Origin of the sequence: Gordonibacter faecis (genome assembly GCF_030077735.1) — a bacterium.
Lineage (GTDB): Bacteria > Actinomycetota > Coriobacteriia > Coriobacteriales > Eggerthellaceae > Gordonibacter > Gordonibacter faecis.
Map to the genome: position 1 here is coordinate 1 of NZ_JASJEU010000014.1, position 57,671 is coordinate 57,671.

At 60.4% G+C, this 57,671-nt stretch carries 47 protein-coding genes (1 of these 47 running past the window's edge); 14 read left to right on the forward strand and 33 right to left on the reverse strand.

The genetic code is table 11. From position 1 onward, the window contains the following. Positions 1-594: 594 nt before the first annotated feature. Positions 595-1,026, forward strand: coding sequence for a PadR family transcriptional regulator (locus QNJ86_RS07790; protein WP_283832044.1), 432 nt, complete (start codon positions 595-597; stop codon positions 1,024-1,026). Between the two features lie 125 nt (positions 1,027-1,151). Here the strand turns inward: QNJ86_RS07790 and QNJ86_RS07795 are convergent, their stop codons facing one another. The 19 genes from QNJ86_RS07795 to QNJ86_RS07880 all read right to left on the reverse strand — a co-directional run bounded on the left by QNJ86_RS07795 (position 1,152) and on the right by QNJ86_RS07880 (position 30,175). After that, positions 1,152-1,952, reverse strand: a complete 801-nt coding sequence (locus tag QNJ86_RS07795; protein WP_283832045.1) for a 4Fe-4S dicluster domain-containing protein — start codon at positions 1,950-1,952, stop codon at positions 1,152-1,154. A gap of 2 nt (positions 1,953-1,954) precedes the next feature. Further along, on the reverse strand, positions 1,955-4,561 hold the full coding sequence (locus QNJ86_RS07800) for a molybdopterin-dependent oxidoreductase (RefSeq protein WP_283832046.1): 2,607 nt from the start codon (positions 4,559-4,561) through the stop codon (positions 1,955-1,957). A gap of 70 nt (positions 4,562-4,631) precedes the next feature. Further along, positions 4,632-6,113 carry an amidase gene (locus QNJ86_RS07805; protein WP_283832047.1) on the reverse strand — a complete coding sequence of 494 codons (1,482 nt, stop codon included), beginning with the start codon at positions 6,111-6,113 and terminating at the stop codon, positions 4,632-4,634. Between the two features lie 78 nt (positions 6,114-6,191). Then, the gene (locus QNJ86_RS07810) at positions 6,192-6,383 is read right to left on the reverse strand and encodes a 4Fe-4S dicluster domain-containing protein (RefSeq protein WP_283832048.1); all 192 of its coding nucleotides are present in this window, start codon (positions 6,381-6,383) and stop codon (positions 6,192-6,194) included. Between the two features lie 70 nt (positions 6,384-6,453). After that, entirely contained in the window at positions 6,454-7,863 is a 1,410-nt protein-coding gene (locus QNJ86_RS07815) for an SLC13 family permease (protein ID WP_283832049.1), read from the reverse strand. A 198-nt stretch (positions 7,864-8,061) separates the two neighbouring features. Next, positions 8,062-10,731, reverse strand: a complete 2,670-nt coding sequence (locus tag QNJ86_RS07820; protein ID WP_283832050.1) for a molybdopterin-containing oxidoreductase family protein — start codon at positions 10,729-10,731, stop codon at positions 8,062-8,064. A gap of 212 nt (positions 10,732-10,943) precedes the next feature. Continuing rightward, positions 10,944-11,153, reverse strand: coding sequence for a zinc ribbon domain-containing protein (locus tag QNJ86_RS13905; RefSeq protein ID WP_365994700.1), 210 nt, complete (start codon positions 11,151-11,153; stop codon positions 10,944-10,946). Positions 11,154-11,301: 148 nt separating this feature from the next. Further along, positions 11,302-14,055 (reverse strand): winged helix-turn-helix domain-containing protein, encoded by a 2,754-nt coding sequence (locus QNJ86_RS07825; protein ID WP_283832051.1) that lies wholly within the window; start codon positions 14,053-14,055, stop codon positions 11,302-11,304. A 308-nt stretch (positions 14,056-14,363) separates the two neighbouring features. Beyond that, positions 14,364-14,798 (reverse strand): GNAT family N-acetyltransferase, encoded by a 435-nt coding sequence (locus tag QNJ86_RS07830; RefSeq protein WP_283832052.1) that lies wholly within the window; start codon positions 14,796-14,798, stop codon positions 14,364-14,366. An 88-nt stretch (positions 14,799-14,886) separates the two neighbouring features. Then, positions 14,887-15,861 (reverse strand): DUF169 domain-containing protein, encoded by a 975-nt coding sequence (locus QNJ86_RS07835; protein WP_283832053.1) that lies wholly within the window; start codon positions 15,859-15,861, stop codon positions 14,887-14,889. 415 nt (positions 15,862-16,276) lie between these two features. Then, positions 16,277-17,620 (reverse strand): radical SAM protein, encoded by a 1,344-nt coding sequence (locus QNJ86_RS07840; protein WP_283832054.1) that lies wholly within the window; start codon positions 17,618-17,620, stop codon positions 16,277-16,279. Between the two features lie 169 nt (positions 17,621-17,789). Further along, a complete protein-coding gene (locus QNJ86_RS07845; RefSeq protein ID WP_283832055.1) occupies positions 17,790-18,653 on the reverse strand; it encodes a TIGR04282 family arsenosugar biosynthesis glycosyltransferase in 864 nt (287 codons plus the stop codon). A gap of 349 nt (positions 18,654-19,002) precedes the next feature. Next, positions 19,003-21,240, reverse strand: a complete 2,238-nt coding sequence (locus tag QNJ86_RS07850; RefSeq protein ID WP_283832056.1) for a molybdopterin-containing oxidoreductase family protein — start codon at positions 21,238-21,240, stop codon at positions 19,003-19,005. After that, positions 21,237-22,259: a heterodisulfide reductase-related iron-sulfur binding cluster gene (locus QNJ86_RS07855; protein ID WP_283832057.1), complete on the reverse strand. Its 1,023-nt coding sequence runs from the start codon at positions 22,257-22,259 to the stop codon at positions 21,237-21,239. Before QNJ86_RS07855 ends, QNJ86_RS07850 begins: the two co-directional genes overlap by 4 nt. A gap of 321 nt (positions 22,260-22,580) precedes the next feature. After that, positions 22,581-23,561 carry an NrfD/PsrC family molybdoenzyme membrane anchor subunit gene (gene nrfD / locus QNJ86_RS07860; protein WP_283832058.1) on the reverse strand — a complete coding sequence of 327 codons (981 nt, stop codon included), beginning with the start codon at positions 23,559-23,561 and terminating at the stop codon, positions 22,581-22,583. Further along, entirely contained in the window at positions 23,561-24,139 is a 579-nt protein-coding gene (locus QNJ86_RS07865) for a 4Fe-4S dicluster domain-containing protein (RefSeq protein ID WP_283832059.1), read from the reverse strand. The genes nrfD and QNJ86_RS07865 overlap by 1 nt, the downstream gene beginning before the upstream one ends. 28 nt (positions 24,140-24,167) lie before the next feature. Then, entirely contained in the window at positions 24,168-27,068 is a 2,901-nt protein-coding gene (locus QNJ86_RS07870; RefSeq protein ID WP_283832060.1) for a molybdopterin-dependent oxidoreductase, read from the reverse strand. 592 nt (positions 27,069-27,660) lie between these two features. Beyond that, positions 27,661-28,893: an MFS transporter gene (locus tag QNJ86_RS07875; protein ID WP_283832061.1), complete on the reverse strand. Its 1,233-nt coding sequence runs from the start codon at positions 28,891-28,893 to the stop codon at positions 27,661-27,663. 16 nt (positions 28,894-28,909) lie between these two features. After that, positions 28,910-30,175: an MFS transporter gene (locus QNJ86_RS07880; protein WP_283832062.1), complete on the reverse strand. Its 1,266-nt coding sequence runs from the start codon at positions 30,173-30,175 to the stop codon at positions 28,910-28,912. A 597-nt stretch (positions 30,176-30,772) separates the two neighbouring features. Between QNJ86_RS07880 and QNJ86_RS07885 the strand changes: the two genes are divergently transcribed. The 7 genes from QNJ86_RS07885 (at position 30,773) to QNJ86_RS07915 (ending at position 36,694) form a co-directional block, all read left to right on the forward strand. Continuing rightward, positions 30,773-31,615, forward strand: coding sequence for an MBL fold metallo-hydrolase (locus QNJ86_RS07885; protein WP_283832063.1), 843 nt, complete (start codon positions 30,773-30,775; stop codon positions 31,613-31,615). A gap of 74 nt (positions 31,616-31,689) precedes the next feature. Further along, positions 31,690-32,292 carry a GNAT family N-acetyltransferase gene (locus QNJ86_RS07890; protein WP_283832064.1) on the forward strand — a complete coding sequence of 201 codons (603 nt, stop codon included), beginning with the start codon at positions 31,690-31,692 and terminating at the stop codon, positions 32,290-32,292. A 9-nt stretch (positions 32,293-32,301) separates the two neighbouring features. Then, entirely contained in the window at positions 32,302-33,210 is a 909-nt protein-coding gene (locus tag QNJ86_RS07895; protein WP_283832065.1) for a helix-turn-helix transcriptional regulator, read from the forward strand. A gap of 104 nt (positions 33,211-33,314) precedes the next feature. Then, on the forward strand, positions 33,315-34,442 hold the full coding sequence (locus tag QNJ86_RS07900; protein ID WP_283832066.1) for a DJ-1/PfpI family protein: 1,128 nt from the start codon (positions 33,315-33,317) through the stop codon (positions 34,440-34,442). Positions 34,443-34,562: 120 nt separating this feature from the next. Then, the gene (locus tag QNJ86_RS07905; RefSeq protein WP_283832067.1) at positions 34,563-35,036 is read left to right on the forward strand and encodes a zinc ribbon domain-containing protein; all 474 of its coding nucleotides are present in this window, start codon (positions 34,563-34,565) and stop codon (positions 35,034-35,036) included. A 45-nt stretch (positions 35,037-35,081) separates the two neighbouring features. Then, positions 35,082-35,780, forward strand: a complete 699-nt coding sequence (locus QNJ86_RS07910; RefSeq protein ID WP_283832068.1) for a GyrI-like domain-containing protein — start codon at positions 35,082-35,084, stop codon at positions 35,778-35,780. Further along, a complete protein-coding gene (locus tag QNJ86_RS07915) occupies positions 35,777-36,694 on the forward strand; it encodes an SPL family radical SAM protein (RefSeq protein WP_283832069.1) in 918 nt (305 codons plus the stop codon). The genes QNJ86_RS07910 and QNJ86_RS07915 overlap by 4 nt, the downstream gene beginning before the upstream one ends. 263 nt (positions 36,695-36,957) lie before the next feature. Here QNJ86_RS07915 and QNJ86_RS07920 read toward each other — a convergent pair whose 3' ends face one another. Both QNJ86_RS07920 and QNJ86_RS07925 read right to left on the reverse strand, forming a co-directional pair. Next, positions 36,958-38,094, reverse strand: a complete 1,137-nt coding sequence (locus QNJ86_RS07920) for an InlB B-repeat-containing protein (RefSeq protein WP_283832070.1) — start codon at positions 38,092-38,094, stop codon at positions 36,958-36,960. Between the two features lie 282 nt (positions 38,095-38,376). Beyond that, positions 38,377-41,313, reverse strand: coding sequence for a leucine-rich repeat protein (locus QNJ86_RS07925; protein ID WP_283832071.1), 2,937 nt, complete (start codon positions 41,311-41,313; stop codon positions 38,377-38,379). A 1,129-nt stretch (positions 41,314-42,442) separates the two neighbouring features. Between QNJ86_RS07925 and QNJ86_RS07930 the strand changes: the two genes are divergently transcribed. Together QNJ86_RS07930 and QNJ86_RS07935 are read left to right on the forward strand one after the other, a co-directional pair. Further along, on the forward strand, positions 42,443-42,919 hold the full coding sequence (locus tag QNJ86_RS07930) for an RNA polymerase sigma factor (protein ID WP_283832072.1): 477 nt from the start codon (positions 42,443-42,445) through the stop codon (positions 42,917-42,919). Beyond that, on the forward strand, positions 42,906-43,952 hold the full coding sequence (locus tag QNJ86_RS07935) for a hypothetical protein (protein WP_283832073.1): 1,047 nt from the start codon (positions 42,906-42,908) through the stop codon (positions 43,950-43,952). Before QNJ86_RS07930 ends, QNJ86_RS07935 begins: the two co-directional genes overlap by 14 nt. A 5-nt stretch (positions 43,953-43,957) precedes the next feature. On the opposite strand, the gene QNJ86_RS07940 is transcribed toward QNJ86_RS07935, so the two are convergent. Further along, complete coding sequence (locus tag QNJ86_RS07940; RefSeq protein WP_283832074.1) at positions 43,958-44,395, reverse strand: YjdF family protein; 438 nt, start codon at positions 44,393-44,395, stop codon at positions 43,958-43,960. Positions 44,396-44,709: 314 nt separating this feature from the next. Here QNJ86_RS07940 and QNJ86_RS07945 point away from each other — a divergent pair, with 314 nt between their 5' ends. Both QNJ86_RS07945 and QNJ86_RS07950 read left to right on the forward strand, forming a co-directional pair. After that, positions 44,710-45,147, forward strand: coding sequence for a LytTR family DNA-binding domain-containing protein (locus QNJ86_RS07945; protein WP_283832075.1), 438 nt, complete (start codon positions 44,710-44,712; stop codon positions 45,145-45,147). 52 nt (positions 45,148-45,199) lie between these two features. After that, a complete protein-coding gene (locus tag QNJ86_RS07950; protein WP_283832076.1) occupies positions 45,200-45,640 on the forward strand; it encodes a DUF3021 family protein in 441 nt (146 codons plus the stop codon). A 244-nt stretch (positions 45,641-45,884) separates the two neighbouring features. Here the strand turns inward: QNJ86_RS07950 and QNJ86_RS07955 are convergent, their stop codons facing one another. Continuing rightward, positions 45,885-46,310 carry a pyridoxamine 5'-phosphate oxidase family protein gene (locus QNJ86_RS07955; protein ID WP_283832077.1) on the reverse strand — a complete coding sequence of 142 codons (426 nt, stop codon included), beginning with the start codon at positions 46,308-46,310 and terminating at the stop codon, positions 45,885-45,887. A 271-nt stretch (positions 46,311-46,581) separates the two neighbouring features. Between QNJ86_RS07955 and QNJ86_RS07960 the strand changes: the two genes are divergently transcribed. After that, the gene (locus tag QNJ86_RS07960) at positions 46,582-47,361 is read left to right on the forward strand and encodes an SDR family oxidoreductase (protein ID WP_283832078.1); all 780 of its coding nucleotides are present in this window, start codon (positions 46,582-46,584) and stop codon (positions 47,359-47,361) included. A gap of 9 nt (positions 47,362-47,370) precedes the next feature. After that, a complete protein-coding gene (locus QNJ86_RS07965; RefSeq protein ID WP_283832079.1) occupies positions 47,371-47,718 on the forward strand; it encodes a Cif family virulence factor in 348 nt (115 codons plus the stop codon). Positions 47,719-47,787: 69 nt separating this feature from the next. Here QNJ86_RS07965 and QNJ86_RS07970 read toward each other — a convergent pair whose 3' ends face one another. The 10 genes from QNJ86_RS07970 to ispD all read right to left on the reverse strand — a co-directional run. Next, complete coding sequence (locus tag QNJ86_RS07970) at positions 47,788-48,087, reverse strand: CDP-alcohol phosphatidyltransferase (RefSeq protein WP_283832080.1); 300 nt, start codon at positions 48,085-48,087, stop codon at positions 47,788-47,790. A 161-nt stretch (positions 48,088-48,248) separates the two neighbouring features. Then, entirely contained in the window at positions 48,249-50,855 is a 2,607-nt protein-coding gene (locus tag QNJ86_RS07975; protein WP_283832081.1) for a homocysteine S-methyltransferase family protein, read from the reverse strand. Beyond that, positions 50,848-51,549, reverse strand: a complete 702-nt coding sequence (locus QNJ86_RS07980) for a vitamin B12 dependent methionine synthase (protein ID WP_283832082.1) — start codon at positions 51,547-51,549, stop codon at positions 50,848-50,850. The genes QNJ86_RS07975 and QNJ86_RS07980 overlap by 8 nt, the downstream gene beginning before the upstream one ends. Further along, on the reverse strand, positions 51,549-52,466 hold the full coding sequence (locus QNJ86_RS07985) for a methylenetetrahydrofolate reductase (RefSeq protein ID WP_283832083.1): 918 nt from the start codon (positions 52,464-52,466) through the stop codon (positions 51,549-51,551). Before QNJ86_RS07985 ends, QNJ86_RS07980 begins: the two co-directional genes overlap by 1 nt. Positions 52,467-52,541: 75 nt before the next feature. Beyond that, on the reverse strand, positions 52,542-53,378 hold the full coding sequence (locus tag QNJ86_RS07990) for a tryptophan-rich sensory protein (RefSeq protein ID WP_283832084.1): 837 nt from the start codon (positions 53,376-53,378) through the stop codon (positions 52,542-52,544). 136 nt (positions 53,379-53,514) lie between these two features. Further along, the gene (locus QNJ86_RS07995; RefSeq protein WP_283832085.1) at positions 53,515-54,771 is read right to left on the reverse strand and encodes a peptidase U32 family protein; all 1,257 of its coding nucleotides are present in this window, start codon (positions 54,769-54,771) and stop codon (positions 53,515-53,517) included. A 2-nt stretch (positions 54,772-54,773) separates the two neighbouring features. Next, positions 54,774-56,282, reverse strand: coding sequence for a cysteine--tRNA ligase (gene cysS, locus QNJ86_RS08000; RefSeq protein WP_283832086.1), 1,509 nt, complete (start codon positions 56,280-56,282; stop codon positions 54,774-54,776). Continuing rightward, complete coding sequence (cysE, locus tag QNJ86_RS08005; RefSeq protein WP_347278120.1) at positions 56,279-56,950, reverse strand: serine O-acetyltransferase; 672 nt, start codon at positions 56,948-56,950, stop codon at positions 56,279-56,281. The genes cysS and cysE overlap by 4 nt, the downstream gene beginning before the upstream one ends. Before the next feature lie 72 nt (positions 56,951-57,022). After that, positions 57,023-57,529 carry a 2-C-methyl-D-erythritol 2,4-cyclodiphosphate synthase gene (gene ispF, locus QNJ86_RS08010; protein WP_420052765.1) on the reverse strand — a complete coding sequence of 169 codons (507 nt, stop codon included), beginning with the start codon at positions 57,527-57,529 and terminating at the stop codon, positions 57,023-57,025. A 41-nt stretch (positions 57,530-57,570) separates the two neighbouring features. Then, a protein-coding gene (gene ispD / locus QNJ86_RS08015) for a 2-C-methyl-D-erythritol 4-phosphate cytidylyltransferase (RefSeq protein WP_283832087.1) crosses the window boundary here: on the reverse strand, positions 57,571-57,671 show its final stretch. Its footprint extends 742 nt past the window's final position; the window shows 101 of its 843 coding nt (coding positions 743-843); its start codon lies off the right edge, out of view — the gene reads right to left on this strand; its stop codon occupies positions 57,571-57,573.

Genomic DNA, 57,671 nt, shown 5'->3' on the forward strand with positions numbered 1-57,671 from the left:
GGAGTCGAAGGATCCCGCGCGGCGATAGCTGGGAGATTTCCTACTGACGCCGCACGGGATCCTTCGACTCCGCGCCTTACGGCGCTCCGCTCAGGATGACAGAGAGTTGCGACAATCAGCCCGCGTCATGAAGCGAGGGAAGTTGGTCACCTCGTGGCGTAATAGCCAGCGCGAAGCGCGTCACCTTTTTGTGGGGCGATTCACGGATGACCCGTTCCACCGGAGGCGAAAACCCATCCGCGAACTGCGTTTTCGCGCTTCGTGCGAAAGGGCGATTCGTGAATCGCCCGACTATTATTATCTTTTTAGTTATATATACAGGAAAGCGCCCGCATCATAATTGTAGGGAGGACTTTATCTCTTGGCGTAATCGGGAGTGCGCAGTGCGTCACTTTTTTTGACGCGGGCGGTGCGAGCGGTTGGTTGGGAACGGTGGTTGGCGGGTGGGCTACTATTTTCAGATTCTCACTAGTAGCAATCTGCAAATAGTTATGAGATGATAGTGTTTGCATATTTTACTGCAGGCCAGCGCCTGCGCGTGCCACCATCGGCTTGCGCATGGGCGACCGTGAAGAAGAGAAAGAGGAACCGCCCATGTGGAGCAGCTGCCATCCCAAGTCCGACGCCGATCTGCAGGAGTGCGCTGAGCTGGGAAAATCGCTCAACCGGCTGTCGCAACCCACCATCCTCACGCTGCTCGCCCGCTCCGAGGCGCCGCTGCACGGCTACGTCATTGTGCAGCAAGCGGCGCAGTCCCCCATGTTCGGCGGCAAGAAGCCCGACGCCACCGGCATCTACCGCGCCCTCAAGCGCATGGAGGAAGCCGAACTGGTGACCTCCGTATGGGACACCCCCGAGGAAGGCTCGGCGAAACGCCTGTTCACCCTCACCGACAAGGGTCGCAACTGCCTCCGCCGCTGGATCGACGCACTCGCGTGCTACGAGCTCACCTTGGAAGAACTGCGCTCCGATGCCGCCGACGCCCTCGGCATCGAACTCCCCGAAACCCCCATGTGCTCGCACTAGCACACCACAACAGACATACATCAAACGGGATCCTGCACGCCATCAGCCGGAAATATTTTCCACAAAGCCGTGACGTGCAGGATCTTCAACTTCTCACGTGCGCCTTGCGAGGGGCAACAAAACCATCAGGCAAGCGCAAGGTCTCCCAAATTGACATCCCGCTCACTCGCATCCGCCTCAAATTCGAGCGTCTTTCCCTCAACTGCGATGCGCACCGTATAAACCGCAGCATCCACCTGGTCAAACAGGAAATCACCGAAGTCGTCAGTTTCCCCGCTCGCCACCTCAACTCCCGCGGCGCTCACAAGCGCCACCTTCGCCCCAATCGCCACTTCGCGGGTCTTGAAGTCCACGAGGCAGCCGGCCACGAAGCGCTTCGGCACATTTTTATACCACGCATGCGAACCCAGACCAACCAGTGCCTCAAGCGGTTCTGCACCAGCGAGATCGAGTTCTTCCTCTTCGCCGAACGAGAGCGCACCAGTCGGGCAAGCATCCACACAACGCGGCTCGACCCAGCCATCGTCTAACAGGTGAGCACACCCCGTGCACTTTTGCGGAATATTCAGTTCATCATTCCAGTACACCGCACCCAGTGGGCAGGCGTCCATGATGGCGCGCTGACCCTTTGCCTTCGCAGGGTCAATCACTACCAGTCCGTCATCACGACGGTACACCGCGCCGTCCTGAGCAACAGCCAAACAGGGCGCGTCATCGCAGTGACCGCACAGAAGCGGCGTGTAGGTTACACGCACCACTGGCACACTGCCGCGCACCTGCTCGTCAACCTTGCACCAAAACTGCCCCGTCATGGGCTGATCGGCCGCATAGGGCATCCACTCAGTACCGCAGTGTTCATCCTTGCAGGCAATCTGGCAATTGTGGCACCCGTTACACTTAGCAACATCTATCAAAAACGCCTTCATGGCTACTCCTCCACAATCAGACTGTCCAGCACTCGACCGCACTCCGCATCGTAAGAACGCGCGAACGCCTCGGGATAGCGCTCAGCGAGCTCAAACACATCAACTTTCTTCACACCCACAAGGAAGCTGTTCGTCACCTCGCCCGCTGCGTTTTTCGAAGTAGTGGCCGAAGGGCAAATGAGGTTGTTTGCCCCGCCGCGATCGAGACCGCCCATACCCACCACAATGCTATCGCAGCGCGCACCATGGTCCTGCGACACCGCTCCCGGCATAATGCGCTCGGACAGCACCACGCCGCCCAGCACCATGCCGCGCTCGTTGTAGATACCAGCGATGTCGCCGTCCGCTAGGCCCAGCTTCTCGGCGTCAACGGGATTCACGTACAACGGCTCGTAGCCATACCCATCAGGGCCTACTACCTTACACGTGGCCAGTTCGCGGAACCAGGGCACGTCATCATGATTCGCGTGCACGCGCCAGCGCGGATGGTTCGTCACCAGCAAATACGGATACTCCTTCGCACGCTCGCTGGAGATGCGGTCGTCGTGACCGTCGCCCTTCTCAATCCAGTGAGCTACCGGGCCACGCACATGATCATCAGGGAACGTTTCCGCCAACGTTGTGGAATAGTATTCAATCTTGCCCGAAGGCGTGAGCAGCGGGTTGTTCTCCGGGTCCTCATAAAAGCCAATGAGACCCGCTGGCTTTGCATCCCAGTCTTCTTCCGTCGGGAACAGCATGAAGCGATTCTCAAGGAACTGGTCGAAATCAGCCGTGTCGCCGTCCTCCATGCCACACTCACGAAAGCCCTTCTCTATCCAGTCGATAACCTCATTACCGCAGGTATAGCGCTCATAGAGATTTTCGTAGATGCCACCCAGCCGTTCAAGGGCACGAGCCACCTCGCCCACCGCCTCGTAGTCGGTGCGCACGTCACCTACCGGGTCAACAGCCTGCCCCTCGTAAGCGATGGCATTCCACTGGCCGTTGCGCACATCCACATTGAAGTCTTCCAATTCGAGGGTGGTGGAAGTGGGCAGGATAATGTCGGCGAACAGGCAGTCGTTCTCCATCCAGGGGTGCTGCACGAGCACGAACTCAAGGTTCGGATGGCGCAGCGCATCCTGGAATTCATGGCCGCCGTTCCAGCAGGTGGACCAACAGGGGGAATCGGACCAGATCATGCGAATGCCTTTACCCGGCTCAGGCGCATACGTAAAGGGAATCAGTTGATCAGCACGGTCGATGCCGGCAATAACGTGCCCATGCCACTCGATAGATGGCTCGGTGATGGCTTTGTGGATCATGGTCTTGGGAATGAACGGTTCGCTCAGGTCCATAGTGGCACCGCGGTAGGCGCCCTCGGATGAGGGCAGCACACTGCATGATGGCAACGGGTTGAGCGTCTTCACGTCCATGAGCTGCCATTCAATCATCTGGAACTGATTCACGCCGGGCTGCCCTACCCCACGCATGCCAAGCAAATACACTTCCATGCGTGCCGGCTCATGCGCGAACGCCGCTCGAATGTAGCCGCCTCCGTTGCAGTGTGCGATGGACACCTTATGCTTCGCCCAGTAGCGCGCGAGCGCCTTGATGCGGTAGTCCGGCACGCCGCAGCGTTCGGCCGCCCACTCAGGCGTCTTTGGCATGCCATCCTCGTGGCCCAGCACGTAGTACTCGAACCAGTCGAAGCCCACGGCGTGCGTATCCAGGTACTCCTTCTCGTAGGTGCCCTCGGTCATCCATACATAGGCGATGGCCAGCTGCAGCGCCACGTCGGTGTTCGGCAGCACGGGTATCCACTTGTCGGCATGCACAGCGGCAGCATAGTTACAGTCAGGTGCCACGAACACCGACAGCACGCCAATCTCATTGAACCAGTAGCACAGGCGGCTCGCCATCTGGCCACCCCAGCCCCACGGCGTGGTCTCGGGATCGGCGCCCCAATAGAACACGGCATCACCGTTCTCGGAAATGTCCTTGACGACGTTTGTTGTAATGGTCTGCATACCTACCGGATCCATACCCCAGGCGTGTTTCGCGCCCCAGTACCAACCCTCCCAGCTGTCGGGCTGGCGCGCCTGCTTGAGGAAACCACCCGTCAGGTTCAGCAGGTTCGTCTGGCAACCGTGAGCGGCGTGCACATTCTTCGTCTCACCGTGACCGTCAGATTGCGCCAGGATGGAGAAGGGTCCGGCTTCTTCTTGGATGCGCTTTATCTCGGCAGCGATGAGATCGCACGCCTCATCCCACGAAATACGCGCGTATTTCGACGTGCCGCGGTTTTGTGTGTTGCGCTCGCCGTTTGGGTCCCAGTCCACGCGCTTGAGCGGGTAAGGGATGCGGTTCGGCGAATAGGTGCGCGTCTTGTACGCCACCGACAGCGGCGGCGGGTAGCTTTTCATGCCGGGCTCAAACACATGCCCGCGTGCTTCAATCTTCCACGCGTTCAGCTCCTCGGGCGTGTACAACTGGTCGTAGTGCAGCGGTCGGATACGCGCCACGCGCCCGTCCACCACGTCAACCTCGGTGATGTTCGAGCCCATGCCGAACCCACAGAACCCCAGACACTTGACGACCGACTTATCAACTGTTCTCTCTGACATGCTTATTCCTCTTTCTTTATTTCAGCCGCAGATGCTCCCTCCCGAAGCGTCTGCGTAGCTTTCGCCAGCCCTATCCCAGGTCGCGTTCAGCCGTGATTCGGTAGAGATCAGCCCATGGCTGCAGGCGCTCGAATGCCGCACTTGCTGCCAGCACATCTTCGTCAGCCCAGCGACGTCCGATGATCTGCATGCCTACCGGGAATCCGTCCTTCGAAAGGCCAACGGGAATGGAAGCTGCCGGATGTCCGGTAAAGTTACAGAAGTAGGTAAGGCACCATCCGATGATCGGCTCGACGCGCTCTCCGGCAAGTTCGGCGGGACCCGCCGTACAACCGCCCGGAACGTTAGGCACAGGATGGCATGCCGTAACTGGCGAAATAATAAGATCGTAGGTCTGGAACGCTGTCTGCAATGCATCGTAAATTTCAGTGCGCACGACATCATCGGCGTTGTAGTCGACGTAATTGCGCCGGTACGTATCATTGATCCAATACACAAACTCGGACGGTAGATCGTCAGCATGGTCTTTCAGCAGATCAATGCCACTATTCTTGAGTGCTTCCACCGACTCCATGCCTGAAATAGAGATGAGACGACACCACGCCTCGGCAAGTTCAAAATGCGAACGCGCGAGGCCAAATTCCACCGGCTCCACCTGAGCGCCAGCTTCCTCAAAACGCTGCGCCGCAGCAGCTACCAAAGCTTTAATCTCAGGGTCAACTGGAAAGATGCCGAAGTCCGGAGTGAACCCAACGCGCCAGCCCGAAAGCGGCTTCTCAAGCGCAGCGATAAAGTTGCGCTCACCCCAATCGATGCTCACCGGATCAAACGGGTCGAAACATGCCATGGCCTGGAGCGCATGAGCTGCATCCTTTACCGTGCGGCTGATAGACCCATCCCACGTGTAGGGATGCGTAAGCGAAAATGCGTTTGGCCTCACGGGCGCGGGAATAGTACCGACTGATGCCTTATAGCCGTAGCAGCCACACCATGCCGCAGGAATACGGATAGATCCGCCGCCGTCGGTGCCTTCCGCCACAAGGAGCATGCCGTCGCCTACCGCGGCTGCCGAACCGCCCGAAGAACCACCCGAGTTAAAGCCCACCTTGAACGGCGTGCTCGTGGCTCCGAACAGCTTGTTGTCGCAGGTGCCGCGGAAGGCGAACGACGGCGCATTAGTCTTACCCACCAGGATGGCCCCTTCGTCTACCATCGCCTTGGTGTAGCAGCCGTAACCGTCATCCTTCATGTGAGCAAGCGCCTTCACGCCCCCCGTGGTTCCCGGCCATCCGGGAACGCCAGGCAAAAAATCCTTCGCCGCAGTGGGCACTCCAAAGAACGCACCGTGAGCATCGCCATGCATGAGAGCCTTCTCTGCCTCGGCAGCCTTTTCGCGCGCCTCATCAAACGCCGTATAGGTGAAAGCGTTAAGCGAAGGATTACGCGCCTCAATGGACGCGACGCACTCTTCCATAACCTCAACCGGAGATACCTTTTTTGCCTTGATATCGGATGCGAGATCAACGCCACTTAAATACTCGTCTGCTATCATGCCAATTCCTTTCGTCTAGATTTGATGGCCTCCTCTTCCAGGGGGTGGGAAAAGGAGGCCACCGCACGTTCAGGTGCGCTACACCAGGTACAGACCAATCGCGTTGGTGAGGCAAGCATTCACGCACCGGCCGCAGCCCACGCAGTTTTCGACATGCCTCACTTCCATAAACGGCGTGCCGTTAACCTTGACCACACCAATCACATCATGCTGCGGACACGCCTGCGCGCATTTCATGCAAGCCGTACACAGCAGCGGGTCAATGCGCACGCGATGCTCATTCCGATAGAATCCCGCTGGAGGCCCATACGCTCCCATAGCTTCGTTGTTGCCGGCGCGGTTACGCCAAACCCATCACGGCACACACGGCAGGAATAACCAACGACACCATTGCGACAGCAGCGATGCTGGGTACCCAACCAACCTTGAGTTCGTCAATCGGCGCAAAGTACTTTCGCTCGCTCGAATACGCGACATATACCACCAAGTCCAGCGGCAGTAAGAATGCTGCAGAGGAGAACACGGCGCACATGAAGATGGCGGCGGTGATATTGCCACCCACACTGGCAACCAATCCGCAGATGGGAATGGTAATAAGTCCAGCAACAGCTGCGCCAGCAGGGAGAATGTTATGGAATACGCAGGCGAATATGGCCACGAGCAGCATGACACCAATCACGGGGAGCGCGCTCATCGGTCCAAAGACAGCGTTGACTAGCCAGGTCATGGCACCAGTCGCTATCATGCCCGCCACAAAGCAACCAACGGCCCAGTTCAGCATCACCACTTGCCACGGGCTTTCGTCTACATACCGCTTGAAAGAAACGCATTTGAACGGAGGTAGGAAGAGCAGACCCAGAGCAACAAGGCCTACCACCACGGCGTCCAGAGCGGGAACCCACGAACCCGCAAGCCACAGAGCCAGCGTACCAACGATGATAAGCATGCCCCAAATCTCATCCTTGGTGAACCCAGGAAGAGAAGCGCGCTCTTCCCGAATACGCTCAAGCGCATCGTCGCTGATAGGCTCCGGTTTGAAAATCTTAACGAGCGCAAACCAGGACACGGGAAGAATAACAATGTTCATGATGAAGCCAAGAATCATCCAGTTAGCAAAGGTAACGGTAACACCCAAAGACTGCTCGGCAAAGCCCATGGCCAGGATGTTCACCACGCTGCCAACAGGCGTGATCCAGCCGCCGATATAGGATGCGAACGCAATGCCCAGAACGAGAGCCTTAGCCAAATTGGATTTGTCTCCCCACGGCGTGCCGTTCTCATCAAGGATCTTATAAGCGAAGGGAAGCATCATCAAGACCAGCACCAAATCGTCAATGATCATAGAAAGAATTGCCGTAGCCACCATTAACCCAGCAAGTGCCTTCTTGGAATCATTCTTCGCCCACTTAAGAACAAAGGCGATGATACGAAGCGAAATGGTTGAATACTGCACAAACAACGCCAACGCAAAGCAGGACAAACACAGAACCATAGCCACACTCACGCCTTGAGCCCAGGTCTCCCCTGGCGTTAGTATGCCCATGATAGGTACCGCCGCCGCGAACAGCCAAGCGGTAATAACGATGGGAATGGCCTCGGTAATCCACAAAACGATGCACGCAACAAGAATGCCGAGCATCATCTTACCCTCAAACGCAAGACCCTCCGGATTGGGAATAAAAAACGCTGCTAACACAATGAGCACGGCTATTCCAACCATGCCTACCTTGAAAGAAGTTCGTTCCCTCATTTTGCCCTCTCCTTTTTTCCTGGCCTGATCGACCCATCACAACCCTCCGATGGGCCGACCGGGCCACCGAAATTATCTGTCGGGTGACCTATCTCACCAGTTCGCAATAAACGTAGGCAACCGCCTTGATAGGACATCCCCGGCGCCCGCGAGAAGCTGCGGGCACACCCCTCATGAGGTCGTACTGACAATCACGGCTTACTTCCTCACCTCCCACGTGCCCAAATTCTGGTAGGCGCGGTCCCATGTGGTGTTGTGCTTGCCGTCGTAGCAGTCGGCTGGCACGCTGTCATCTGCGCCATCGTTCGGGTCGATACACGGGTATACCTTGCACAAAAGGCCGCGACAGTTCCACGTAGCCGTCATCTGATCGGCCTTGTCTGGATCATCATCGATAAGTACATTGGCGGCAGCATCGAATACGCCCTGACTCCACGGTTCTTCAGCGGGCAGTTCGGGATACCACCAACTGGGCGGCACCTGCACCACGCCTTCTGGAATGTCCCAGCCCAGGTGTGCCTTCTGGCGAATGCGACCCATCGGCGTTTCAATCCAGATCCAGTCGCCTTCCTTGATATGGAGCGCGCGAGCATCATTGAAGTGCATCCAGGTCATCGGGTATGGCGCGACGGTGCGCGTGCCGTGGCCAGGTGTACGCATCTCCGAGTGATACAGCGGGCTGATGCGACCAGCGGTGGTCAAGCGTAGTGGATACTCCTTCGCCATTTCCGGATTACCGAGTGGCGATTCAGGCTCGCGATACACCGGCAACGGGTCATACCCCAAATCCTCGATAACCGAGGCGTATATCTCCGCCTTGCGTGAGTTCGTAGCGAAGCCGCAAATCTGGCCGTTTTCCAGGCGCTTTGAGTACTTATAGTACTCGGTGGGATACGGGAAATAGGTGCCGTCGTTCACCACCTTCTCGTACGTGAGACCAGGCACGCGCGCAATACGGTACTTGATAACGTCTTCATAGGTCTCCCATGGCCAGTGTTCTTCCTGCCCCATGGCGCACCCGAGGGCACGGAAGAAGTCGTAATCCATGTGGCGCTCGGCGAAGGGTTCCACACCGCGATCACCCACGGTGATGAAGTCCATGGAGTCCTCCGATGTTGTGCACATGGGGCGCTCCATCCAGTCCGCTGCGGGCATGATGTAGTCGGCAAGAGCCGCCGTCGGTGTTTTCCAATACTCACATACCACCAAAAGTTCCAGCTTCTTCAGGGCCTTGTACATCTTCTTGGTGTTGGGAGCCCAGGCGAGCGGGTTCGAACTCCAGGCAATCATGGCCTTGATGGGATAAGGTTTTTCGTCGATAATCGCGTCCATCACAAGCGAAGGTGAGCACAGCATCTGATGCAGCATGGGGCGCGGCAGGTCATACATTTTGCGATAGTTCTTGTCGATCATCTTGAAACCGGGCCATGCCATCACGCGGAAACGATCGTTGCCGATGTATTTGGACTGGTTTTCCGGGTCCTGCAAATGGGACAGTTCCATCTCGGCATCGCGCACCGGGTAGAGTTTTTCCTTGCCCACGCCGTTGGGGTCGGCAGGTTGACCAACAAACTCGCCACCGGGATTGTCGATATTGCCCGTGAGAATGCGCAGAATGGTTTTGGCTATACCGAAACTCGATGCGTTGTTGCCGTGCTGATCGCCTCCGCCAAGACCCCAGATGATACAGGCAGGTCCGTTCGTGGCGTACAGGCGAGCCGCTTCCTCAATCTTGCGCGTAGGCACGCCGGACACCTTGGCAGCACGCTCAGGTGTGTACTCTTCCATGCGGGCTGCGATGGCATCAAACGCAGTCATGCATTCAACCTGCGCGCCATCAACCAGCCTCACGGTGTAGGTGCCGGACAGAGCAGCATCCACCACAGCATCTTTCCCCGCAGTGCGGTAATGGTTCTCGTCGGAGCACCACGTGAGTACGCCACCGCTCGCCTGATCCCACACAACGAAGTCCTCGTGCAGGCCGTCGTCCGCCACCTCATCGGCTCGCAGGAGCTTGCCCGTATCGATGCGGACAAGGAACACGGCGTTCGACCAGTACTTGAGGAAGTCTTCGTCGTAGAGCTTGTTCGCAATGATGTAGTTGATCCACGCCAAGCAGATGATGCAGTCGGTGTTCGGATAGGGCTGCAACCACTGGTCAGCCTGACCAGCCTCACTGATGCACACCGGGTCCACCACAATGAGTTGAGCTGGGTCTTCTTCGTTCACGGTTGTGCGGCCCTTGATGACACGCCAGAGCGGTGCCTCCGGAGCGTAGGATTCCGAACAACGCTTTCCCCAGTTCACAATCGTATGCGACTGCTGCGGCGAGGCGGGCATCATGGACTCGATAGGCCAGCCCACCATGGCCATGTTGAGCGAATAGTTCCAGCACCAGCAGATGGTGCCGGGGTCGATAACGTTACCCGGGTTGCCCAGCAGGTTGGTAAAGCGGCTACGCGCCCACAGGTGATCGGAGCGGTACGTACCCTCAGATGACACAAGCGTCTCGGGACCGTACGTGTCAATCAGATCCTGCAGTTTCTCCGCAATCTCTTTAATGGCCTGATCGTAGGAAATTTCTTCCCACTTATCTTCGCCGCGCTCACCTGCACGCTTGAGCGGGTGATTGATGCGCTTAGGGTGGTAGTGGAACTTGATGGCGCGCTGGCCTTTCTCCCCCAAACGGTTGCAGAGCACCGCACCTTCATCGTCGTTGGGGCGCAGTTCAACCAAGCGACCGGTGGTCGTGTCAACGCCGGCAAAGATGCCGCAGTTCATGTGGCACATATGGCAGCGCGTACGCCGCCAGCGAATGCCCTTCTCGTCAACGTAGTCATTCGGCACGCCGACCATGCTCTCAGACATGGCGTATCCTTTCTCTCCTCTTGCTGCTGGTGTGACCTCTGGCTTCACTCTACTGAGGGCGATATCCGTTTTCATGACCCCAATGCGTGGCTCCGCAGGGGTGATACGCCGGGGTAATGAGCCAGGGTAACGGCGAGGGTAAGGAACCGCGCGCAACAGGTGCGGAACCCTCCACTCTTCTGCAAGCAAACGCGAAGCCTCTTACTCCTGAGCTAGACACGCGGTGCAGGCGGAGGCGCGCCAGCGCCAGCACCGGGAGCGCCGGGAGCCGGAGGTGTGGGCGGGGCACCTGGAGCGCGCACGGCCGGCGCAGGTGCCGTGTAACCACAATGAGGGCAGGCGGTGGATGAGGCGGGCACCTCCGCACCACAGGATGGACAGTTAACAGGGCCTTCAACGGCCGCGGGCGGTCTGAAACACATAGCAATCCTTTCCTCGTTTTTCACGACACCCCGTGAGGGCGTCTAAGGGAGAGGATACGAAGGTTTCGCGGCCTGTTCATGACCTTCGCAAGACCGAACGCAAGGGTAACTACGGCGGGTAAGAGAGGGGGTAAGGCTCTCCCGTCAATTAGCGGATGGCTGAGCTCACCTGCACACTGCCCGCAAAGTGGTCGCCCGTGTATTTGCCCAACGCCTCATCACGAGTACCCACGCCGAGCTTGCTGTAGATGTTTGCAAGGTGCTTTTTCGCCGTATTGACGCTGATGCAGAGCGTGTCCGCTATCTCTTTGCGCGAGAGGCCCATATTGAGAAGCTTGAGTATTTCCAACTCTCGCGGCGTGAGAGGATCGGGACCATCGTTGGCAAACGAACCCGAACCATCGATGGCTGGCGGTGCCGTGGGAAGCTCTCGCTCAAATTCAACAAGCAGTGACTTCACGTAGGAGCGCACAACAGCGCCCGCCTTACGCGTAGTTGAGTAGTTGCGCAGAAGGTCGCGCATTGGCTCCCCCGCATCAAGCAAGCTGCGGACGAACCCGAATCGGCTGGCAAGCCCCAGCAACTCACCCAACGATGCATAGGCATGAGACTCGTCGCCCTGCTCAGCCAAGACCACCGCTTGAACCACGAGCGCCTTCACCACAATGCACACGTACCGGTTCTCCCGAGCGCGCGCCACCAAAGCATCAAGCGTCTCAAGCGCTGCCGCGACATCTCCTGCTTGGCGCGCGGCAAGCGCTCGCACAAACGAAAGCAGCAGCTGACTGTGTACATCCTCATCGTGAACCCGTGCCGCAAACTTTCTCTCAATCACCAGCAAATCGCGGAGATTTTTTCGCCGTGCAGCTATCTCCGCCTGCTGGAAGTAAGCCAACAACAGCACAGCGCGCGGAACGTCTTTCTGTTCACCGTGAAGAATGCCCTCAACAATGGCCTCATAGGCCTCAGAAAGACTTCCCGCGGCGGCGAGGGAACCCGCCTGGGCAATCTTGGCCTCAAGATACATGTCGATGTGTCGATAGTGAGACGTGCGATTAAGCGAGCGCTCCACAAGTACAGCAGCCCGGTCGCGTTCGTTGCGCTCCAACAGCACGCGCGCCAACAGAGCACAGATTGCTCCGTAAAGCGCAAAGTCAGCGGGGCACGTTTGCAGCAGTTTCTCACAACTTTCACGCGCCTCGTCAAGTTCGCCAAAGCAATGCTGTACCTCAGCGAAGTTGAACGAGTTGAACAGCAGTTGGTGCATCGTGGCATCCACACTGGCGCTCGCCTGCGCTTGAAGGTATATTTCCTGCGCTTGAGCCATATCGCCGATGCGCTCATACGACTCACCAAGCGACTGGTAGATCATACTCATGAGCGACGGCTTTATCTCATAGCCGCTATTCAGTAACTCGTCACACCGCGCCAGCGCTTCCTTGCCGTCGCCTTCCATAGCAATACATTTCATTGTGAGGCACTTCGACGAAAATTCGACGATACTCGCGTCAAGACTTCCAGCATGCTCTGGCTCCGCCATACTGCACTCAAACCGAGCAATCCACGTTTGGGCATCGGCAACACGCGCATTCGTAATACATGACCACGCCGACAACATACACAACAAAGGTGAGTCCGCAAACTCGGCCGAGGGAATGCGACAGAGCCACAGCAGGTAGGGAATGCGCTTGTCTTGACGCGAAAGCGAGCACGTTGCCTCGGTGAGGTTCGCCACGTAGTCGAAATCGCTTGCCAGCAGCAAATACTTTGCCGCCTCGTCCTTCATTCCATAATCATGGAACCACTCACTTGCCCGTGAACAGCGCTCACGCACTTCCTCCCTGCGCAGTTGAAGCAACTCATTGCGCAACCAGTCAGCAAACAGGCGATTAAACCGAAACCACATCCCCTCTTCATCGCACGGCACAACGAACAGGTTGCGCCGTATAATTTCATCTAAGAGCGCCTGCGTTGAGCCCGCGCCAAACACTGCCTCGCACAGAGGACGGCTGAATGTTTCCAGCACCGACATTTCAAACAGAAATGAGAGTACGTCTCCGGTAACCAACCGCGCCACTTGTGCTTCAAAGTACCTCCGCACATTCAGAAGGCCGCCGTCAATCCGCACCTCATCCGCAGTGCGCGCGCCTGACAGGGTTCGTGCTGCAAGCTTGATTCCCTGCGGCCATCCTTCAACAAGCTCATGAGCTCGGGCAAGCGCCTCATCAGACGGTGGTTCGTCGCACATCGCATCCGCCATGCAGCGGGCTTCGCGAAGCGTCAAAGATAAGTCTTCCGTCCCCAAATAACCGTACCCTAACCGATAGACATCAGTCTGGAGAGCCCAGGAAAACGCAGATGAGGCGAGTACCACGTGGAAATCGGAAGGGGCTGAGGCACAGAGTTTCAGCAGCCGCTCGTCAAGCCCCCTATGCTCGGCACTTCCGTAATCATCGACAAGCAGATAGCACGCTTTACCGGCCGGCAAGGAATCAAACAGGGCATTTCCTATCTCAACAACGGCATTTTCATCCAGTTCCGCGCCCTTTTCCTGCCACGCGGCAGCCATCAGAGGAACAACCTGCGTGGAAACTTCCTGTCCAAAACATGCCAAAGCCGCAGCAACATGTCGCCAGAAGCGGGCAAGATCAGCATCTTCCGCGTCAACAGTGAGCCACGACACAAGGCAGCCCTCCGCCACCTTACGCTGAGTGAAATTAACCAGCAAAGCAGTTTTCCCGTAACCCGGCGGCGCACTAATAAGCGTCAACTTTTGACGGGCGAACACGTCCAGTTTCTCGAAAACCTGCTCCCTGCACACATAGCCAGTCGGCAGTATCGGCGGCGTCAGCTTCGCACGTACGATTGAATTGAGCAGTTCTTTTTCAGGCGAAGTGACCATATACCCCCTTTTGGCCGCACGGCCGCTGTCGGCTCCCTTTACCGACAGCTACCCCCTCGTGTTCGCCTATAGTAGAACTTTTCCAAACGAGCTTCAATCATGACCGAGCACATCAGACGACAGCGTTTTTCACTCATTTGAAGAAAAGCGCAGGTAGTTACACTGTATACGTATGGAGAGCGCAGAGTACGATCAGGGATCGCCTCCGCAAAAAAAAACGGGGGCACCATCCGCCCCCGAATAGGTTTCGCTTCTCACATTGGCCCTGCCTTTTCCCTTTTGTACAGTGGAAGGCGGGTGTTGGTTGTCTAGCCCAGCTTCTTGCCCATGGGCAATGGGCCGCATTCTTTGCGCATGTCGCAGTGGTCGCAGTCGTCTACCATGGTCATTTCGATGTCTTCCCACGGGATGGCTTCGAACCCGAGCGCCTGATAGAACGGGATGCTGCCGCCGCGCGACACAAGACGCAGTTCGCCGTAGCGCTCAAGCGCCTCCTCCATGAGCGCACGCCCCACGCCAAAGCCGCGCCAGGTCTCATGCGTGATGATGGGATTTACGAACGCGATGTCCTCGTCGGAAATCGCCAGGCGCATGAATCCCACCACTTCATCGTCCTCATTAGCCGCCACGCGCACCCCTTCGAGAGAAGGAATGGCATCCATCCCCTCGGCGTTCGCGTACGCATCAAGCACCGCCTTTTCCTCCGGACGCGGGTCCCGAAGATGGAACAATTCGCCAGCCATAACACACCTTTCTCCCCCAAGGCCTCTTTAAGCCACTATCGCACAAGTGCAGCAAAAACGGCAATCTCACAATTTTGCCACCCCAAACCTACATGATGGGTGGAACGTAAATCTTCATGCGGGAATCCGGGATGGCTTTCTTTGCCAACTCGGTGAGGCCTTGCGCTACGATGGGTAGTTTGTCGGTGGGGAGGCCCATGAACATCATGTCTTCTCCCAGGTCAGTGGCCGCGCGGCAGCCGTAGCAGCCGAACGTGATGTTGGGCTCCTGCTCCGTGAGCGGATACAACACCGCCTCCACGCACATGGAGTTAAAGCCACTCGCGTGGAAGTCAAAACGATGCCCCGAGTAGTAGCTCATGGACATACACAGCCACATCATCTGCTCAGGCGTACCCGTGATGACCACCACCTCAGGCTCACGCACCGTCTTTGCCAGCGGCGCCACGTAGGTAGCCCGCCTGCTCTTCGGCGGCAACGTCGGCCGCTCAGCCACCATCCGCGCAGCCGCCTCCGCATTCACCACCTTATGGAACAGCACGTAGATCTCGCCCGTCGCCAACTTCTCCGGCACGCCCGTCATACCAAAGATGGAAGTCCCGTCCGGACACGAATGCCGATGCGGCGGCATAAGAATAGAAGCCCCGCGCCGCGCCGCCATCATCGCCTGACAAAAACGCTGATTCTCGGGCGGCATAGGAACGTCGGGCAGCAGTTCGTCCTTATCAATAAGACTCACCGCCACCGGCTGCCAACGCAGCCCCAACTTCTCCATGATAATGCGCTGCCATTCGGCATACTGCTTATGCAATTCATCAGAAATCGGCTCAGCCCGCGCCTCATCGGCGAAGGGATCATACACCGCATCCCCGATAGCCTCCACCAACAACGCCCGCTGCGGACAGTTCCCTGAACAGGTAGTACACCCCACACAGTCCTCAACCCGCGCCGCAAACGGATGCCCGTCCTCATCAGCCTCCAACACCTCGCAAGGACAAAACGCAACACAAAGCCCACAAGCCACACACCTATCAGGATCATTCACGATTCGATAATCAGCCATAATTTCCTCTTCCTAAGCAGGCTCTCCCAACAACGTCCCGCCCAATTCGCGCGAAGCGCGAACACCCCTCATCAATCAGAGGCCAGCCCGTTCCCCCACATCACGCAGGAGGACTGCCGGGAGCACAAGTATCCGCGCGCCAACCAAGAACTGCACGATCGTTGCCGAGCGAAGCGATGGCAACCCAATCTAGCGAAGAATGCGCAGACGAACGGCCGTGCCACGCGCAGTTCCACAGGCTTCATCTAGCGGGAGTGGCGGCGGTGTCCACCAAGCGAGTTCCGCAGCGCAGCGAGGACTGTTTGAGCGACTGGGCACTGCCGCCACTCCCGCGTCCCGCAGGTTGAGCGCGACATGTCCGAACGACTGAGCATTCTCCGCGCTCCACAGGTTGAGCACTCGCAGGTCAAACGCACTAGCGCAGCGATTCCTTACACCAAGGCGGATACACACGTCTCCCCGCAGAATCCGTCAAATGATACGAGCAGAACGGGATGGCGCGCCCGTCAGGCACCGTCACCATCATAGAGCATTCGCGCAGCCGCTGCGTATCCATCGACACCGCGTCCATGTAGTTCATGATGATCACGGACAGCCCGCTCTTCACCTCGACGCCCTTCTTCGCCAAAATATCGAGGAACACCGACCCCTGAGGGCTGTCAGGCGAGTAGCCCTCGCGGTACTCCTCCAGCGTCATCGCGCGCGTGGCCGGGTAGAAGCCCGAGGGGTGCGGCATCATACCCGCAGGTGGCTCGCCATGGACGAAGAACACACCCGTGTCGCAGAGCGGGTTCGAGCATCCGAGCGGCCAAATGTCGCGCGGCTCAATGAGCCCGTCGGACTGTTCGGCCAGCTGGAAGATCACGTCGCCCGCGCTCATGGGCAGGGCACGCTCGGCGTCGAAGCGCCCGGACGTGAACGCCGGCTGCAGCGCAAGGCCCGCCACCACGTCAGCGTTCTCCAGCGAGAAGCGCAACAGGTCGCCCAGCTGCTTGTCGTTCGAACCTGCCACCACGGCCACGGAAAGCACCACCTGGATGCCCGCCTCGCGGCAGCGCTCAATCACGCGCAGCTTCACATCCAGAATGTCGCGCCCGCAGGTGGCCTCGTACACGTCACCCGTCAGGCCGTCGAAGGACAGATACACACCGGTGAGACCCGCGGCCACCAGTTCCTCCAAGTAGCCATCGCGCGCAGCGATGACCAGGCCATTCGTATTGACCTCGATACCCCAGAAGCCCTTCTGGCGACCCATGCGGATAATCTCGGGCAAATCCTTGCGGCAGGTAGGTTCCCCGCCCGTGATCTGCACTGCGCCGTCGATGCCCACCGCGTTCGCGATGGTATCGTACATGGCGCTAATTTCCTCAAGCGTGGGGTCGCCCTCACCCGTCTCGGCGCTCATGAAGCACACGGGGCAGTGCAGGTTACAGTTGCGCGTGACCTCAATCTCCAACAGCGTGCCGCGCCGCACGTGGCGACTGCACGTGCCGCAGCCGTGCGGGCACGGCGCCGTGGCCGGGATGGTGTTCTCGGGAGCCGTCGGCGGAAACGCGAGCGAGCGCAGCCACTGGTAGTGCTCGGCGTCGGGCCACATGCGCGTCGCCAAGCGCCCGTGGTCAGAGCACGTGCGCTCCATCCACACCACGCCGTCGCCGTCAGCGTACACCTCAGCCGGCAACTCCGTCAGGCAATCCGGACACAGCGCCGTCGTCTTATGCAACAACGTACGCGCATCCTTTGTTTCAAGCTCGCTCATCAGGCTTCTCCCTTATAACGCCTTCTGTTGTCTCACTCACCAAACCTACCCAATCCTCCGTAGTTGACGGCAAGGGTAGAACCCTTGCCCTACGGTCAACCCACAAAGGAAACTGTTGTTGCAGATCCACGGACTACCTGGCAGGTTAAAGGGGCTTCTTTACAACCTGCTATTCGTCGATGTATTGACGCGGGTCGTGTTCCTCGTTCGGGGGCGTAACCACCTGGATGCCCATGTAGTCAACCCAGGCCAGAACGCGCTCAGGCACAAACAGTTCCTTTTGGTGCACGGCCGCTTGCTTGATGGCGCGCATGCACGAGATGGCGTGCGCGAGGTCGGTCTTCTCGTCGATGTCAGCCACAGGCGACAGGTACGCCGAGGGAACGTTGCGTTCCTCAAGCTTCTGCATGTAGCCATCGAGCGCGGGACGGCCGTCTAGATTGTAGTAAACGCCCTGGTGATCCATGGGTGTGTTGTAGCTGAAGCCCACGAGCGATGTACCGCATTCCTGGCACGGCGCCTGCACGAAGCCCGGCGTGCCGAGCGACTGGAAGTAATCGAGCCACTGGAACGCCATCACAATGTGCGACTTCGGCATGGTGGGGATGTCGCCGCCGACGGACACGATATGCTCGTAACCCATGGCGAAAATCTGCTGGAACGCGTCGTCGAAGTGATCGTCGAACGTGGAACCCTTGTCCGTGAGGAAGTGAATCTCCATGGGCCAGGGGCCGATGGCGTCGTAGGTGTCCTTCATGATTTGCACGTTCTCGGCCGGCGTGGTGCAGACGAAGAAATCGTAGGTGATTTTGTCTGCCGTGGGGTCGGATGCCACGAGCGCCTCGTTTTCGGCTTTCAGCTGGTAGAGCGCGTGCATAGCCAGCTCGCTCACGTCGTAGAGGCTACGCTTGAAGAACTCGGCCGCCTGCTCGGGGGTAAGGAATCCGCCGAACTCTGTGGTGAGGCGCGTCTTTACCATTCCCGGTACCGGGGGCTTGCTAAATAAAAGCAATGCTTGCTTCTTCTCCGCCACGAAACTTCTCCTTCTCTTCCTGCGGCTTCAGGGCCGCTTGTTCCACTTCATGTTCGTGCTTCGCACGAAAGGGCGATTCATGAATCGCCCCTACGGTTCTCGCCGCGAGAGTGCCAGTGCTGGCCAAGTTCGCCAACCCAGCAATACGTTCCCACCAGTCCAGTGAACCTTCCCACCTGCAACGAGCGCAGGCACTGGGTGATGCTCACCAAGCGAGTTTCGCACGAGCCGAAAGCGCCAGTGGCGCTTTCGTGCGAGCTCAGGACTGTCCGAGCGACTGAGCGTCACCCAGTGCCTGTGCGGTCTCGCAGGTTGACTCTTCGCACACCCTCTCCCACTCAGCGGCTCATCAGCTGTCTTCTTCCCAGCTCAGCGGATCGTCAACTTTGTAGATGACGCAGTCTATCGCGTTGTACGACCAGGTGCCAATGAGCGGCTCGCCGGGTTCGCACGAGGTGAGGCAGTTGATGTTCGACTCCCACATGCCGCCGAACGCGGGCGCGCCGGGTTCCCATTCGGGATGCCACCAGCCGTAGTCCACGTTCAGCAAGTCATCGCGCATCGTTGCTGTTGCTAGTATAAAGCGCGCCGCGCCCTTGTCGGTGCGCACTTCCACGCGGTCGCCGGGGGCAAACCCCAAGCGCTCGGCCGTAGCCGGGCTCATTTCCACCACCGGGTGCGGCGACTTGGCGCGGAACGCCGGGTTGTTGAAGTACATCGACGCGTTGTAGGGCTGCTTACGCGAACCAGTGATCATCGGCAAGTACGCCCCGCCCGCGCGCTCCGCTTCCGCCACCAATTCCGGCGAGCACAAAGTAATGGGCGCGGCCGGCTCGGGCAAGCGCGCACCACCCAGCGTCGGCAAAAACTCGCTCGCCAGTTCAATCTTGCCTGTCGTGGTGGCGAACCCCTGCGGGCGACCATCAACACCCGGCAGTTCGTGCTTCGCATACGCGGGAGGCTGCCAGTAAATGCCCAGTTCGCAGAACGTTTCCCAGTCCATCCCCGTGCGGGCAAGCTGCGCGGCGAAGGCGTCGGCCAGCGTCTCTTCCGGCCACGCGTCCTCTTGGCCGAGGCGCAGGCCCAAGCCGCGGAACACGTCGTAGTCGCAGCGGCGCTCGTAGTAGGGCTCCACCGCCGCCGGCCCACCGTAGCCCATGTTCGCCACGCCACCGTGCACCTGCAAGACAGGCCGCTCAATGGCACCGGCCGCGGGCAGCACGTAGTCGGCGATGCTTGCCGTGGGTGTCATATAGTAGTCGAGCACCACCAGCAAGTCCAAGCCCATGAGCGCGTTGAACACACGATGAGTGTCACCGTAGGTCAACAGCGGGTTCGTGGCGTTCACGATGAGCGCGCGCACCGGGTAGGGCTCGCCCGTTTCCATGGCGCGCAGCACCAGGTGCGGCAGCGCCGAGGTTAGGTAGCGCGCGGGAAGCGTGCGCCCCAGCTTTTCGGTGAGCGCGCGGGCGCGCTCGTAGCCGTCGTAGCACTGCAGCGGCGTGAAAGGCGTGTTGAGGCAGCGGGCGCGGTGCTCGGGGGCCAGCGCGTCGGTCATCTCCAATTCCATCTCGGACACGAAGTCGGGAGATTCAGCCAGTACGCACGAGCCAGGCTTGTCCACGTTGCCCGTGATGGCGCGCAAACAGCAGATGGCGCGGTGCGTGGGCGCCACGTTCGCCCCCACCTGGTCGACACCGCGACCCGACACGAGCGCCGCCGCGCCGGCCTGCCCAAATAGGCGCGCCGCACGCACGATATCGTCGGCAGGGACGCCGCACACCTCAGCCACATGGGCGGGCGTATAGGGCTTCACCTGTTCGGCCAATTCGTCGAAGCCGTGGCACCACGCGTCCACAAACGCGCGATCAACCAGGTCTTCCTCGATGATGACGTGCAAAAGGCCCAGCGCCAGCGTGCAGTCGGTGCCTGGTCGCACCGGCAGCCAGAGGTCGGCCACGGCAGCCACCTGGGTGCGCCGTGGGTCGATAACCACCAGCGCCGCGTCGGACTTCGAGAACTGAAGGATGGAGCGCCAGAACGCCGAGTTGTCCGACTGCGCCGGGTTCGTACCCCAAATGAACAGGCACTCCGTCACGCCGGGCGCGATGTCGGCCTCAACAGTCCAGCCGAACGTAAGCGCGTCCATCCAGATGCGCGGGTTCCAGCAAATCTGCCCGATACCCATATTGTTGGGCGAGCCGAACAGGTTCATGAAGCGGTGCAGCGGCCAGAACGACGCGTGCGGGCCGCCGATGGCACTCGCCAGCGTCTCCGGGCCGTGCTCGTCCGCGAGCGCACGCAGGCGTGCGGCGATGTCGTCAAGCGCTTCGTCCCAGCTCACGCGCTCCCACTCGTTCGCGCCGCGCTCGCCCACGCGCCGCAGGGGGTAGTTCACGCGGTCGGCGCCGTCAAGCGCGTCCAGGTTCATGCGCCAGCGGCGACACCCCGCCAGGATGCGCTCGTCGTAGGGGTAGCGCGTTGGGTCTGGCGCCAGGTCAACCACGCGACCGTCCTCCACCGTGGCCACAAAGGCACAGCAGTAGCCGCAGTAGTGGCAGTTCGTGCGCTTCGTCTCGCGCGTCATCGCGCCTCCCCTTCCCCATTGGCCTTTGCGGCCGCACCGGCCGCGTCAGCCGCCTCACCAGCAAGGCCCGCATACGCACGCCCAGACCCCGCCTCGTCAGGCTCGTCAAACAAGAATCGCAGCTTCATGTACTGATCGGCCCCGCGCCAATCCACGCGCCAGTCGTACAGAAGCTCCAGGTAGTGAAACACCGGCACGGCCGTCTGCGCCATCGACAGCTGAAACGCGCAACTCACACACGCCGTCACGATGCCCGCCGCCTGCACCTCGACCGCTTCCTCGCCATGGCGGCGCGCCTGCTTGTCGGCGGCATCGAACTTGCCCGCCGCGCGCAGAAGCGACCCACAACAGAATGACTTCTTGCGAATGTGCGCCGCCTCCACCACCAGTTCAGGCGGCAACAGTGCACGCACGCCGTCGGCAAACGCACCCGACTCGCGGTCAGGGCAGGAATCGTGCACGCAGAACTTCAGGTCATCGCCAGCCGTCGCCGCAGCGCCCGCGCCACAGCCCGCAGCTGCGTAGGCCTTCACCCCGTCGCCCAGCATGCGCCGCGCCACCTCGGCATCAATGCGATACCCCAGCTTCGCCAACTCGCCCGGCAGGGCTACCACCTGCACGTGCGCCGTACGCTCATCGGCGGCCAGCGCCGCGCTCAGCGCCGCCACGCAGTTCGGACACGCGGCCACAATGCGCTCAACGCCCGCAGCGGCCACGTGGTCGCGCAGTTCATCCTCAAACGCCGCGCGCACGTTCGCCCCATCGGGCTCAAACGACAAAATCTTGCCGCAGCATAGAAGCGAAATGCCTTCCACCACGTCCGCCTCACGCAGCAGATCGTACACCGACTGCACAAGCGGCAGCGCGTAGTTCAACAGCGAACACCCCGGGAAGAACAGCGTCGCACACCTGCGCGGCGCACCCGCATCCACCCCCGCGCTCACGGCCGCGCCCAAGCGTAGGCCCGCAAACGTAACGGTGCCGCCGGTCAGCACGTCATCAAATGCGTACTCGTCCATACGTCTCCCCTGTCTGTCGCGGTGTGCCCGCGCCTCTCATCAGTGCGTCTCTCGCGCGCAAGCGCCCCAGCCAGCCACTCGGCCATCGGTGCTCGCGCGCGAACGGCGCACTCTGTGCAGCAAAGGGGCGGTATTCCGTAGGGCAAGGGTTCTACCCTTGCCGCTCAGCAAGAATAAACCTGCCAGGTCAAACGTAGTTGACGGCAAGGGCAGAGCCCTTGCCCTACGGTCAACCTGGCAGGTAAGGGCCTTTGCTACAGCCCCAGCCACACATACCCCGCGCGACACCGAAGTGCCGCGCGGCTTCCCTACACCCTCACTTTAGTACTGGTTGTCGCCGTAGGTCCACTTGGAAATGAACTCGGCGTCGTTCTTCGCCACACGGTTGTAGTAGCGGTTCTCGCCCGGAATCTCGGCGCGGTCGTCGGTGTTGACTACCATGAAGCGCAGCAGGCAGCCGCCGCACAGCACCAGAATGGGAGCCACAATGGTGGCCGCAGCGGAGTGGCCGCCGCCGATGTACATAATCAGCGGGATAACCAGGCCGAAGCCCACCATACCAACCCAGAACGGCAGCGCGTAGGAACCGCGCACCCAGCGACGAGCGGCCGCCTTGGCCGTCACGTTGCCAGCGCCCAGGAAGGACAGCACCATGGTCAGCAGCACAATGAGCTCAGCCACCACCAGCACGATGTCAACCACGTGCAAGATCTCCAGCACAATCTCGGACACCAGCATGCCCTCGATGGTGGGGATGGCCGGCCAGCCGTTGATGGATAGCACGATAGCCGCGCAGCCCGTCGAAATGGCCGAAATGGTGAACAGCACAGGCAGCGCCGGGGTAGCCCAGAACGCATGCGCCTTCAGCGTGGACAGCATGATACCGGTGTACATCATGATGCACAGACCAAAGAAACCAGCAATGATCAGGAATGCATCAGCCGCCGGCTTCAAGAAGTCGGACAGACCAGCAAACACGGGCCACGCGTCGCCAATGAACGCCAGGAAGAACAGCAGGGCGAACACCGCAGCAATCACGAGGAACGTCGCGCCCCACTTGATGATGGACTTCGACGTGGTCCACACGCGCCAGAACACACCCGGCTGGCCCAGGTCGACCACCAGAAACACGCAACCAATAGCCACGCACACCAGCGACACGAGCACGGGAAGCGCAAAAATCTCAGCAAAACCCGAAATCACGAAGCTGTTGAAAATGGCGGAGAGGAACAAGATGCCGCCTGCCAGACCGCCCAAAAACAGGTACAGGGCGATAGGCGGTTCCCAGTAATGATGCCTCATTATGCCTTACCTCCCAACTCAGGAATGTAGTAGATCTGCGGCTCAGTGCCGTACTCTTCGAAGAGACGCTCCGTCTTCACGGAACCGATAAGCTTCGACACTTCGCTGTTCGGATCGTCCAAATCGCCAAAGATACGCGCCTTCTGATGGCAGGTAAGCACGCAGTACGGCTCGGCAGAGGGATCCAGCTGACGCTTGTCGCGGCAGAACGTGCACTTGCGCACGAAGCGGTGCATACGATCCTCCAGGTGGGATGCGTCGCGCATGCCGTAGGGGCAGGCGTTTACGCACACCTTGCAGGACAGGCACTTCTTGGGGTCAACCCATACGGTGCCGTCTTCGTCCTGCTGGCTGGCGCCGGAGGGGCAGCACGGCACGCACTCGGGGTTGGCGCAGTGCATGCACAGAAGCGGCGTCCAGCTCTTGTGAACATTCGGCCAGGTGCCCTGCGCGCCCTCGGTGACCACGGGGTTGTAGACAATGTCAAGTGGAAGCTTGTTCCACGTACGACAAGCAACCGTGCAGGAGTGACAGCCGATGCAACGACGCTGGTCGATGACCATAACGTATCGAGTCATTTATCTATCCTTTCTTCCTACTCGGTGGCTATTCTTCGACGGGCTCATACGACATGTCGTAATGCTTGCCCGTTGCTTCGTCAACCAGATGACCGGAACCCGCGTCATACAGCCAGCCGTAGTTGGCATCGTGGAACGCGCCGTTCTCGGGATCCATCATCCAACCGCTGTTCGGATCGTACACGTAGGGCTTGTCACCCAGCGTGGCGTAACCCTTCTCGGTGTTCCACGTCAGGTTCTCAGGAACCTCATACGGAGCGGCCTGACCGGGATAGCAGCGCACGCCGGCCACGAACACAATCTCGTCGCGGTCCATCGTGTACATCTTGCCGGTCTCGTCGTCCACGAGGCACTCGTTGGCCGCGTCGTAGCGCCAGCCGGTGTAAGCGTCGTGGTAGCCCTTCGTGCGCGGGTTGACCAGCCAACCGGATTCGTCCAGACGGAAATGCGTGTCCTTCTGGTACAGCGTGTTGTTCTGCCACACCCACTCGTAGCCCTCGGGCACCTCTTCGGTGGGCTGGGGCTTCTCGAACGGAATGGGCTCGCGGTCGAGCTTCATCTCGCTCGGGGTCATGTGAATGCCCGGCTCCTTGGAGGAACCCGGAATGGAGAACTGCGTGTCCTCGGGCTTGAATTCCTTGTCGAAGTCGCCACACTTGTACACCTTACACATGAGGCCACGGTTGGCCCAGGAGCCACCCATGGGGTCGCAATCCCAGTCGTCAACCGAGGTGAGCACGTTGACGTTGGACTCGAGGCAGCCAAACGGGTTGTCGAGGTCGGCCGAGCCATCGCGCTCGGGGAACCACCAACCGCGCGGTGCGAACACCACGTTGGGATGCACTTCGGCCTCCACGTTGGCGCGCATCTTGATGCGGCCGCGGCGGGTCTCAATCCAGCACCAGTCGCCGTAGGAGATGTTCAGCTTCTCGGCCAGCACCGGGTTGATGGAGAAGTACGGATCGGGATACAGGTAGCGAATGGCCTGCATCTGGAAGTGCTCGGAGTGGTGGTACGGCATGAAGCCGCCGCCCGTGGTAAGCACGATGGGGTACTCTTCGGCGATCTCCGGCGTGTCGATTTCGTTCTCGCAGCAGCCAACATAGGTGGGCATGCCCACGTAGCCAAGCTCGCGCAGGATGGAAGAGTTGCACTCCACCTTGCCCGACGGCGTCCAGAAGCCACCGTTGGCGATGAACTTGTTCTGGTGCAGCGGCGGATAGTACATGCGATAGCGGTCGACGAAGTCATCGTAGCACTCGATGGCGAGTCCCAGCGGCTTGAGGATGTGGTAGTACGCCTCTTCCTCGGTCTCCCACGGCCACATCTCCGGGTCCTGACCGCAGGCCAGACCCAGCTTGCGCCAGAACACCATGTCGGTGTGACGGTCATACTTCGGCTGCATGGCGCGGCGGCCGCCCATGAAGGAGTCGGTGGCGCCGTAGTGCGTCACGATGGTCGGACGCTCAAGAGCGCCAGCGGCCGGGAACACGTAGTCGGAGAACAGTGCCGTCGGAGTCATCCAGTAATCAACAGTGACCAGGAACTCGCACTTCTTGAGCGCGGCGAGCGTCATCTTAGCGTCGCCGTAGGAGTTCACCGGGTTCGTGGCGTTCACGATGAGCGCGCGCACCTGGTACGGGTCGCCCGTGAGAATGGCCTTGAACACGCTGGGGCCGTGAGCCTCGCAGAACCACTCGGTGGGCAGCGTCTTGCCCCACGTGCGCTTCGCGTTGTCGGAGATAATCTGGTAGCCAGGCCAGGAGGTCAGCTTGAACTTGTTCGAGCCAATCTGCTTTGCCTTCTGCTCCTCGGGCAGGCACTCGTTGGCTTCCATTTCCTCGTCGGTGAGGAAGCCGAGCGACGGGCCGGGCATGCCGTCGCCGCCGGGCACGTCAAGGTTGCCGCAGATGGCGCGGATGAGTGCGATGGCATGGCTGCCGGTGGTGGAAGCGCGACCGATCTGGTCCCACGTGCAGCCCCACTGGATGCAGCCGGGGGTGTTCATGGCGTACAGACGCGCCGCCTGGCGAATCTGGTCGGCATCAAGCCACGTGATGGGGGCAGCCCACTCGGCGGTATACTCGGCCACGTGCTCCTGGAGTTCGTCGAAGCCGTCGCACCACTGAGCCACGAACTCGAAGTCGTAGAGGCCCTCGTAGATGATGGTGTTCAGCATGGCCAGTGCCAGCGCAGCGTCCGTGCCGGGACGCAGCGGCAGCCAGAGATCGGCCTTCGAAGCGGTCTCGGAGTAGCGCGGGTCAACCACGACAATCTTCAAGCCCGCCTTTTGCAGGTCGGTGTAGCCGTGCATGCCGCCCAGCGTGGAAGCGCCGGGATTCATGCCCCAGAGAATCAGGCTCTTCGCCTGGCCGAGGTCGGTCTCAAACGGCGACCAACCGGCCACGCAGGTCTCAGCCATGAACGTGGGGATCCAGCACAGAAGCGCGTTGTGGAAACCGTTCGGCGTGCCGAACTGGTTCAAGAAGCGGCGGCGCGCCCAGTCGTCGGTACGCGTCGTGCCACCAGCGGAGGCCACAGCCTCGGCGCCACTTTCGGCCTTGATCTGGTTCAGCTTGTCGGCTACTTCCTGAATGCCCTGGTCATACGGGATCTGCTCCCACTTGCCCTCGCCCTTTTCGCCCACGCGCTTCAGCACGTGGTTGATGCGAGCGGGGTGGTTCACGTGAAGCAGCGCGCTCGTGCCGCGGCAGCAAAGACCGCCCTGGCTGGAGTACGCGGGATCGCCCTCGATCTTAATCACGTCGCCATCTTTAACGTAGGCAAGCACGCCGCAGTTAGCATGGCAGAAATAGCAGAGCGACTTGATCATTTCGACGCCGTCTTGATTGATATCGACTTCGGTCGATACGGTGTCGGGAGCCACGAGGCCCTTGAGACCGCTCGACGTCTTAGAAATCTCCGTCATCTACCTTCCCCTCTTCTTCTCGTCAGTTTTCCTTACCCGGTTCGAACTTGTTGTACCGTTCGCGCGACCGTGCGGGTTCTACCCCGCATAGCTCGAACGCCTCTCGTGCGCGTCGCCCGCCAGTGTACGGGAACCCCCATTTCACCGGCATCACACCGAAAGTTCTAAATCCCGCGAGCGGGTAAGCCCAATGGTATTAATTGGTCAGACCCCCTTGCGCGGCTTTACCACTCGTCCAAGCATCGCGCCGTTTGGCGGATACGCCCCCCGTGCGAAATGTCGGCAAGAAAGGCAACGCTTCCCTTGCGCGACACGCCGCAGTGCGCTTCGCCGTCCGCTTCCATCGACCACCGGCTGCACCGTTGCACCGCTCTCGAACCCGACCCGCAGTGCCGAGACACCCGGCCGCGACGTAAACCGTTGTTCGATGCCAACCAGTAGTAGATGGAATCGGCTATTTGATTATAGCCATGAAACAGAATCCCTGCCACCCCGGCGGCCTGTTTTAACGGCGAATGAACGACCGCTTTACGCGAAGGCCCCGGCCGCTTGTGGCGGTCGGGGCCTTGATGCCTCTACACGTTAACGTTTCCTATTTGGCAGAGGCTGCGGAAAGTCCTTCAGCTACAGGAGCCGCCTCATCTGCGTCATCCACGCTGTAGAGCTTCGCAAACATGAGCACGACAGCACCCAGGATGCACGCCGCGCAAATAGCGATAGCACCCGCATGCCAACCAGCGCTGTCCACGATGGCACCAATAATCGGCGGGCCAAGGAGAACACCCAGGTTGAAGCCGATGGACACAACGCCCAGCGCCACGCCCGCCAGTTCGGGCTTTTTCACCGTTTGGGCTGCCATAGTCCACAGCACGCACGGGAAGCCCGCGTCAACAAACGCATACACGATCACGAACACCACGAGGAACGTCGGGTTGTCCATGAACATGCCGAAGATCGACACGATGCCGTACGCCACCAGAATAACGGCGCCAAACAGCTTGCGATTCTTCACGCGGTTGAGCACAGCGCCAATGATGACAGCCGCCACCACGCCGCCGAGCGAGAAGTAGCCAACCCACATGTTGGCCTGATCCTCGCCCCAGTTAAACGTTTGCGCCCAGCACGTGGCAATCCAGTTCACGAACCCGAAGCAACCAATGCAGAAGAGCATGGTTGCCAGCGACATGATCCATGCGGAAGGCGACTTCACGCCTTCAACGATGTTCACGTCGTCGCTTTCGACGTCCGCGTAGCTATCCTCGGGACGCGGGCTCTTCACGCACAGGATGTAAAACACCAGCGCCAGCACGCAGGCGGCCAAACCGAACCACCACATGCCCTGCCAACCGAAGTTGAGCGTGAGTACGCCACCCAGGAAGAACATGACGGCCTGCGCGCCCATCTGGTACGCAGCCCAAATACTCATGGGCAGGCCACGCTTGGTCTCCGGGAACCACATCGCAATGAGCGAGGGGCCGATGACCGACATGAGACCAACGCCCATGCCTTCGATGACGCGCGTTGCCATGAGGACGGCCGTGTTGTCCACCATCACACCAATGAGCGAACCGAGAATAGCGCACGCAAGGGCGATGATGCCGCCCTTCTTGGGGCCGACCTTGTTCAGGATGATGGCAGCAGGAATGGCGATGATGATGCCAACCAGCGAGAACAAAGAGCTCAGCCAGCCAGCCGTTGCCATATCGATGCTAAACGCCTCCATGAGCGTGGTCATGCAAGGGGCCACCTTGTTCTGCACGAGCGCCAGAGCGACGCCGGCAAAGATGGTCGCAAATGCGACGATCCAGCCCCGTTTGGTATTCATGAAATCATTCCTCCGATCACACAGCCGCTTGGTTCATGTCGGCATCGATGTCTGCGGCGCGCGCCGTGGCCTTGCTGGAATCATGATCGTACGTCTTCACGAAGATGAACGTGATAGCACCAACGATTGCAGCAATAGCCAGCGGAATCGTAGCGACTTCCCAGCCATAGTTCTCGATGAAGAAACCGGTCACCGGGGGGCCAAGCAGCGTGCCGATATTCAGGCCCACGTTAAGGATGCCGATAGCCGTTCCGGAATACTCCGGGCTCTTCGCAGTCGAGGGGCAGAGCGTCCAGTACACGGTGGGGATAGCGCCTTCCAGGAACGGATAGATCAGGATGAAGGGCAGAAGCAGCCCGGGATCCTGCATCCGGAAGCAGAAGAACAGAATGAACGTGTACAGCGCAAAACCGATAACGCCAACAAAGCGACGGTTCTTGAGCTTGATATGGTTCAGAAGCCAACCGATGAAGATAACGATTGGAATTTCGATGGCGTACATGATGGAGACCCACCAGTTAGACTGGTTCATGTCGCCGCCGAAGAAAGCGTTTGCCCAGTACAGCGAAATGTACGTGGCGAAACCGAAGCAGCAGAACGTAAAGATGGTGCCAGCAAGCGTAAGAATCCACGTGGAGGCGGACTTGAAGCCGTCGCCAAACTTGAATTCGTCTTCGTTCTCGCCCTCAGCGTAGTTCGGCGTGCCCTCGGGGGGCTCGTCAACCTTCCACATGTACAGGATAAGAACAACAACGCAGAACGCCACGCAGAACCACCAGACACCCTGCCAGCCAAACGATACCGTCAGGCCGCCAGCGATGAAGAACAGAAGCGTCTGCGAGCACATCATCCACGATCCCCACAGACCCATGGGAAGTCCGCGCTTTTCAGCGGGGAACCACATCGAGATAACCGAAGGGCCTACAACGGCGATCATACCCACGCCGACGCCTTCGAGCACGCGGGTGGCCATGAGCACCGCGAGGTCGGTCGCGAATGCGCCGATGATACCGCCGACAGCAGCACAGGCCAGAGAGATTACGCCAATCTTTTTCACGCCCAACTTGCGCATAAGCACCGAGGCAGGAATGGCGGTAACCATGCCCATGATGGTGAACACCGAGGTCAGCCAACCGGCGTCCGTTTCACCAATGTTGAAGTACATCATTACTACGTCGATACAGGGTGGTACTTTGTTCTGAACGTTAGCAAGCGCAAAACCGCCAAAGAAGGCGATGACGACAACAGTCCAAGCGGCCGCTGTCTTTTGCTTTTTAGTCATGTATACCCCCTTGAACATTCCCCCAATAGATTCAGTCCTAGAAATCTCTCCTTTCTCTCGGTGGTGCGCGCCCCGATGCTCTGAGGTTCCCTTCAGAGGCCGATGAATCCACGTGCGCATTCCCCGTGCGCTCGCGCGCGATGGCAACGCCATCAGACGACGATTCTCGAACCGCTTTATGTGTGAACCCTGCGCAATTACGGCACATACTCACCACATTCTGGGCACATGCCCTTCTGAATATGCATGTAATTACTTGTATGCAGGAATCATGCCAGCTTGCCCGAATTCGGAATGTGCTGGCCAGAAAGCCGCAAACTGCGTCGAATGCGGCGGGAGTGCGTTTCAAAGTGAGAATATGCTTTCAGATTGAGACGAAAAATGGTCATTGACCGATAAAATGAGCCACTCGTATGTCGTCGGTGCGGCGGGCGGGCTGCTTTGTGGGGCAAGCGGCGGGGGGCGGTGGCGAGGGGTGCGTGGGGGGCGTTTGGGCGTGAGGGGGCGAGCCCTTCCCCGACGGGCAAGGCGGCGCGGGGGCGCGGTTGGGGAACGAGCCGTATAATAAGGTAAGGAAAACAAGGTAAGGAGGACGCCATGGGTGCGGAAGAGGTTGAGACGAACGCGCTGGCGCAGGCACGCGCGGGGCATACGTTCACGTTTATGGGAACGGGCGCCGGGTGCGGCGTTCCGGCGTTTTTCTGCGACTGTCCGGCCTGCAACGAGGCGCGCCGTGACCCGCGCGCGCGACGCGGCGACTGCGGCGTGATGGTGCGCGGGGCTGAAAGCGGTGCCACCGTGCTCATTGACACGCCGCCCGACCTGCGCCATCAGCTGATACGTGAAGACGTGCGCACCATTGATGAGCTGCTGTACACGCACGCCCACTTCGACCACCTGGGCGGCTTGGGCGAGCTGGAGTACCTGGTGCAGCTGGTGAAAAAGGAGCCGCTACGCACGTACGGCAGCGCCGAGGCGCTGGCGGGTGTTGCGCAGGAGTTTCACTATATGATGTACTGCCTGGACAGGCGGGAACTCGCGCCTTTCGATGAATTGGAGTTGGACGGCGTGCGCTATACGGCGCTTCCCGTCACCCACGCGCCGGGCACCTTCGGCTACTTGATTGAGACGCCAAAGACGCGCCTGTTCTACGCGTCGGACACCGGGGCGCTGCCGGCTGAGACGGCCGAGCGCGTGCGTGACGTGGACATTATGGCAATGGATGCCACATTCTGGAAGCACAACTGGTCGCCGGATGCGCACCACAGCATACAGGAGTGCATTGAGGAAGGCCTCGCGCTGGGGGCGAAGACGCTCTACCTCACGCACCTGGCCATGCACTACGATGAACCCATCACGCTGACCCAGTTGGAAGAGTACCTGCAGCAGTATGACGGTCGCGTACGTCCCGCCGCCGACGGGTTGACGCTGGATATATAAACTGCGTTGCTGCCTGACGCCTGCTGCCTGCTGCTTATTGCCTGCCGCGTGTCGCCCATCTTGAAAGGCTTTTTGTGGAACCGATCCTTCTTCGCCTGGCAACTGACGATGATGCCACCGACATTCGTGCGGTGTATGAGCCGTATCTTGCCACGCCCATCACCTTTGAGACGGAGCTTCCCTCGCTTAAGGAATTTCGGGCGCGCATGGTGGACGCTCGCGCGACGTACCCGTATTTGGTTGCTGAGCGCGCGGGCGAGATAGTGGGGTATGCGTATGCGAGCGCGCAGCATCCGCGGGCGGCGTATGCGTGGAACGTGGAGTTGTCGGTGTACCTTGCGCTCGACGCGCGCGGGCGCGGACTTGGGCGCGTGCTGTACGAGGCACTGATTGAGCTGGTGCGAACGCAGGGAGCAAAGGCGGCGTACGCGCTGGTCACGGTGCCGAATGCGGCGAGCGAGGGGCTGCATGCTGCGCTAGGGTTTGAGCGCATTGGGCTGCAACCGCACGCGGGGTGGAAGGCGGGCGCATGGCACGATGTGGCGTGGCTGCGCAAGGAGCTTGCGCCTTATGAGGGCGCGCCGGAGCCGCTGGTGCCCTTCCCTGAGCTTCTGCGCGAGCAGCCGGATGTGGTGCGCGCGGTGCTTGAGCGCGCGAACGCGGCGCTGCGCGGATAGGGCGTTGGTATGCAGTCGCAGCGTCTGTTCGAGATTATTTATTTGCTGATGGAGCGCTCGCCGCGCACAACCGGCGAGTTGGCTAAGCGCCTGGAGGTGTCTGAGCGCACGGTGCGTCGCGACGTGGATGCGCTGTCGGCGGCGGGCGTACCGGTGTTCATGACGCGCGGCAAGGGCGGCGGCGTACACCTCATGGAGGGCTACGTGCTGGACCGCTCGCTGGTGTCCGAGGCTGAGCAGGACGAAATCCTCGCGGCGCTTTCGGCGCTGCGTCAAACGGGAGCCGCTGACGACGAGGCGCTGCCCGAGCGTGTGGCGCGCCTGTTTCGTCGCGAGAACACCGACTGGCTTGACATCGACTTTTCATTCTGGGGCGCGCCACCGGAGTATCGTCGCGCGTTCGACCTGGTTAAGCGCGCTATTTTGGAGCGGCGTCCGCTTTCGTTCACCTACCACGACGCGGGCGAGCGCACCTCGCAACGCACCGTGGAACCCGTGAAGCTGTTGTACAAGGAGCGGTCGTGGTACGTGCGCGCCTGGTGCCGCAAACGCGAGGATTGGCGCGCGTTCAAAATCATCCGCATGGTGTGGGACACCCTGGAGCTGGCGCCCGGCACCTTCGAGCCGCGTCCCCTGCCGCCCGATTTGGGCGAGAACTATTCGAACAGCCGAGGTCAGCGGATGGTGCTGACATTCTCGGGCGACGAAGGCCGCGTGCGCGAAGAGTTCGCCCCCGACGCCATCGAGCGCCTGCCCGACGGCCGCCTGCGCGTGACGTTGAACACCGAGCCCACCAACCACTCCCGCCACTACCTACTGTCTTTCGGCTCCGACCTCTACGTAGAAGAGCCCGCCGAGCTGCGAGAATGGATCCACCAGGAAGCCGCCGCCATGGTGCGACGGTATGAGGAAGAATAGCCTGCGCGCAGTTTCTCGAACTTTCTTGCAAAACCGGACATGCCCTGTCCGGTTTTATTGCGTATGGTGTTCCCTGTCTTGAAACATCGAATGAGAGGAACACCATGGATTACGAGATTGTTGAGCTTCCTGGACGCACTATCGCGGGCATCACGTGCCGCGCGTCGAACAACTCCCCCGAGGAAGGGGCCGTCATCGGGCAGCTGTGGCAGCGCTTCATGGGCGAGGGTCTGGACCGCTCCATCCCCGACACGCAGGTGACACCCTACGGTTGTTTTGCGCTGTACTACAACTATGACTTCTCCGACATGAGCTACGACCTGCTCATAGGCTGCCAAACTGGCGCGAACGCAGCGCCCGAGGGCATGGAGCGCGTCGAGATTCCCGCCGCGCGCTTCGCCAAGTTCGCCATCCGCGGCGGCGACTGCGTGAAAAGCGTGCAGGACGTATGGGCTGCCATCTGGGCCGACGAGGAACTCATCGCGCAGCGTGCGTTCACGGTTGACTTCGAGGCGTACCTGCCCGGCGAGGACATGAGCTGCGCCGACATCGACATCTTCGTAGCGTTGAAACCCACCACGGAAAGCAAGCCCTCCAAAGAAAGCGAGAACGCCAAAAACATGACTGACACCACCACACCCAGCGTGGAACCTAAGGGCACCGTTGTTGCCTACCTGCCCGAACGCTTTGCCGATTGGGAAGCGGGCCTCGCGTGCGCGGAACTCAACCGTCCGAACACCGGCTATCAGGTGCGCACAATGTCCACTGACGGCACGGCGCGCCACTCCATCGGCGGGCTCACGGTTACCCCCGACCTCGCGGCCGACGCACTGCCCGACGACACGCGCATGCTCATTTTGGTGGGCGGCGAAACGTGGCCCGACGGCAGCAACGACGCCGTGCTGCCGCTCATCGCCGCGTGCGTGGCGCGCGACATTCCTGTGGCGGCCCTCTGCGGCGCGTGCACGTTCCTCGCGAACCACGGCTACCTGGACGAATGCGACCACACGGGCAACGCCCGCTACGAGTTCGACCAGATGGCGCCCGCCTACCGCGGCCATGAGCACTTCCACAGCGTGCCTGCCATCGACGGAGGCGCCTTCATCACGGCAACCGGCGCGGCAGGCGTTGAGTTTGCGGTGCTCGCAATGGCGCGCCTCGGCGTGGAGCCGTGGGGCGGCGCGGACGTGTGGTCCGGCGCGTTCAAGCGCGGCCTGTTCGTGGAAGAATAGTCCCCGGACGCACGAGCACCGCGAACACGGGCAACAGGCAGTTGCTTGACGGGGAGGGGCGCGCATGGTTCCATGGGATAACGCATGCACTCCCCTCCCCTAACGAGAAACGAGGACCCCATGGCCATCCAGGACACGCTCATTGCGCTGCGCGAACAGCACGGACTCACCCAAACCGAACTGGCGGAGCGCCTGTTCGTCACGCGTCAAGCCGTGTCGCGCTGGGAATGCGGCGAAACGCAGCCGGGCATTGACACGCTGAAGCTCATCGCCACGGAATTCCACGTGCCGGTGGAAGCGCTGCTGGACATGCCGCTGCAAGCCGTGTGCCAAAGCTGCGGCATGCCGCTGTCAAGTCCCGAGTTGCTGGGCACGGAAACCGACGGCTCGCCGGCTGAGCATCACTGCAAGTGGTGCTACGCGAACGGCTCCTACCAGGGGCAATGCACGATGGAAGACATGGTGAACATCTGCGTCGAGAACATGACCGGCCCCGAAGCGCCGTTCACGCCCGAAGAAGCACGTACGTATATGGAATCGCTGCTTCCCTCCCTCGAGCGCTGGAAAGGCGCACAGCCGGGCGAGCTGCGATAAATCAATCGCCCGCACCCAAGGATGCGGCATCGTTAAGGAGGACTCATGGCGACAGCGTTCGATTTCAAGAAAGAGTACCGCGACTTGTATCTGCCGAAGGCAAAGCCGGCGCTCATCGACGTGCCGCCCATGACCTTCATCGCCGTGGCGGGCGCAGGCAACCCGAACGAGGAAAACGGCGCGTATGCCGAGGCACTCGGGCTGTTGTACGGGTTCTCGTTCACCGTGAAGATGGCGAAGATGGGCCCGTGGCAGCCGGAGGGCTACTTCGACTACGTGGTGCCGCCGCTTGAAGGGCTGTGGTGGGGCGGCGGGTTCGACGGCGTGCACATCGCAAACAAGGACGCGCTCAACTGGGTGTCGATGATTCGCCAGCCCGATTTTGTCACGCCGGAGGTATTCGCATGGGCGGCAGAACAGGTTGAGGCAAAGAAGCCGGAACTCAACGTGAGCCACGCTCGTTTGGTTCGCTTCACCGAAGGGCCGTGTGCCCAGGTCATGCACGTGGGGCCGTACGACGACGAGCCGGCGACCATCGAGGCTATGGAGGCGTTCATCGCCGCGTCTGGCCACGTGGACGACATAGCCGACCCGGCCAGCGGCGAAGCACTGCTGGACGCGCTCGACGCCGACGGCACCGTGCCCGCCGTGCGCCTCCACCATGAAATCTACCTAGGAGATCCTCGCCGCACCAAGCCCGAAAACCTGAAGACCGTCATCCGCCACCCGGTGAGGCCCGCGTGAGCGACGCAGCCGAAATAAACTCCCCCTGCCCCACCATTCGCGCGCGGTCCATCCTCCAGAAAGTGCGTTACGGCAGCGAGTGGTTTGGCATCGACTACAACATGAACCTCTACCGCGGCTGCGCGCACGGGTGCATCTACTGCGACAGTCGCAGCGAGTGCTACCGCATCAGCAACTTCGACCAGGTGCACGTCAAGTTCGACGCGCTTGCCATCCTGCGGCGCGAACTGCGCAGCCGCCGCGTGCGCGGCGTAGTGGGCGTGGGCGCCATGTCGGACACGTACAACCCCTTCGAGCGCGCGCTCAAGGTGACGCGCGGGGCGCTTGAACTCATTGAGGAATACGGGTTCGGCGTGTCAGTGGACACGAAAAGCACGCTGGTCACGCGCGACATCGACCTCTTGCAGGCCATCGGCGCGCACGGCGGAGCCATCGCGAAGATTACTATCACCACGGCTGACGACCATCTTGCTCGTCTTATCGAGCCGCACGCACCCCTGCCCAGTGAGCGTTTCGCTGCCTTAGCCCAGCTCGCCGAGGCAGGCATATTCTGTGGCGTGCTGTTCACACCCACGTTGCCGTGGGTAACCGACGACGATGCCACCGTGCGCGCCGTTGTGGAAGGCGCCGCGGCTGCCGGCGCGCGCTTCGTCTACCACACGACCGGCGTCACCATGCGCGACCGCCAGCGCGACCACTTCCTCGAGCGCATCGCCGCCGTCGACCCCGCGCTGCCCGTCCGCTACCGCGAAACCTTCGGCGACCGCTACTTCTGCAACTCCCCCCGCGCCACCGAAACCCGCGCCCTCTTCCGCACCCTCTGCAAACAGCACAACCTCCTCTGGCGCATGTCCGACATAGTGTCAGCCTACAAACCCACCCACCCCATCGGCACACAAAGCAGCTTGTTCTAGCTCATTCAAAGTGTGACGCGCTTCGCGCTACCTAGTTCGCCAAGAGGCAATCAACATCCCACCCTTACAACGCGAGCGGACTTGCTTGAAGGCGTTGACGTACAAGAAGCATAACCCCCGTAGCGGCGTTCTCCAGAGCGCCGTTCGCGCGAAGCGCGAAAACGCAGGTCAGAAAACCACACAGGCGCGCCCGTGATGGGAAGACGCGCCTGTGGGTTATGCGGCAGGGCGGGTGGTCCCGGCCGCGAGTGGGTGGAGTAAACCTAGGAAGCGTCTATTGCTTCCACCACATAGGAGAGGTTCGCAATAGCAACGTCACCTTCCGGGAAGTAGTTCAACTGGGTACCACTGGGAAGAAACAAACTGAAAGCCACAGCAAATTTTGTAGGATTACTGGTGCTTCCCGCAGCTAAAGTCCAACCACCATTAGGTATGGAGGTCTCATCTGAATCAAGCGGAACCTTCACCTCGTCCCCAGACCCCTCTTTCGGAGTAAGCCGGATACGAAGTCCATCAGGAATAGCTCCCTGAGCAAAAAGGGAGGCGGCACTTGCAGTTGGAGCACCCTTTACAGCCGTAATCTTTAAGGGCTTAACGGTTCCGGACGAGAAGGTAAAGTTCCCCTGACCAGTAACGTTACCCGCAGCATCAATCTGAACAAGAGCTTCACTTGGGAAAGTGAAATCTATTTTCAACGTCCAGTGAGCGGTCAAAGTGACATTGTTGTCGTCCTTGTCCCAGTTGGCTTTGCTATTACCTTCCTCGTCGTAGTACTGCTTGTTCTGGTCATCAAAGTAGCCAGCGAAGATATAACCATCCTTATCATTTGGCACTGTCACATGCTGCATAGGGGCATCATATGTCGCAGTTGTCGAGGTATCGCCGCCCTCACCTCCGTCTGGATCAAGCGTGACTTGATAGGACTTGGCTTTCCAGCAAGCAAACCACATAGCAGGTTCCACGGTGGATGTTGGAAGGTCTTGCTTGACGCCGGCCGCATTAGACCAGCCATCGAATTCGTATCCTTTCTTTGACAAACCCGCAGGAGGTTCTGTGCGCTTGAGAAGTTCAATGTCAACCGTCTTGGTTTGAGCGCCATCGTCTGACCAGGTACCACCATTGCCGTAGAATTGAACAGAAACAGTAATGGGTTTGGTGCTGTTAGAGTTGGTTACACGCAACCCCACTTCGACAGAACCTGGCTGGCCATCAGTGCCTGATGACTGGTTCTTAGACGAGTCCCATACGCGCAAACCCATGAGCGTGGTACCGACGTTGGCCTCCTCCGCAAGTGCGGGAGCGGACACCAAAGCTGTCAGAACCAGCGCACAGGCAAGTGCAAACGCAGCAACCCGCCGAGTGAACCTTGGAATGCGTGATATGTTGTTCCTGCTAGACATGCTTATTGGTATCCCTTCCGATAATCAACCCACGTGGGGTTTGTCGCAAAAGGCTGTCCTGCGTATTTGTTAAAACTCACTGCAAGCTATCTCTCACTTGCCCTCCGTAGGGCAAGGGTTCTACCCTTGCCGTCAACTGCGGGTGACTTGCAAGGTTTATCGTTACCGAGCGGCAAGGGCAGAGCCCTTGCCCTACGGAAAACCAACAACTCACAATCTTCAAGCACTCCCCCGTCACAACCCCTGTCGGGGTCACAGTCCGGGCAGATTATGGATGCCAGATTAAAGGCAGAAGCAGGGGCAAACGCCGTAGGCAAGGCCCGCGCTGAGGGTAGAGCTGGGGTCGCCGTTCGAGCCCACACAAAAGAAAACGTTGGAGTAGTTCGTATGCACAGAACGCTCCCACCAAAGGACAGCCTTTGTTAAACAAGCGTTATTCCCCGATACGACATTCTTGTAATCCCAGTATGCGTATTGACTACCCTCTTTAATAGTCCATGGATAGCTAGAATCCAAGCCGCTTCCACTGCCTATTCCTCTGAGTTCAACAAGAGAGGCAAGGAAAAGTTTGTCGTTGGAAGTAGTTATGGAGTTGCCCTCGATGTCGGTACGGGTTGGGTTATAGGGCTTCTTTACCACCTCGATAGAGTTTTGCAGTTCGGCGGGGACTAAGTCCCAAATCACATCATCGTCGGAGGCACTGTTTGCAATAACATTATCCTGATTCGGAAGGGAGGCGGGATTCATTCTTGCACGAAGTTGGCTTTGGCCCCAACCGCCGACGTTGGTATTCGGTGCAATGTTCATCTGGTAGGTTCCGCTCAGCAGATCCTTGAACTGGAAAGTGAGGCCTGCTTTGCCACCGGAGGCCTTGTCATCGTGAAGCACGTCAATGATGAGCAGGTCATAGGTTGTAGTTTCTGTAGTTCCCCAAGTGGTTTTGCATTCATACTTGGCATCATCAGCGACATAGCCTTCGTACATGCTGTAATAGAGAGAGCCTTTACCCTTGTTAGAGATATCGTTGGCATGCGCTTTGACATCGGCAAGGGAATAGAATGTGTCTGTTCCCACATCTCTCAAGTAGAAATTATCGTTTTTGTCGCCGTGGCCTGTGGGTGTGAACGTAAACCCTGCAAAGGTGCACATGACAGTGGCAAGGGATACGGTCTTGCCACTGGACGTTACATCATCTTCCATCACCTTAGCATTCGCAAGTTCAATTTTGTTCGTAAGGTTCAAGCGGAAGGTATAGGGAGCTGAGGCACTGGAAGCGATACCGAAAGCGTCTTTGTCGGTAGGAGTGGCACTATTGACACCAGTTCCATAGCCGAAACTCACGGCTGCGTCTTCGTTGCCTTTGGGGTAAAGACTGAAGAGTCTTTGGCTATCGAGGCTTCTTGAGGTGTCAAGTGTTTCGATGTTGTTTTCAACACTTATGTTAGTGCATTTAACACTATTAAGCTGCACAGATTGACCGGTGGAGTTGTTCTTGAAGATGGCAGTACCCGTAGCGCACTCTGGTTTTGTGGCAACGTCGTAGCCGTCTCCATCTCCCAAGGTTACTCGGGTGGGCGCAGTGACGCTGATTTGATTGTTGCGCGCATCTGCGAGATAGGCGGCAGGCAGAGATGAGGTGGCACTCATGAGAGCTATGTTGGATTCTGCATCGGGATTCGGGGAGACTTCTACTGTTCTGCTTGCGCGAGTAAGTTCTACACCGTCCAGGGAGAGAACGGCAGTGACGTCGGAGGTTCCTGCTTTCTTGGCTGAGACTGTGCCAGCATCCACTGACAGAGGCGCGGCGGCGTAGGAGTAGGAGGCTTCAATGGGGTCGGGGGCTTGCAGGTTGCCGCCTTCTAGAAGATTGGCCTCTTGACCGGCTTCGATGGCGAGGGGTTCTTCGGAGAGAGTGACACCATAGGACATGAGGTGGTTGTTGTCGGAGGGAAGGCCCGGGTTCCAAGAATCCTCAGAGCCAGAGGGAATGTAGATCGAGACGTTCGTGCAGCCTGCGAGAGCGTCGGTAGCGACTTTGGGAGTGCCGAGGGCTACCACGCGCTCAAGCGATGAGCAGGACGCGAAGGCGCGAGAGCCGATGGAGTTGATGCTGGCGGGGAGCCATACGGCTTTGAGGGAGGTAGCTTCGAAGGCACGCTCGCCAATAGAGCGCAGGGTGTTGGGGAACTCGATAGCTGCGAGGTTCGCGCAGCCGGCGAAGGCGGCGGTGTTGATGGTGGTAATGGTGGCTGGAAGCTTGGCACTCGTGAGGGAACCACGGTTTGCGAAGGCGTTTTCAGCGATAGTGCTTACGCGATAAGGAACGCCATTGATCTCGGCGGAAGCAGGAATTTCAAGGTTGGCTTCGAGATCACCTTTGCCTTGCCAGGAGACGGCGAGGGTGTAATCGTCGAGCAGAGTGTAGGTGAGGCCGCTAGCTTCGTTGTTGGTGTTAGGGCTTGTAGTCGTACCAGGTTGAGCAGGTTCGGCGAAGTTTTCAAAGCCTGCATTCTCCCAGACAGCTTTGCGAACTTTGTAGTCCTCACCTGCCGGAAGCGCTACGACGGCTGTGGCTTTGACTTCGTCAGCGAAAGCTGTCGGGTTGATTGATTGGACGTTGCCAAGCGCAGTGATCGACGCGATATCCTTACAACCAGCGAGGGCATACTCGCCGATGGATTCCGTCTCGTTTGGAAGCACCACGGCTGTCCCGTAAGCCGGAGGTACTGCAACCAGGGTTTTCATATCCTTGCTGAAAAGCATTCGGTCATGCGAAGTAAAATTGGTGCTGCCATCCCCGGTGGTGAGTGAGGAGCCCGAATGGCACAGGGACAATGCCTGGGCAGAGACATGGGTTGTAGAACCAGGGATGGCGATAGCACCCTCCTTGCCCTCGGGAATGAGCAGGAGATGCGAGTAATCCTTAGAGAAGATCATGCCGTCCAACGAGACAAAGCCCTCACACTTGGGGCTTATCTTGACATGCTTGAGCGACGAGACTCCCTTGAGTGCCTCGTCGTCGATTGTTTGGATTGTTTCAGGTAGGGAGAGTGATTCTACGCAAGAATCAGTGAATGCCCCCCCCCCCCCCGCAAGGGTTTTCACGGCAGTCACCGTGTAGGTATCTGCACCACTAACCACTTGGGTGGGGATGGAAATGTTTTTGAGATCGGTAGCGTGGATGCCAACAAGAGCGACTGATGCGCCGTCTTCGTTCACTTCGAAAACAAGACCTTCGGACACGAAGGTGCCGAGCGTAGCTTTGGGAGTTCCTTGAACGAGCGGGAGTGATCCGGTTGTCTGAGATTCAAGAAGGGCGACCGTAGTCGCGAGAGGTTCAGTGCTAGAGGTTGCTGGGGTTTCGCCTTGGGCGACTAAAGGCTCAGAAAGCCCCCCCCCCCCGGAGATTTTCAGATTCAGAAGCCAGAGCGGGAGCTGCTGGCCCAGCCGCGAGGCTGCACGACAGCGCGAGTACGCAAACTGTTCTGCCGTACCGTGACATTCGGTTTCGCATGGTTATCCTTGTCCTTTAGTAGTGCTTCTTCCCGTTCTATGCCGCGCGACATCGTTTCCCGGTCCGTCGCTAACATGCGGCATATATCCGGCATAGTAGCACGCGATTTTGGAATGTGCAGTGTCCGCTATCTTCCCCACCGCCAGCAAAACCAAGCCAGCAATTTCCCATTCCCGCAGGTAGATCATATTCCCCACCCGACAACTTGAGACATTCCAAAAATTTGCGCGCCTCCATATTTTCTCCACAAACAGTGACGCGCTTACGCGCTAGCTATTACGCCAGAAGACCCTCCCCTACCCTCGTTTTATGACGCGGGTTAATTGATCAGAAAGTGATACCGATAGATAAGTTGGAGGCAGGAACGTCTCACGAACCGCCCTTTCGCGCAAAGCGTGAAAATGCAGGTCACGGTTGAATTCTCCGCCTTCGGCGGAGAGGGCGCTTCGTGAAGCGCCCCTACGAAGATTACCAAATAAGTAATGTTTATTCACAACAGTATGCCCTCGTCATAATGATTGGGAGCGCATTAACCTCTTGGCGTAATTAGTAGCGCGTAAGCGCGTCACACTTAACCCCGCGCGGCCCCTATGAGACCCAGCCTTTGGCTTGGCTAATTTCTTATCCGCCGCCACCATAGATTCTCCCCTCAACAGGACAAGCGCCCTTCGCATCAGATACGGATGTGGCTTATATTCTTCTTTTCTCGTATCTTTTTAAACTACGTGAGACATTGGGAAGTTGTGCGGCGTTTGTGGGGTAGGAGGTGAGTTGGTGGAGGAAGATCAACGGAGGGGGCGGCCGCTCAGGTCGGATGCGTTCCTGAGGAAGGCCATGGAGACGTGGGGTGGCTCGGTGTACCGATTGGCGCTCGTGCACACCGGGTCGCGTGCCGACGCGGAGGATGTCTACCAGGATGTATTCATCAGGCTCGCCCAAGACACCACGCGGTTTCATAACGCCGAGCACCTGAAAGCGTGGCTGCTTCGCGTGACGACGAACCGGTGTCACGACCTGGCCCGATCGGCAAAACGTAGGCCTACGGTCGGCCTCGACGAGCTTCCCGCCGAGCCCATCCAGCCGCCCGACCGCACGCCGCACGAACATACCAACGACCTCTGGGAAGCTGTCGAGACGCTTCCCGAGTCCATGCGTCCGCTCATCCACCTGTTCTATTACGAAGGCTATTCGGGCGAAGAAATTGCCCGGCTGCTGAACCTCAATCCCTCCACAGTGCGCACGCGCCTACAACGAGCACGCACGCACTTGAAAACCACCTTGCAAGGAGGTGTCAACCATGACCGACGCTGAACGCTACCGCCAGATGATGGAACAGGAAGAACCACCCGCCCACTTGCAAGACGACGTGCTTCTTCGTGTCGCCCAGCTGCGACGCGAAGAAGCATCCCGCGACAAGACACCATTCCGAGCGACACGACCCTCAGTCACGCGACGATCTCACACCACAGCGCGACGTCAGCCTGTTCCCCTCTTAGCGAAACTCGGTGCTGGACTGGCAGCGGCATGCTTGGTTATAGGTGCCATTCTGGTTGCCCCGGTCCTTACATCCCACACACAGTACAGCTCGCTCGCCGACACGTTTGGCCTGGCTCTTTATGCCAACGCCGACGAGCCGGGACAAGCCGTTGCCATCGCCACTGACGAATCAGGCATCGTGCCGCATGGCGGTATGGGTGGCTTCAACGTTTTAACCATCTTGTATGCAGTCAACCTCACGACCGTTGGCGACAACATCGAAACAGTCACCTACAAGCTGGACGGGGAGGATGTATGCTTCGAAGTGTACTCCCTTCGCAAGACAGATGTCGGAACGTGGGCACACGATAAAGCCGAACTATCTCAAGAGTTCACCGTCGACTACCATAACCAACATCCCGAAGATTCGTTCCCGCTCATAAACGTTAACGTCGCACCACCCGAAGAGCGAGCTTCCCAAGAGCGGAGGAGCGAACTGCATGACCGTGCCGAAAACGCCGACGCAGACGAGCGTGCCGCTATCGACGAAGAACTGCGCGCACTCGAAGCGGAAGATATCGCGCGCGACCAGGCCAATTGGGCTCAATTTGAAAATCCTTCCGAACGGGAGAAAGCTTCCACAAAGAATCTTTTCTACGCTGAAGTTGATGCTGCACACAAATTGGAACAAGCAACTCTCATCGTACAAGCAACGTTTTCTGACGGCAGCGCTGCCGAAAAGCGCTATCGCATAGCCCCCATCGACGATTTCGAATGGACGCTTCTTAAACGCTGGGAAGCTCAGGGGCAACCTGAAGACGACCCGCGCCTTACTGCGCCTCTGTTTACTATCACCGAACTGGACTAGACCCTCTAGCGGCCGCGGTGTTTTTGTTTGCGTTTTTGTTGTTTGAGGGCGAAGCGGCGGGCAATTTCTTCTTGGCGGGCTTCGCGGGATGCTTGCTTGCGCTCATCTTTGTGGGCTTCGTAGGCAGCACTCATGGCTTGCTGGGCTTTGGTGCCAACACCTGCCTGTTCCACCTGTTTGCGCGCTTCGCGTTGGCGGCGCTTGGGGTTCGCATGCGCAAGAACCGCGAGATGAGCCCCGTCTGTGTCGTTAAGCATGAGGGCGAAGTTGAGGCTTGCCCAGTGGCGCAGCACGAACTCCTGAATTTCGGTGTCGGTGGGCTCGGTTGCGCCGAAGACGACGCGACATGCCCCGTAGCGCTCGGCTTCTCGGTGCTCACAAATGCCGACCCAAAATTGGCCGTCGTGTAGCACGGTCAGCGTAGACGAGGTGATGACCTGCATGATTGTCCTCCTTTATGTCGATGTGACACGAAGAACGGACAACCAAGGAGGCAGGTTACTGACGAAACCAACGGCGCACGCATGCGCCAGCGGCTTCGCGCCCGGACTACCAACCGGGCCGTGTTTTCATCTTCGCACACGCATAGTAGCACATAACGGCTGCTGCTATCGGGAGCGATACGCTGGGTGCTGCGTGCAACTTGGGTGGCTGCGGGTGCAACTGGGGGCGTGCGGGGTTGCGCGGGAGTGCGGGTGTTCGCCATACTGGTTGCGTTGGCCAACTCATCTGCCCACTTCAACCTGAAGGCATCATCATGCATGTAACCATTAACGAAGACCCCACGCTTGACGACGTGGAAGTGAGCATCACCGCACCGCGCATCGACGAGCGCGTGCAGCACATTGTCGCCAACTTGAGCGCGTTCGACCGCGTGCTCACCGGCGAGCACGACGGCGCGACGTACCGCCTTGATATCAAGGATGTGTGCTATGCCGAAACGGTTGATGGCCGCACGTTTCTCTACACGAAAAGCGCGGTGTACCAAACGCCGCTCCGTCTCTATGAGCTGGAGGACAAGCTGGCCGGCACCGAGTTTGTACGCGCCTCAAAGCAGCTGCTTGTGAACTTCGACCACGTGAAAGCCATCCGGCCTGCGCCGGGCGCGCGGCTCCAGTTGGTGCTGAGCAACGGCGAAAGCGTTATTGTCTCGCGCCAGTATGCGCCGCATATCAAGCGCAAGCTGGGCTTATAGCGTCCACTTACCTCACCATCCCCTCTCCGTCCTTTCCTCAAAGGAGCATCCTATGAAAACGTTCATCAAGCGCTTTGCCCTCACCACCTGCGTCCTCTTCACCATCTTCATGCTGGCGAGCCTGCCTATGGGCTATTACTTCGCGAACCTCTCCGGAGCCGACACGCAGGGCCTCACCATTTCACTGACGCTGCTTATTGCGTGTGCGGGGCTCGCCTTCTTGCAAGGCCTGTGGTTCAGCGGCTTCATCATCAAGAAGCTGGCGTATCCACTGCGCCTTACCGGGTTCGCTATCACGGCCGCTGCCATGCTGTTTGCCTGTGGCTGGTTCGGCGGCTGGTTTCCTCACGAAATAGAAGTGGTCGTGTCGTTCTTACTTGAGTTCGTCGCTATCTTCGCGCTGGCTACCATAGGCTACGGCATCTACTTCAAGAAAACTGCCGGCAGCTACGACAAAGCCCTCGAACGCTACCGCGAACAAAACCGCAAGTAGCACGCCGCTCCCCCCTTGCGCGCCGGGCTGCCAACCAGGCACGCAAGGGGGCTTGACTCGTGACGAGATTTCTCACACGCGTGTGCCCCAACCAGGCACGATTTCCTGTTCGAAATGACAAAACATGAAAGATCTTGCTGGTTGTGTCATCTCGAATTGGGCGTCATGCAGGTTTCAGGGGGCATGCGTATGAGAGATCTCGGTACGGCAGAAGTCCTCTCTCGCAGAGGTTGTCAAGCCTACCTCACTCCACCGCAAAGTCCTCGGAGTTGAAGTTGGTGTAGTAGCGGCCGGTTTGGGCGGTGAAGCGGAGGACGCAGTAGTCGGGGTCGGTGATGCCGAGCGAGTAGTAGGTAGTGTCGCCTTCGCGCCAGATGCGTTCTTTTGTGGCAGCATCCTCGAGCACCTCCATGGTGCCTTTCAGCATGACACCGCGGAAGAAGCGGCGGTCAACGAAGTAGATACACGCCTGGGGATGCGCCCGGTAGTGCGCAACGCGCATAGACGAGGTGTTTGTCGTGAAATAGAACGTGCGAATACCCTCGCGCTCGCGCGGTGGCAGCATAGCCTTGATCTCGGGAAAGCCGTCCGCATCCACCGCCCCGATGAACGAAGTGTTCTGGTGATCAATGAGATTCCCGATGGTCTGTTCCGGGTCGCGCATCGTCATGGGCGGCCTCCCTTCCACGTGTAGTATTTAGTATCATAGTACTCTATCATACGAACATTTGTTTGTCAATGAAACCACCCAGAATTCAGCCCCACACATCGCCCCGCCGCCTGCCGATGGGCGTGTGCCGTGCGTGACGGTTCGCCTACCGCTGGCCCGGGCGACCTTACAACGGCAGCCGTCCATGCTATTATTTTCTCGGTAATAGTAACGTGTCTCAATAAGCTGTCGGGACCGCCCCTCGGGGATCCCGCACGAAAGGAAGGACCGCATGGGCATCTACGTCATCACCGGCGCGTCAAGCGGCATCGGCGCGAAGACGGCCGAAATCCTGCGCGAGCGAGGCCACGAAGTGGTCAACATCGACCTGCACGACGGCGATATCAACGCGAACCTCGCCACCAAAGAAGGCCGCGCCGGCGCGCTTGCCGAACTGCACGAGCGCTACCCCGACGGCATTGACGCCATGATCTGCAACGCCGGCGTGTCGGGCGGCAAGGTGCCCATCTCGCTCATCATCTCGCTGAACTACTTCGGCGCCACCGAAATGGCGCGCGGCGCGTTCGACCTCCTGGAGAAAAAGGGCGGCAGCTGCGTGGTCACCTCGTCGAACTCCATCGCGCAGGGCGCGGCACGCATGGACGTAGCCGGCATGCTAAACAACTCCCCCGACGAAGATCGCATCCTTGAGCTGGTGAAAGACGTCGACCCCGCCATCGGGCATGTATACTACGCCTCCACCAAGTACGCGCTCGCCCGCTGGGTGCGCCGCATGAGTCCGGACTGGGGTTCGCGCGGTGTGCGCCTGAACGCCGTCGCGCCCGGCAACGTGCGCACCGCCATGACGGCGAACATGCTGCCTGAACAGCGCGCCGCCATGGAAGCTATTCCCGTGCCCACGCACTTCGGCGAAGAGCCGCTTATGGACCCCATTGAGATTGCGAACGTCATGGCGTTCGTCGCATCGCACGAGGCCAGCGGCCTGAACGGCGTGGTCCTGTTCGTGGACGGCGGCACCGACGCCCTGCTCAATTCCGAGAAAGTTTACTAGGAGGCAGCCATGGTTATCAACGATTTCGTCGCCGCGATGCAGGCCAAAGATCACAAGGCGCTGGCCGCGTGCTTCACCGAGGAATGCCGCCTGTTCGATTACTGCCCGTCGGTGGTCAAGCGCCAGAACTCGTTTCTGTACGGCCGCAACGCCATTGAGATGTTCTTCCACAACAAGTTCACGTTCGGCGGTTTCGGCATGCTGGATCCGCGCGTGGTGAACGAGCGCACCGTCAACTTCTACGCCGACTACAACGGCACAGTGATTCACGCGCTTGCCCAGGTGGAGAACTGCAACGACGGCGCGTGCAGCCTGGATAACAGCCTCATTCAGGAACTGGTTATCCGCCCAGCGTAACGGCCGCGCACGCCACAGCGCGCAGGTATAAACAACGGGCGGCCGCATTTGCGACCGCCCGTTTTGTTGCTATTCCGCCTTTTCAGATGCGTAGAACGTGGCTTCGTCGAACACGTCGGTGATCGATTTGCCATCCGCGAAGGGAAGCGCCAAGAACTCGCTCACCGTCGGGACCAGTTCGCTGGCATCAACGTAATGGCCCTTGTCATTGAACGTCTCCGTGTCCTGCGCGCGCCAGTATCGGTCGTTCACATCGGTGAGGTAGTACGTTTTGCCACCGACTTCCATGTACACCGAGTGCTTGGCGTGCAGGTAGACCGGCAGCTCCTCGAAGGATACGTCGAGTGCCTCCGCTGCTTTCGTTCCCATAGCGGACCCCTTTCCTTGGGCTTAACCTTGTCGCCTATCATAGCAAGAACTACCCCGCGATGCACCCGGAAAACCAGAACGATGCCAACCTTCTGCGAAAAGCGGGAGAAAGTTGAGCGCGGCGGCGTGTTTTTGTGGCGAACGGCGGCCTTTTTGGTGCTTTACGCGCGCGTGGCGAAGAACCGCTCGGCGATGCGCGCGGCCTCGGCGGCGTCCTTGCCGTAGTAGTCCGCCCCAATTTCGTGCGCATACTCGGAGGTGAGCACGGCACCGCCCACAAACACGCGCACATCCGGCACCTGCTCGTGCAGCAGCTGCACGGTGCGCTCCATGGCCCGCACCGTGGTGGTCATGAGCGCCGAGAGGCCCACAAGGCGCACGCTGTGTTCGCGCACCGCCTGTACCACCTGTTCAGGGGCCACATCGCGCCCGAGGTCTATCACGCGGTAGCCGTAGTTTTCCAGCAGCATGCGCACGATGTTCTTGCCGATGTCGTGGATGTCGCCCTGCACGGTGGCAAGCACGATGGCTTTGTCGTTGTCGATAGGCGCGGCGTCGCCCATGCGGGCGCGCACCACGTCGAAGCCGGCCTTGACCGCCTCGGCCGAAGCCATGAGCTGGGGCAAGAAGAACGCGCCGCTGTCGAAGCGCTCCCCCACCACGTCGAGCGCGGGGATGAACACGCCGTCGATGAGGTCGAGCGGGTCGTGGTTCGCCAGAAGGCGCTCGGTGGCGGCCGTCATGGGAGCCTTGCGGCCGGTGAGGATGAGGTGCACCATTGCGCGCACGTCGTCCGCCGCGTCGGCGAGCGCGGTCGGGAGGGGGAAGGGGTCGGCGCTGGCTGCGGGCGCGGGGGCGCTGTCGCACCGCACGGGATCCTTCGACTCCGCGCTGCGCTCGCTCGGGCTGGCGGAGGGGGAAGCGGCTGGTGCCGCGTAGGGGTCGGGGGCGGTGGCGTAGTGTTCGACGAAGGCGGCGGAGCCTGCGTCCTGACCGCTCAACACCTGCCAGGTGGCAACTGTGTCGCGGTAGCGGGCGGAAAGCGGGTTCAGGATGGGCAGGTCGAGGCCCGAGGCCAGGGCGGCGGCCAAAAATGTTGCGTTCACCAGGCCGCGTTGTGGCAGGCCGAAACTCACATTCGACACGCCCAGCTCCGTGCGCACACCGAGGCGTTCCTTCACGAGGCGCACGGCGCGCAGCGTTTCGCGCACCTCGTCCTGGTTGGTGGCGGCGGCCATCACCAGGCAGTCGATGACGATGTCCGCGCGCGGAATGCCCTGCGCCTCCGCGGCGGCCACAATGCGCTCGGCCGCGCGCAGGCGTCCCTCGGCGGTGGGCGGGATGCCGTCCTCATCAAGCGTGAGGCCCACCACGGCGCAGCCGTACTTCTTCACGAGGGGCAACACGGCCTCCAAGCTGGAGCGTTTCGCGTTCACGGAGTTCACGAGCGGCTTGCCGGCGTAGCAGCGCACGGCGGCTTCCACGGCCGCGGGGTCGCTTGAGTCAATTTGCAGCGGTAGCGTGACCGTGGCCTGCAACCGCTCGATAGCCTCTGCAAGCGCGGCGGGCTCGTCGAGTTCCGGCAGCCCCACGTTTACATCCAAAATGCCGGCGCCGGCTTCTTGCTGCGCCACCGCCTCGCCCACCAGGTGGTCGTAGTCGCCCGCCTTGAGCGCGGCGCGCAACTTCGGCTTGCCCGTGGGATTGATGCGCTCCCCCACCACGACCACGTCCGACGAGCCCTGCGGCAGCACGACCGCCTCCTGCGCGCTCGTGACCACGAAGGCATCCGGCATCGCGCGTGGCACGGGCGTACGGCCCGCCACCAACTTCGCAAGTTCTTCCACGAAGGCGGGCGTAGTGCCGCAGCAGCCGCCCACTACGCTCACACCCGCATCAATAATGCGGCTCATAACCTCGGCAAACGCAGCCGGTTCCACGTCGTACACCGTGCGACCATCCACGAGGCGCGGCAGGCCTGCATTCGGCCGCACCACTACAGGACAGCGGGCGAAGCGCAGAAGCTCGTGCGCCACCGGTTCCAACTCTTCCGGCCCGAGCGAGCAGTTCACGCCCACCACATTCACGCCGAGCGCCGAAAGCGTGGCCGCCGCCACGGTAGGCGACGTGCCCAAAAACGTGCGGCCATCCTCGCCAAAGGTAAGGGAAGCGAATACGGGCAGGTCAGAGTGCTCCTTAGCCGCCAGTACCGCCGCCTTGGCCTCGCGCAGGTCGGTCATAGTTTCAATGAGCACGATATCGCAGCCCGCGTCCACTACCGCGCGCACCTGTTCAGCGAACACTTCATACGCCTCTTCGAACGAGAGCGTGCCAAGCGGCTCCAAAAGCGCGCCGATGGGCCCGAGTCCCCCCGCCACGTAGCGGGCGCCCGCCGCGCGCGCGTTGGCGGCGGCCGCGCGATACACGTCAGCCACCGAGGTGCGGCCCGCCAACTTGTGCGCGTTCGCGCTGAACGTGTTGGTGGTGATCATCTCCGCGCCGGCAGCCACGTAGCTTGCATGGATGGCCGTGATGGCTTCCGGGTCGCTGAAGTTCAGCAGGTCGGGCAATTCGCCGTGCGCCGTGAGGCCCTGGGCTTGCAGCAGCGTTCCCATGGCGCCGTCCTGCACGAGAAAGTCCTGGCCGCGCAACACGCGCTCCAAATGCGCGTCAGCGATGCGCAGGCCAGCAAGGGGGTCGGGCAGCTGCCCCTCGGGCGCGCTCGCGTTCGGCGTGGCGGCGTGTGGGCAGGTAGACGAATTATCCATGACAGGTCCTTCCTTGACCTCTGAGCGTGCACGCCTCCCGTAGCGCGCACGACGCACACCCCGAACGCACCGAGGCGTTCGGCGGCTCGCCTTCGAACAGGCCCACCACCGCCGTGATGCTTTTCGTGGGCACGAGCAAGTTCCCCTCCGTGCACACCAAACCGATGCGGCGCGGCGCGTCGAGCGCGTCGAGAAACGCGGGCTGCACGTCAAGCGGCAGGTCGCCGTAGCCGGGGCTGTAGCGGAAGTTCGTGCGCAGGCCGCGCGCGACAGCCTCTTCCACAATGCGGGCTTCCTCTGCGTCGGCCGCGGCCTCCACCAGCGACGACGCGGCGGCTCCGTACATGAGCGCGTCCGTGGGGCTTATCGCCGCGCGCTGACGCAGCGCGCGCTCGCTTTCAACCCCCAGCGTGCACGCCATGAGCGCCACATCACGCGCACCCTCTAAGTGGCGCGCGATGTCACGCCCCTCAAGCACCAGGCCGCAACCCGCTAACACCACACGGCACTCGTTGGAGCGTTCAGAATCAAGGGGAAACACGGCATGCACGCAGCGCGGGTGCAGTTCGCGTTCGCACGCTTCCACAGCTTCGTCGAAGCGGCCCGCCAGGTCAACGTCGAGTTCCTGGCCGCTGTAGCCCAGGTAGCGCAGCGCCTCGGCGCGGTCGACGCGCAAACGCCCATCAGGCGCCATTAAGAAACCGCCTCGTCGGAGCCAGCCGCAGCCGCGCCCTGCTTCCACGAAGCGCGCAGGGCCGACGCGCAGGCGCGCGCAATGTCGGGCTGGTTCATCGTGTACACGTGCAGGCCGTCCACGCCATGCGCCTGCAACTCCACCAGCTGCGCGCACGCATATTCAATGCCGGCCGCACGCAGGGCCGCGGGGTCGTCCTCGTACTTCGCCAACAGCTTGATAATGGGAGATGGCAGCGAGGCACCGCACATGAACACCATGCGCTCGATCTGTGCTTTCCCGAGAAACGGCATGATGCCGCACGCGATGGGAACCGTGATGCCCGCCTTATCGGCTGCCTCGCGGAAGCGGTAGTAGTACTCGTTTTCGAAGAACAGCTGCGTCACGAAGAACCGCGCGCCCGCGTCCTGCTTCTGCTTGAGGTGTGCAACCGACGCCTTGAAGTTGGTACACTCGATGTGCCCCTCCGGATACGCCGCCGCACCCACGCAAAACCCCTCGTCAGCCAACCGCATGATGAGGTCTTTCGCGAAACGGAACGGCCCTGCGTCAGGCTCCGTCCCCGGCACGCGGTCGCCGCGCAGCGCGAGCACGTTCGTCACGCCCTTGTGCTTGAGGTCGTCGAGCGCCGCCGCGAGCGAGTCCTCCGTGGCGCCCGCGCAGGTGAGATGCGCCACGGTGGGCACGTCGAAGTCGTCGTGGATCATTGCGGCCACGTCGGCCGTGGCGCGCTTGTTGCCGCTGCCGCCGGCCGAATACGTCACGCTCACGAAGTCGGGCAGCAGCATGGCTAGTTCAGCGGCCACTTCGTGCGCCGTTTCCAGCGTGAGGTCGCCCTTGGGCGGGAATATCTCGAACGACAGGGGTTGCCGTCCCGTCGCGCGAGCCTGGTCATAGATGTCACATACGGTTCTCATGCGGGTCATTATACGGAAGCGCCCGGGGCCCGGCAAACCGGAACCCGGGCGCACACCATTTACTCACCGAACGCGTTAGCGCCCCACCGCCTGGCGAAGCTTCCCGATGGGAGCCCACGTAAACACCGCGCCCACGATGCACAGCACAAACACGAGGCCGGACACGAATCCCGAGGCCGGCGCCACGTTCACGCCCACACCGATGAGCGCCCACAGAAACACAATCTGGAAGAAGTTATCCTGATAGGTCTTCTTCATGATGTAGCCCAGCACCAGCACGCCAGCCGTGAGTGCTATCACCGACAGCCCGTTCAGGAACGGCACGCCGCCGTCAAGCACGCGCGTAATGAGGATGGCCATGTTCGCCAGCGTGGCCACGGTCACCCACGCGGTGTAGAGCGACACGGGAATCCAGCCGGCGCCCGAGGTGGCCGTGCGGCGCACGTTCATGTAGAGCGCCGCCAGCGTGGCCCACTCGGCCAGAATGACGATGAAGGAGATTCCCACCAGCTCAAAGTACCAAAGCGCCAGCCAGAGCACGTTCAGCACGCAGCTGGCAATGAACAGCACCGACGTGGGCGTGAACCGCTTCGGCCGCGCCGGGGCCTGGCGCGTGTACGCCACCAGCCACACAATCATGGCAATATAGATGACCGACCAGATGGAGAACACGTAGCCGGCCGGCGTGAACCACGTGAACACGCCGTAGGCCACGGTGGCCGACGTGTTACCGCCCAGCTGACCTCCTTCTATGACCGCGTTGCCAATAAGCGTGAGCGCGTAGACAATCCACATGGTCACCGTTTCAGGCGTGAGATAGCCGCCGCGCTCAAGCTTGCGCCCGGTGTGCGTGTTGCGAGCCCGCTGGACAACGCCGGGGGCCGCTGTTGCATGATAGGCATGATTAGGCATGATGCACCTCGCTTTCTTACTAGGTAGGTGCCTCAGTGTAGCGCTGCGCGCAGGCGAAACCCGTTACGGGAGTCTGGCAGTCCTGAATCGCTTCGGCGCAGATCAGAAGCATAGTTGTAAGCGATGAGGGGCGCGATTAGCCGATGCGCATGCGCAGAAGGTCGCCGGGGGCGAGGGGCGCGTGGGGCGTGGCGGCGGCGGCGCTCGTGGTGTCGCAGGCTTCTGGGTCGAAGCAGTAGCGTTCAGCCGAACGGTTCGCGACAGGCACCGGCGTGGGCACGCCTTTTTCGGGAAGCCACGCGAGGTTGCGCACCCGCACGCGCGTGACAGGGCGATGCGGCGCGAGCACTTCCAGTTCGTCACCTTCGCTGAAGCGGTTGTAGCAGGTGACAATCGTGCGTTCGCCCACCTCTTCCACAGTGGCGGCGTGCAGGCACTCCTTCACGTAGCCGTCGCGCTCGGGCGTCTGGGTGGCGCGCCCGTAGTAGAAGCCGGTGGAATACGGGCGGTGCGAGACGGTGAGCAGCTCGGGCGCAACCTCGGCGGGGTCGGCACCGTCGAGCACGGCGCGGTAGGCGTGCACCACCGTGGCCACGTAGAACGCCTTCTTGTTGCGGCCCTCAATCTTGAAGGACGTGATGCCGGCCGCCGCGAGATCGTCCAGGTGCGCAAGCATGTTGAGGTCCTGCGCGTTCATGACGTAGGTGCCGCGCACGTCCTCTTCAATGGGGTAGAACTCGCCGGGGCGCTGCTCTTCCACCAGCGCATAGCTCCAGCGGCACGGCTGCGCACAGTAACCTTTGTTGCCGGAGCGCCCGGTCATGGCCGAGCTGATGAGGCAGCGGCCCGACACAGCCATGCACATGGCACCGTGTACGAACGCCTCCAGCTCCAACTCACGCGGGGCATCAGCGCGCATGCGGGCGATGTCTTCCACGCTCATCTCGCGGGCACACACTACGCGGCTTGCGCCCAGCTCATGCCACATGCGGGCCGCTTCCGCGTTGCAGACGCCCGCCTGCGTGCTCACGTGCAGATGCACGCCCGGCGCGTGCTTTCGCGCGAGCGAGAACGCGCCGAGGTCGCTCACGATGAAGGCATCCACGCCGGCGGCCGCGAGGGCTTCCAGGTACGCAGGGAGCGCGACGAGGTCATCGGCATCCATGAGCGCGTTTAGCGTCACATACGCACGTGCGCCCGCAGCATGCGCGCAGGCCACCGCCGCAGGCACCTCATCAAGCGCAAAGTTCGTCGCCCGCTGGCGCAGCCCAAAGCGGTCGCACGCAAAGTACACCGCATCCGCCCCAAACCGCACCGCCGCCTCCAACTGCCCTCGCCCACCCGCAGGCGCCAGCAGTTCAGGAATGGTGCGGTTGTCAGCAGAAGTGGTCATGGTTAGGCCAGCGTGACTCGGGGGCCCTGCGGGGTGTCTTCAATGACGAAGCCCAGGTCAGTGAGGCCGTCGCGGACGGCGTCGGCGCGGCCCCAGTCTTTGGCGGCGCGGGCTTCGGTGCGGGCGGCCAAGAGCGCTTCCACGGCCTCGGTCGTGTTGCAGCCCTCGTAGCCGGCCAGCTCAGCTGCCAGGTTAACCACCTCAGCGGGGTAGCCATCGTCGCCTTCCCCGCAGCCCGCTTCAGGAGCCGCCACGTCGATGCCAAACACGCCCAGCAGCTCCACAATCACCCCGCGCGCGTCGCGCAGCGCCGGCACGTCGGTGATGGACACGGTCTTGCCCGCGGTCTGCGCGTTCACGTCAGCGATGAAATCAAACACCTCGCCCAACGCCTTGCAGGTGTTGAAGTCGTCATCCATGGCCAGGATGAAGCCCATCTTCACCGCGCGGGTGCGCTCCATGAGCGCGCGCACGTCAAGCGGCGAAGGAATGTCCGCGGCATTTTCCAGCAGCCAGTCGAGGTTCTTCACGGCGTTTTTGATGCGCCCAAGCGCCGCACCTGCCTCAGCCAGGCGTTCGTCGGAGAAGTCGAGCGGGCTGCGGTAGTGCGTCTGCAGCATGAGGAAGCGCAGCACAGCCGGGTCGGTCACCTCCAGCACGTCGTGCAGCAGCTTGAAGTTCCCGAGCGATTTGCTCATCTTTTCGGAGTTGATTTGCAGCATGCCGCCGTGCATCCAGTGGTTCGCGAACGTGCAGCCGCACGCCGCCTCGCTCTGTGCGCGTTCGTTCTCGTGGTGCGGAAACACCAGGTCGGCCCCGCCGCCGTGGATGTCGAACGGCAGACCCAGGTACTTGCGCGACATGGCAGAGCACTCGATGTGCCAGCCCGGACGCCCCATTCCCCAGGGCGATTCCCACGCGGGCTCACCAGGCTTAGCGGCCTTCCACAGCGCGAAGTCGAGCGGGTCGCGCTTGCGATCTTCCACACCCTTGCCGTCGGCACGCAGCTCGCGGTGGCCGCTTTCCATCTCATCCACGTTGCGACCGGACAGTTCGCCATAGGCCGCATACGAGCGCACGGCGAAGTACACGTCACCGTCCACGTCATAGGCGTGCCCACCGTCGATGAGTTCCTGAATGAGCTCAATCATCGCGGGGATTTCCTCGGTGGCTTTCGGGCGCACATCGGGGTCGAGCACGCCCGCGGCACGCATATCTTCGATAAACGCTGCGGTGTATTCGGCAGCCACCTCGGCGGCATCGCGTCCCTCTTCGTTCGCCTTGTTGATAATCTTGTCGTCCACGTCGGTGACGTTCTGCACAAACGTCACGTCAAAGCCGCGCCACATGAGGTAGCGGCGAATCACGTCGAACGAGATGAACGTGCGCGCGTTGCCAATGTGAATGCGGTTGTACACGGTGGGGCCGCACACGTACATGCCCACCTTGCCGCGCTCGAGCGTTTCGAGGTCAACCTTTTCGCGCACCTTGGTGTCGTAGAGTCTAATCATGAGCGCTTCTCCTGCTTCTCAAGCTCTTCTAGTTTCTTTTCGAGCGCTTGGATGCGCTCGCAGAGGTTCTCGCACTGCTCTTCAATGGGATCGGGCAGGTTCTCGCGGTGCTTCGCGGCGTCCTTGGCCTCGCGCTCCACGCGCTTGCCGTCGCGCATGACAATGTGCCCCGGGATGCCCACCACCGTGGAGTTCGGCGGTACGTCCTTCACCACCACAGCGCCGCCTCCCACCTTGGAGTTTTCGCCGATGGTGATGTTGCCCAACACCGATGCGCCCACGCCCACCAGCACGTTGTTTTCCAGCGTGGGGTGGCGCTTACCAATTTCGTGGCCGGTGCCACCCAGTGTGACGCCCTGATAGAGCGTGCAATCGTCGCCGATGATGGTGGTTTCGCCAATGATAACGCCCATGGCGTGGTCGATGAAGAAGCGTCGCCCAATCTGCGCCGCCGGGTGGATTTCAACGCCCGTCATCCAGCGGGTGAACTGGGACGATATGCGCGCAAGACTTTTGAGACCGTGATTCCACAGCCAATGCTCCACCACGTGCGACCAGCGCGCGTGCAGTCCCGGATACGTCAACCAAATGACGAACGAGTTCTGCGCCGCCGGATCGCGCTCCTTAACAGCCTGAATATCCTCGCCAATAGTTTTGAAAATGTTCACAAAAACCCTCTCTGTCGATGGAGAATTGTAGCACAGCGTCTGACGCCGGCCGCAATCCAGAGCAGCCGGCTCTTAGAAACATCGACAGAGTAAACACACGGCGGTGGCGGAGATGCCTTCTTCGCGGCCTTCGAAGCCGAGGTGTTCGGTGGTGGTGGCTTTCACGCCCACGTTCTCGACGGAAATGCCCATGGCGGCGGCCAGTTTTTCGCGCATGGCGTCGCGGTAGGGCGAGAGTTTGGGGGCCTGAGCAGCAATGACGGAATCGACGTCCAGGATGGTGTAGCCTTCTGCGCGCACCTTGTCAGCCACGGCGGACAGAAGTTTGAGGGAGTCGGCGTCCTTGTAGGCGGGGTCGGTGTCGGGGAACAGCTTCCCGATGTCGCCGCCGCGGATGCCGCCCAGAAGCGCGTCGGAAATGGCGTGCGCCAACACGTCGGCATCCGAATGACCCAGCAGCCCGCGCGTGTGCGGAATGTCCACGCCGCCCAGGATAAGCTTGCGCCCCTCAGCGAACGCGTGCACGTCATACCCTTGGCCTATACGGAGGGCGGAAAATGCTTCGGTCAGATCGGTCACTGGTTCTCCCCTATCAGCGCGCGGCTTGCAGCTGTGGCACGCTATTGCTCCAGGTCTTTCAGGTAAATGGCTCGCACGGCGGCGGCGAGCATCAGGTAGTCTTCGGGGACGGTCAGCTTGATGTTGTCGCGCTTGCCTTCCA

What these genes read in the sequence shown, in the direction of transcription:
- QNJ86_RS07790 (WP_283832044.1), top strand. Translation starts at nt 595, where the DNA reads ATGTGGAGCAGCTGCCATCCCAAGTCCGACGCCGATCTGCAGGAGTGC.
- QNJ86_RS07795 (WP_283832045.1), bottom strand. Translation starts at nt 1,952, where the DNA reads ATGAAGGCGTTTTTGATAGATGTTGCTAAGTGTAACGGGTGCCACAAT.
- QNJ86_RS07800 (WP_283832046.1), bottom strand. Translation starts at nt 4,561, where the DNA reads ATGTCAGAGAGAACAGTTGATAAGTCGGTCGTCAAGTGTCTGGGGTTC.
- QNJ86_RS07805 (WP_283832047.1), bottom strand. Translation starts at nt 6,113, where the DNA reads ATGATAGCAGACGAGTATTTAAGTGGCGTTGATCTCGCATCCGATATC.
- QNJ86_RS07815 (WP_283832049.1), bottom strand. Translation starts at nt 7,863, where the DNA reads ATGAGGGAACGAACTTCTTTCAAGGTAGGCATGGTTGGAATAGCCGTG.
- QNJ86_RS07820 (WP_283832050.1), bottom strand. Translation starts at nt 10,731, where the DNA reads ATGTCTGAGAGCATGGTCGGCGTGCCGAATGACTACGTTGACGAGAAG.
- QNJ86_RS13905 (WP_365994700.1), bottom strand. Translation starts at nt 11,153, where the DNA reads ATGTGTTTCAGACCGCCCGCGGCCGTTGAAGGCCCTGTTAACTGTCCA.
- QNJ86_RS07825 (WP_283832051.1), bottom strand. Translation starts at nt 14,055, where the DNA reads ATGGTCACTTCGCCTGAAAAAGAACTGCTCAATTCAATCGTACGTGCG.
- QNJ86_RS07830 (WP_283832052.1), bottom strand. Translation starts at nt 14,798, where the DNA reads ATGGCTGGCGAATTGTTCCATCTTCGGGACCCGCGTCCGGAGGAAAAG.
- QNJ86_RS07835 (WP_283832053.1), bottom strand. Translation starts at nt 15,861, where the DNA reads ATGGCTGATTATCGAATCGTGAATGATCCTGATAGGTGTGTGGCTTGT.
- QNJ86_RS07840 (WP_283832054.1), bottom strand. Translation starts at nt 17,620, where the DNA reads ATGAGCGAGCTTGAAACAAAGGATGCGCGTACGTTGTTGCATAAGACG.
- QNJ86_RS07850 (WP_283832056.1), bottom strand. Translation starts at nt 21,240, where the DNA reads ATGACGCGCGAGACGAAGCGCACGAACTGCCACTACTGCGGCTACTGC.
- QNJ86_RS07855 (WP_283832057.1), bottom strand. Translation starts at nt 22,259, where the DNA reads ATGGACGAGTACGCATTTGATGACGTGCTGACCGGCGGCACCGTTACG.
- nrfD (WP_283832058.1), bottom strand. Translation starts at nt 23,561, where the DNA reads ATGAGGCATCATTACTGGGAACCGCCTATCGCCCTGTACCTGTTTTTG.
- QNJ86_RS07865 (WP_283832059.1), bottom strand. Translation starts at nt 24,139, where the DNA reads ATGACTCGATACGTTATGGTCATCGACCAGCGTCGTTGCATCGGCTGT.
- QNJ86_RS07870 (WP_283832060.1), bottom strand. Translation starts at nt 27,068, where the DNA reads ATGACGGAGATTTCTAAGACGTCGAGCGGTCTCAAGGGCCTCGTGGCT.
- QNJ86_RS07875 (WP_283832061.1), bottom strand. Translation starts at nt 28,893, where the DNA reads ATGAATACCAAACGGGGCTGGATCGTCGCATTTGCGACCATCTTTGCC.
- QNJ86_RS07880 (WP_283832062.1), bottom strand. Translation starts at nt 30,175, where the DNA reads ATGACTAAAAAGCAAAAGACAGCGGCCGCTTGGACTGTTGTCGTCATC.
- QNJ86_RS07885 (WP_283832063.1), top strand. Translation starts at nt 30,773, where the DNA reads ATGGGTGCGGAAGAGGTTGAGACGAACGCGCTGGCGCAGGCACGCGCG.
- QNJ86_RS07895 (WP_283832065.1), top strand. Translation starts at nt 32,302, where the DNA reads ATGCAGTCGCAGCGTCTGTTCGAGATTATTTATTTGCTGATGGAGCGC.
- QNJ86_RS07900 (WP_283832066.1), top strand. Translation starts at nt 33,315, where the DNA reads ATGGATTACGAGATTGTTGAGCTTCCTGGACGCACTATCGCGGGCATC.
- QNJ86_RS07905 (WP_283832067.1), top strand. Translation starts at nt 34,563, where the DNA reads ATGGCCATCCAGGACACGCTCATTGCGCTGCGCGAACAGCACGGACTC.
- QNJ86_RS07910 (WP_283832068.1), top strand. Translation starts at nt 35,082, where the DNA reads ATGGCGACAGCGTTCGATTTCAAGAAAGAGTACCGCGACTTGTATCTG.
- QNJ86_RS07920 (WP_283832070.1), bottom strand. Translation starts at nt 38,094, where the DNA reads ATGTCTAGCAGGAACAACATATCACGCATTCCAAGGTTCACTCGGCGG.
- QNJ86_RS07930 (WP_283832072.1), top strand. Translation starts at nt 42,443, where the DNA reads ATGGAGACGTGGGGTGGCTCGGTGTACCGATTGGCGCTCGTGCACACC.
- QNJ86_RS07935 (WP_283832073.1), top strand. Translation starts at nt 42,906, where the DNA reads ATGACCGACGCTGAACGCTACCGCCAGATGATGGAACAGGAAGAACCA.
- QNJ86_RS07940 (WP_283832074.1), bottom strand. Translation starts at nt 44,395, where the DNA reads ATGCAGGTCATCACCTCGTCTACGCTGACCGTGCTACACGACGGCCAA.
- QNJ86_RS07945 (WP_283832075.1), top strand. Translation starts at nt 44,710, where the DNA reads ATGCATGTAACCATTAACGAAGACCCCACGCTTGACGACGTGGAAGTG.
- QNJ86_RS07950 (WP_283832076.1), top strand. Translation starts at nt 45,200, where the DNA reads ATGAAAACGTTCATCAAGCGCTTTGCCCTCACCACCTGCGTCCTCTTC.
- QNJ86_RS07955 (WP_283832077.1), bottom strand. Translation starts at nt 46,310, where the DNA reads ATGACGATGCGCGACCCGGAACAGACCATCGGGAATCTCATTGATCAC.
- QNJ86_RS07960 (WP_283832078.1), top strand. Translation starts at nt 46,582, where the DNA reads ATGGGCATCTACGTCATCACCGGCGCGTCAAGCGGCATCGGCGCGAAG.
- QNJ86_RS07965 (WP_283832079.1), top strand. Translation starts at nt 47,371, where the DNA reads ATGGTTATCAACGATTTCGTCGCCGCGATGCAGGCCAAAGATCACAAG.
- QNJ86_RS07970 (WP_283832080.1), bottom strand. Translation starts at nt 48,087, where the DNA reads ATGGGAACGAAAGCAGCGGAGGCACTCGACGTATCCTTCGAGGAGCTG.
- QNJ86_RS07975 (WP_283832081.1), bottom strand. Translation starts at nt 50,855, where the DNA reads ATGGATAATTCGTCTACCTGCCCACACGCCGCCACGCCGAACGCGAGC.
- QNJ86_RS07980 (WP_283832082.1), bottom strand. Translation starts at nt 51,549, where the DNA reads ATGGCGCCTGATGGGCGTTTGCGCGTCGACCGCGCCGAGGCGCTGCGC.
- QNJ86_RS07985 (WP_283832083.1), bottom strand. Translation starts at nt 52,466, where the DNA reads ATGAGAACCGTATGTGACATCTATGACCAGGCTCGCGCGACGGGACGG.
- QNJ86_RS07990 (WP_283832084.1), bottom strand. Translation starts at nt 53,378, where the DNA reads ATGCCTAATCATGCCTATCATGCAACAGCGGCCCCCGGCGTTGTCCAG.
- QNJ86_RS07995 (WP_283832085.1), bottom strand. Translation starts at nt 54,771, where the DNA reads ATGACCACTTCTGCTGACAACCGCACCATTCCTGAACTGCTGGCGCCT.
- cysS (WP_283832086.1), bottom strand. Translation starts at nt 56,282, where the DNA reads ATGATTAGACTCTACGACACCAAGGTGCGCGAAAAGGTTGACCTCGAA.